Annotated in this window: 47 protein-coding genes and 3 riboswitches (1 of these 50 running past the window's edge); of the genes, 16 read left to right on the plus strand and 31 right to left on the minus strand. The window is 43.7% G+C overall.

All coding sequences use genetic code 11. The features are described 5' to 3' along the window. Positions 1-12 precede the first annotated feature (12 nt). On the minus strand, positions 13-807 hold the full coding sequence (locus DWW52_RS04680) for a phage integrase SAM-like domain-containing protein (RefSeq protein WP_118714322.1): 795 nt from the start codon (positions 805-807) through the stop codon (positions 13-15). A gap of 474 nt (positions 808-1,281) precedes the next feature. Next, positions 1,282-1,484: riboswitch (cobalamin riboswitch) on the plus strand. A gap of 98 nt (positions 1,485-1,582) precedes the next feature. Between DWW52_RS04680 and DWW52_RS04685 the strand changes: the two genes are divergently transcribed. Next, positions 1,583-3,265, plus strand: a complete 1,683-nt coding sequence (locus tag DWW52_RS04685) for a putative transporter (protein WP_118714323.1) — start codon at positions 1,583-1,585, stop codon at positions 3,263-3,265. A 126-nt stretch (positions 3,266-3,391) separates the two neighbouring features. Here the strand turns inward: DWW52_RS04685 and DWW52_RS04690 are convergent, their stop codons facing one another. The 5 genes from DWW52_RS04690 to DWW52_RS04710 are packed head-to-tail and all read right to left on the minus strand — an operon-like array spanning position 3,392 to position 12,817. Beyond that, positions 3,392-5,770, minus strand: a complete 2,379-nt coding sequence (locus tag DWW52_RS04690) for a hypothetical protein (protein WP_118714324.1) — start codon at positions 5,768-5,770, stop codon at positions 3,392-3,394. A 22-nt stretch (positions 5,771-5,792) separates the two neighbouring features. Beyond that, positions 5,793-7,847: a hypothetical protein gene (locus DWW52_RS04695; RefSeq protein ID WP_118714325.1), complete on the minus strand. Its 2,055-nt coding sequence runs from the start codon at positions 7,845-7,847 to the stop codon at positions 5,793-5,795. Positions 7,848-7,867: 20 nt separating this feature from the next. Continuing rightward, on the minus strand, positions 7,868-9,583 hold the full coding sequence (locus tag DWW52_RS04700; RefSeq protein WP_158582478.1) for a PKD-like domain-containing protein: 1,716 nt from the start codon (positions 9,581-9,583) through the stop codon (positions 7,868-7,870). A gap of 15 nt (positions 9,584-9,598) precedes the next feature. Then, positions 9,599-10,765: a DUF5074 domain-containing protein gene (locus tag DWW52_RS04705; RefSeq protein WP_370449479.1), complete on the minus strand. Its 1,167-nt coding sequence runs from the start codon at positions 10,763-10,765 to the stop codon at positions 9,599-9,601. Positions 10,766-10,807: 42 nt separating this feature from the next. Further along, a complete protein-coding gene (locus DWW52_RS04710; protein ID WP_118714327.1) occupies positions 10,808-12,817 on the minus strand; it encodes a TonB-dependent receptor in 2,010 nt (669 codons plus the stop codon). Positions 12,818-12,943: 126 nt separating this feature from the next. Next, positions 12,944-13,146: riboswitch (cobalamin riboswitch) on the minus strand. 685 nt (positions 13,147-13,831) lie between these two features. Continuing rightward, positions 13,832-14,029: riboswitch (cobalamin riboswitch) on the plus strand. A 94-nt stretch (positions 14,030-14,123) separates the two neighbouring features. Here DWW52_RS04710 and DWW52_RS04715 point away from each other — a divergent pair. From DWW52_RS04715 to DWW52_RS04730, 4 genes are read left to right on the plus strand one after another with little or no spacing between them, the layout of a single operon-like run. After that, the gene (locus DWW52_RS04715) at positions 14,124-15,278 is read left to right on the plus strand and encodes a DUF5074 domain-containing protein (protein ID WP_118714328.1); all 1,155 of its coding nucleotides are present in this window, start codon (positions 14,124-14,126) and stop codon (positions 15,276-15,278) included. A 9-nt stretch (positions 15,279-15,287) separates the two neighbouring features. Beyond that, a complete protein-coding gene (locus DWW52_RS04720) occupies positions 15,288-17,309 on the plus strand; it encodes a TonB-dependent siderophore receptor (protein ID WP_118714329.1) in 2,022 nt (673 codons plus the stop codon). A gap of 34 nt (positions 17,310-17,343) precedes the next feature. After that, positions 17,344-18,672 carry a DUF5074 domain-containing protein gene (locus DWW52_RS04725; protein ID WP_118714330.1) on the plus strand — a complete coding sequence of 443 codons (1,329 nt, stop codon included), beginning with the start codon at positions 17,344-17,346 and terminating at the stop codon, positions 18,670-18,672. 5 nt (positions 18,673-18,677) lie between these two features. After that, positions 18,678-19,673, plus strand: a complete 996-nt coding sequence (locus DWW52_RS04730) for a PKD domain containing protein (protein WP_118714956.1) — start codon at positions 18,678-18,680, stop codon at positions 19,671-19,673. Between the two features lie 292 nt (positions 19,674-19,965). Here DWW52_RS04730 and DWW52_RS04735 read toward each other — a convergent pair whose 3' ends face one another. The 5 genes from DWW52_RS04735 to DWW52_RS04755 all read right to left on the minus strand — a co-directional run bounded on the left by DWW52_RS04735 (position 19,966) and on the right by DWW52_RS04755 (position 26,224). Further along, the gene (locus DWW52_RS04735) at positions 19,966-22,206 is read right to left on the minus strand and encodes a DUF4906 domain-containing protein (RefSeq protein WP_158582479.1); all 2,241 of its coding nucleotides are present in this window, start codon (positions 22,204-22,206) and stop codon (positions 19,966-19,968) included. Between the two features lie 34 nt (positions 22,207-22,240). After that, the gene (locus DWW52_RS04740) at positions 22,241-23,113 is read right to left on the minus strand and encodes a FimB/Mfa2 family fimbrial subunit (RefSeq protein WP_118714332.1); all 873 of its coding nucleotides are present in this window, start codon (positions 23,111-23,113) and stop codon (positions 22,241-22,243) included. An 83-nt stretch (positions 23,114-23,196) separates the two neighbouring features. After that, a complete protein-coding gene (locus tag DWW52_RS04745) occupies positions 23,197-24,324 on the minus strand; it encodes a hypothetical protein (protein ID WP_118714333.1) in 1,128 nt (375 codons plus the stop codon). A gap of 47 nt (positions 24,325-24,371) precedes the next feature. Beyond that, on the minus strand, positions 24,372-25,640 hold the full coding sequence (locus tag DWW52_RS04750) for a hypothetical protein (RefSeq protein WP_118714334.1): 1,269 nt from the start codon (positions 25,638-25,640) through the stop codon (positions 24,372-24,374). Between the two features lie 5 nt (positions 25,641-25,645). Beyond that, complete coding sequence (locus tag DWW52_RS04755) at positions 25,646-26,224, minus strand: DUF3575 domain-containing protein (RefSeq protein WP_118714335.1); 579 nt, start codon at positions 26,222-26,224, stop codon at positions 25,646-25,648. Positions 26,225-26,611: 387 nt separating this feature from the next. Between DWW52_RS04755 and DWW52_RS04760 the strand changes: the two genes are divergently transcribed. Next, the gene (locus tag DWW52_RS04760; protein ID WP_118714336.1) at positions 26,612-27,262 is read left to right on the plus strand and encodes a recombinase family protein; all 651 of its coding nucleotides are present in this window, start codon (positions 26,612-26,614) and stop codon (positions 27,260-27,262) included. A gap of 232 nt (positions 27,263-27,494) precedes the next feature. On the opposite strand, the gene DWW52_RS04765 is transcribed toward DWW52_RS04760, so the two are convergent. Together DWW52_RS04765 and DWW52_RS04770 are read right to left on the minus strand one after the other, a co-directional pair. Beyond that, positions 27,495-28,019 (minus strand): hypothetical protein, encoded by a 525-nt coding sequence (locus tag DWW52_RS04765; RefSeq protein WP_118714337.1) that lies wholly within the window; start codon positions 28,017-28,019, stop codon positions 27,495-27,497. Between the two features lie 529 nt (positions 28,020-28,548). Then, on the minus strand, positions 28,549-29,406 hold the full coding sequence (locus DWW52_RS04770; RefSeq protein ID WP_118714338.1) for a GyrI-like domain-containing protein: 858 nt from the start codon (positions 29,404-29,406) through the stop codon (positions 28,549-28,551). A 156-nt stretch (positions 29,407-29,562) separates the two neighbouring features. Here DWW52_RS04770 and DWW52_RS04775 point away from each other — a divergent pair, with 156 nt between their 5' ends. Continuing rightward, on the plus strand, positions 29,563-30,135 hold the full coding sequence (locus DWW52_RS04775) for a hypothetical protein (protein WP_118714339.1): 573 nt from the start codon (positions 29,563-29,565) through the stop codon (positions 30,133-30,135). Positions 30,136-30,148: 13 nt separating this feature from the next. On the opposite strand, the gene DWW52_RS04780 is transcribed toward DWW52_RS04775, so the two are convergent. Continuing rightward, complete coding sequence (locus tag DWW52_RS04780; RefSeq protein ID WP_118714340.1) at positions 30,149-30,556, minus strand: pyridoxamine 5'-phosphate oxidase family protein; 408 nt, start codon at positions 30,554-30,556, stop codon at positions 30,149-30,151. 72 nt (positions 30,557-30,628) lie between these two features. Continuing rightward, positions 30,629-31,438 carry a helix-turn-helix transcriptional regulator gene (locus tag DWW52_RS04785; RefSeq protein ID WP_118714341.1) on the minus strand — a complete coding sequence of 270 codons (810 nt, stop codon included), beginning with the start codon at positions 31,436-31,438 and terminating at the stop codon, positions 30,629-30,631. Positions 31,439-31,940: 502 nt separating this feature from the next. Between DWW52_RS04785 and DWW52_RS04790 the strand changes: the two genes are divergently transcribed. From DWW52_RS04790 to DWW52_RS04805, 4 genes are all read left to right on the plus strand, one after another. Further along, positions 31,941-32,819: a hypothetical protein gene (locus DWW52_RS04790; RefSeq protein ID WP_118714342.1), complete on the plus strand. Its 879-nt coding sequence runs from the start codon at positions 31,941-31,943 to the stop codon at positions 32,817-32,819. 138 nt (positions 32,820-32,957) lie between these two features. Beyond that, complete coding sequence (locus DWW52_RS04795; protein ID WP_118714343.1) at positions 32,958-33,698, plus strand: murein L,D-transpeptidase family protein; 741 nt, start codon at positions 32,958-32,960, stop codon at positions 33,696-33,698. Between the two features lie 60 nt (positions 33,699-33,758). Further along, a complete protein-coding gene (locus DWW52_RS04800) occupies positions 33,759-34,598 on the plus strand; it encodes a methionyl aminopeptidase (protein ID WP_118714344.1) in 840 nt (279 codons plus the stop codon). 10 nt (positions 34,599-34,608) lie between these two features. Beyond that, positions 34,609-36,546 carry an AAA domain-containing protein gene (locus DWW52_RS04805; protein ID WP_118714345.1) on the plus strand — a complete coding sequence of 646 codons (1,938 nt, stop codon included), beginning with the start codon at positions 34,609-34,611 and terminating at the stop codon, positions 36,544-36,546. Between the two features lie 64 nt (positions 36,547-36,610). Here the strand turns inward: DWW52_RS04805 and fldA are convergent, their stop codons facing one another. Both fldA and DWW52_RS04820 read right to left on the minus strand, forming a co-directional pair. Continuing rightward, positions 36,611-37,117, minus strand: coding sequence for a flavodoxin FldA (gene fldA / locus DWW52_RS04810; protein ID WP_118714346.1), 507 nt, complete (start codon positions 37,115-37,117; stop codon positions 36,611-36,613). Positions 37,118-37,415: 298 nt separating this feature from the next. Then, positions 37,416-39,611, minus strand: coding sequence for a radical SAM protein (locus DWW52_RS04820; protein WP_199691957.1), 2,196 nt, complete (start codon positions 39,609-39,611; stop codon positions 37,416-37,418). Between the two features lie 119 nt (positions 39,612-39,730). Here DWW52_RS04820 and DWW52_RS04825 point away from each other — a divergent pair, with 119 nt between their 5' ends. After that, positions 39,731-40,240 (plus strand): ferritin-like domain-containing protein, encoded by a 510-nt coding sequence (locus DWW52_RS04825; protein WP_118714348.1) that lies wholly within the window; start codon positions 39,731-39,733, stop codon positions 40,238-40,240. 18 nt (positions 40,241-40,258) lie between these two features. Here DWW52_RS04825 and DWW52_RS04830 read toward each other — a convergent pair whose 3' ends face one another. Together DWW52_RS04830 and DWW52_RS04835 are read right to left on the minus strand one after the other, a co-directional pair. Continuing rightward, entirely contained in the window at positions 40,259-41,557 is a 1,299-nt protein-coding gene (locus DWW52_RS04830) for an NAD(P)/FAD-dependent oxidoreductase (protein WP_118714349.1), read from the minus strand. 117 nt (positions 41,558-41,674) lie between these two features. Beyond that, positions 41,675-43,135, minus strand: a complete 1,461-nt coding sequence (locus tag DWW52_RS04835) for an OmpP1/FadL family transporter (protein WP_118714350.1) — start codon at positions 43,133-43,135, stop codon at positions 41,675-41,677. A gap of 164 nt (positions 43,136-43,299) precedes the next feature. Here DWW52_RS04835 and DWW52_RS04840 point away from each other — a divergent pair, with 164 nt between their 5' ends. Continuing rightward, a complete protein-coding gene (locus DWW52_RS04840; RefSeq protein WP_118714351.1) occupies positions 43,300-43,506 on the plus strand; it encodes an RNA-binding S4 domain-containing protein in 207 nt (68 codons plus the stop codon). A gap of 880 nt (positions 43,507-44,386) precedes the next feature. On the opposite strand, the gene DWW52_RS04850 is transcribed toward DWW52_RS04840, so the two are convergent. The 4 genes from DWW52_RS04850 to DWW52_RS04865 form a co-directional block, all read right to left on the minus strand. Continuing rightward, positions 44,387-44,593, minus strand: coding sequence for a heavy-metal-associated domain-containing protein (locus DWW52_RS04850; RefSeq protein ID WP_118714353.1), 207 nt, complete (start codon positions 44,591-44,593; stop codon positions 44,387-44,389). A gap of 17 nt (positions 44,594-44,610) precedes the next feature. Continuing rightward, complete coding sequence (locus DWW52_RS04855; protein WP_118714354.1) at positions 44,611-45,039, minus strand: Fur family transcriptional regulator; 429 nt, start codon at positions 45,037-45,039, stop codon at positions 44,611-44,613. A gap of 5 nt (positions 45,040-45,044) precedes the next feature. Continuing rightward, positions 45,045-46,922 carry a heavy metal translocating P-type ATPase gene (locus tag DWW52_RS04860; protein WP_118714355.1) on the minus strand — a complete coding sequence of 626 codons (1,878 nt, stop codon included), beginning with the start codon at positions 46,920-46,922 and terminating at the stop codon, positions 45,045-45,047. Between the two features lie 206 nt (positions 46,923-47,128). Continuing rightward, the gene (locus tag DWW52_RS04865) at positions 47,129-47,485 is read right to left on the minus strand and encodes a helix-turn-helix domain-containing protein (RefSeq protein WP_118714958.1); all 357 of its coding nucleotides are present in this window, start codon (positions 47,483-47,485) and stop codon (positions 47,129-47,131) included. Positions 47,486-47,652: 167 nt separating this feature from the next. On the opposite strand from DWW52_RS04865, the gene DWW52_RS04870 reads away from it, so the two are divergent. Then, positions 47,653-48,180, plus strand: a complete 528-nt coding sequence (locus DWW52_RS04870) for a DJ-1/PfpI family protein (RefSeq protein WP_118714356.1) — start codon at positions 47,653-47,655, stop codon at positions 48,178-48,180. Positions 48,181-48,361: 181 nt separating this feature from the next. On the opposite strand, the gene DWW52_RS04875 is transcribed toward DWW52_RS04870, so the two are convergent. The 4 genes from DWW52_RS04875 to DWW52_RS04890 form a co-directional block, all read right to left on the minus strand. Continuing rightward, a complete protein-coding gene (locus DWW52_RS04875; RefSeq protein ID WP_158582480.1) occupies positions 48,362-49,330 on the minus strand; it encodes a DUF5106 domain-containing protein in 969 nt (322 codons plus the stop codon). Positions 49,331-49,568: 238 nt separating this feature from the next. After that, positions 49,569-50,528, minus strand: coding sequence for a helix-turn-helix domain-containing protein (locus DWW52_RS04880; RefSeq protein ID WP_199691958.1), 960 nt, complete (start codon positions 50,526-50,528; stop codon positions 49,569-49,571). Positions 50,529-50,542: 14 nt separating this feature from the next. Next, positions 50,543-50,806: an HU family DNA-binding protein gene (locus tag DWW52_RS04885; RefSeq protein WP_118714358.1), complete on the minus strand. Its 264-nt coding sequence runs from the start codon at positions 50,804-50,806 to the stop codon at positions 50,543-50,545. Between the two features lie 354 nt (positions 50,807-51,160). Continuing rightward, the gene (locus tag DWW52_RS04890) at positions 51,161-52,129 is read right to left on the minus strand and encodes a hypothetical protein (protein WP_118714359.1); all 969 of its coding nucleotides are present in this window, start codon (positions 52,127-52,129) and stop codon (positions 51,161-51,163) included. Positions 52,130-52,368: 239 nt separating this feature from the next. Here DWW52_RS04890 and DWW52_RS04895 point away from each other — a divergent pair, with 239 nt between their 5' ends. Together DWW52_RS04895 and DWW52_RS04900 are read left to right on the plus strand one after the other, a co-directional pair. Continuing rightward, on the plus strand, positions 52,369-52,953 hold the full coding sequence (locus DWW52_RS04895; protein WP_118714360.1) for a DUF3575 domain-containing protein: 585 nt from the start codon (positions 52,369-52,371) through the stop codon (positions 52,951-52,953). A 10-nt stretch (positions 52,954-52,963) separates the two neighbouring features. Then, entirely contained in the window at positions 52,964-54,136 is a 1,173-nt protein-coding gene (locus DWW52_RS04900; protein WP_118714361.1) for a DUF3868 domain-containing protein, read from the plus strand. 900 nt (positions 54,137-55,036) lie between these two features. On the opposite strand, the gene DWW52_RS04905 is transcribed toward DWW52_RS04900, so the two are convergent. The 4 genes from DWW52_RS04905 to DWW52_RS04920 form a co-directional block, all read right to left on the minus strand. After that, positions 55,037-55,807 (minus strand): exodeoxyribonuclease III, encoded by a 771-nt coding sequence (locus DWW52_RS04905; protein WP_118714362.1) that lies wholly within the window; start codon positions 55,805-55,807, stop codon positions 55,037-55,039. 108 nt (positions 55,808-55,915) lie between these two features. Beyond that, positions 55,916-56,605, minus strand: a complete 690-nt coding sequence (gpmA, locus tag DWW52_RS04910; protein WP_118714363.1) for a 2,3-diphosphoglycerate-dependent phosphoglycerate mutase — start codon at positions 56,603-56,605, stop codon at positions 55,916-55,918. Positions 56,606-56,724: 119 nt separating this feature from the next. Next, positions 56,725-57,618 carry a phospholipase A gene (locus DWW52_RS04915; protein ID WP_118714364.1) on the minus strand — a complete coding sequence of 298 codons (894 nt, stop codon included), beginning with the start codon at positions 57,616-57,618 and terminating at the stop codon, positions 56,725-56,727. Between the two features lie 4 nt (positions 57,619-57,622). Next, positions 57,623-57,671: the end of a GlsB/YeaQ/YmgE family stress response membrane protein gene (locus DWW52_RS04920; RefSeq protein ID WP_118714365.1), read on the minus strand. Its footprint extends 200 nt past the window's final position; 49 of the gene's 249 nt are visible here — the last part of the coding sequence; its start codon lies beyond the right edge, outside the window; it ends in the stop codon at positions 57,623-57,625.

Raw genomic sequence — 57,671 nt, forward strand, 5'->3', positions numbered from 1 at the left:
AGATGGGGCAAATTAGTGCGGATTTTCCAGTTTGTACACCATTTCATCGAACTCATAATTATAAAAGTCCAACAAAGAAGACTTAGGTACTAAAGGTTTACGTGATTTAGACTTAAGCCGTTTCGTTATCACATAAATGTCCGTACGGGGACCATATTTAGTCGAAAAAGGATACGTTTCTGTACATCCAATTCCATCAGCTATTGCCTTATTTAACAATGTTCTTAACGACCGAATATTTACAGAAATTCCTCCCTTTTTCCGGGGTCCCCCTTCTCTCTTGGGACTCAATTGTGCTTTTTCAAAAGCTACCACGTAGTTAAAATCTATATCTGCAAAACATTTTTTGCAAAAGTGACTGTCGAACTTCCGCAAATAATAGAGCATCTCTGCAAAAATTTTAGCCGAACCGATTTGATTATTTTTCACCAAATTCAAAATATGCTCAACTGCAAAATTTTCTACCGTGTCGCCACTTACTTTAAGCGCAAGTTTATTTATTACAATTGCATTTGTAAGTATTAAATTTTTCTCTCTATATTCATTAACGATATTATTTATTCGGGTGGCTAACGAATCAAGCACCACGTTTGTAACAAATGCTCTGTCTTTGTTACGTTTAGTTTCCCGAACTCTTTCAAAATCTTGTTCCCAATCATCGATTCTTGCCAAAAGATCATCTTGGGTTAAAATACTTCGTCCATTAAAATTAAATTCTATTGCTATGGGATAGCTTCCATCTTTACGTTTTCTATCTGTCGTTTTGACAAGCATAAATCTCCATTTTTTATTATTCCTCCTTGGCATATTGTCTAAATTTTTGTGAATTTTTTCCGTGATTTTTCCGTGATGATTTCGTATATTTTTTGCTCAAAAACTACTTTTATGCTTATACGTGCACAAAAGACTCGTAAATAATACGACAAAATCAAATTCGTAACACATTAATTATCATGACAAATATAGAAGACCAGGAAAGAAGAACAATGAATATACACATACAAATCTTAGCCTTCCAAGCTGGGGGTCGCGGGTTTGAGTCCCGTTTTCCGCTCTCTGAATAAAGCACTTACGAAAGTAGGTGCTTTATTGTTTTAGGCGGTTTTCATTGGGTCTTGAGCATTTATTTAAACCAAAGTTTAAACCGAGATTTAAAGGCTCACCTAAAAAATTAGGAGGACTCTTTGTTTTTCCAAAACTCAATATGATTTATGAATATCACGATTCACACGAAATCATCCGAAATATCGAGAAAATAAAACAAAATTTTCAATAAATCCATTACCTTTGTGACGAATTGGTTCCGGGAGATTAAAACATCAACCGGATGAAAAGGGAATCGGGTGAAAATCCCGGACAGTCCTCGCTGCTGTAAAACTCCATTCAACGTCTTGATATATACTTTTTCCACTGGTTTACGAGAAATCGGGAAGGAATCGGGACGGGAGCCAGTCAGAAGACCTGCCATTCATTAAAGGCTGTTTTTACTCGAGGGATTAGAGAAACAGTACGAAAACAAACATACAATTATAATTTTAGTGCAGGTGTATTGCTTTTGTAATCCAATGCTGCCAGTTTATTTATGGAATTATTAAAAAATCTTTTCGAGGGAAGTCCCGATCTTTGGGGCGGCGGAGTAGCACACTCCGTGCTTATTTTATCGTTAGTAATCGCTTTTGGCATAATGCTAGGCAAGGTAAAAATTACCGGAATCTCACTTGGTGTCACGTGGATTCTTTTTGTTGGAATCGTTTTCGGCCATTTCAATTTAAGCCTAAACGAACATCTACTTCACTTTCTGAAAGAATTCGGGTTAATCCTATTCGTTTATTCCATCGGTCTACAAGTAGGTCCCGGCTTTTTCTCCGCATTCAAAAAAGGCGGCTTCACGCTGAACATGCTAGCTATCACTTCCGTTTCACTGAGCGTCGTGATCGCTATTGTCCTCTACCTCGTGACAGACACTCCTATCACGACCATGGTAGGCATCCTTTCCGGGGCAGTCACCAACACTCCCGGCCTAGGAGCCGCCCAGCAAGCCAACAGCGACATAAACGGCATTGATGCTCCGGAAATCGCTATGGGATACGCCGTGGCTTACCCGTTAGGTGTAATTGGTACGATTCTAGTACTACAAAGTTTGAAATACATTCTGAAAATTAATGCGACCACGGAAGAAGCCGAAGCAGAAAAAGGACTAGGACACTTACAGGAATTAACTGTACACCCTGCTTCACTGGAAATTATCAATAAAGCTATCGACAACAAAGCCATCAAGGATATCCAGCCTTTAGTAAACCGTAAGTTCGTGATCTCTCGCATACGCCATCAAGGTGAAAAACAGGAACTGGTTAACTCGGAAACTATACTTCACATCGGGGATCAAATACTCGTGATCTCCAACCCGAAAGATATTGAAGCCATCACCGTATTTTTTGGTAAACAAATTGATGTGAAGTGGGAAAATGAAAACACGAACCTCGTCTCCCGTCGTATTCTCATCACGAAACCCGAGTTAAACGGGAAAACTTTATCTCAACTCCGGATTCGTCGGAACTTCGGAGCCAGTATTACCCGGATAAATCGCTCTGGCGTGGATCTTGTGGCAGCCCCTAACCTGCAACTGCAAATGGGAGACCGTGTCACGGTAGTCGGAAGTGAATTAGCAGTAAGTCATGCAGAAAAAATACTCGGCAACTCGCTAAAACGCTTGAATCATCCCAACCTCATTCCCATATTCATAGGTATCGCCTTGGGATGCGTGCTGGGAAGTATACCATTCATGCTCCCCGGTATCCCACAACCGTTAAAACTAGGACTAGCTGGAGGTCCCCTTATCGTTTCAATCCTCATCAGTCGTTTTGGCCCACACTACAAATTAATCACTTACACAACCATGAGCGCCAACTTAATGGTTCGAGAAATCGGGATTTCCCTATTTCTAGCCTGCGTTGGCTTGGGAGCCGGGAAAGGCTTTATCGAAACAATCGTGAACGAGGGTGGTTACGTGTGGATCGGCTATGGAGCAATCATTACCATTTTTCCGCTACTTGTGACGGGACTAATCGGACGTTATGGTTGCAAACTGAATTACTATACGCTAATTGGTATACTTTCCGGCTCCAACACAAATCCTCCCGCACTAGCCTATTCCAATGACCAGACCTCGTGTGACGCTCCGGCTGTAGGATATGCCACAGTCTACCCTCTGGCCATGTTCCTTCGGGTTCTTTCAGCTCAATTACTGATTCTTGCTCTGGGATAAAACATTTTAAGCATCAATTCTTATCACATGTACCAAACAAATCCAGAAGCATGAAGAGGAAACTACACATAAAAACAGAGGAATCCGGCCAAAACCGGACTCCTCATCACAAGATTTATACCACTCTTATTTTACAAGTTCACCCTCCTTCACCTGCTCGAAAGTCGGGTTATAACCATTTTCAGAGACGACCCAAGTCCCTTCATCTTCAAGCTTACTTATAACTTTTTCCAATCCCTCGAAAGAGACCAAGCCTGCCTGTTTCTGAATATTGATATAGTCGGCATTCTCCAACGTACCAAAGCATTTCAAATCGGTAATCACATTATTATAATTATTTGCACTATAGGCATTTGAAGTTAATACAAGCCCCCCAACTCGTTTCAAATTAGGCACACGAATCTCTTCCAACATCTTAACCGGTCCATTTTGATAACTGGTACTAACACGGAACTCTCCATCTACATTTTCCAACACCGGCAAATTCAACACCGAAATAACCCCCGTGTAAGTCAAAGCTCCCACCTTTCGCAAAGTTGGAAATTGCGTAGGTTGCATTTGTTGAGCACTACTACCCTCCGATAAAGTTAATGTTCCTTCTACCTCTTCCAAATCAGGAAAACACATGGCTGCAGCATTAGCCGAATAACCCAAATTAGTCGTAAGCTTACCCACTTTTCTCAAATTTGTGAAATTAAATACAGCCGGTTCTTGCTGGACAAAACAAGAAACAATAAGTGTCTGAACATTTTCTATACCTTCAAAACGAATACCACGGCAATTATTCAAAGTAACTTCCCCCTCAAATTTCGTATTACCGCGCAAAACAAAATCAGATCCGACATTATTGAGGGTCAACTTATCAATAGAGAAGTTCGAAACATCCAATCCCTGCAAAGCAGGAAGGGCAGAAAAAGAACATTGTGTAAAATGCGCCCCGTGCAAATTAGTTAGGAAAGAAATCTGTTCAACCTTCTCCATATTTTGGACTGATAAAATAGAACCAATAGACTTCAGTGCATCAAATCCATTTATATTCGTCACATTATTCATATTGTTCAGAGTCATTGTTCCTTTAATGGAAACCAAAGCCTTGAAGCCGCTTATCTCCTTTGCTGTTCCATTCAATACAAAATTTCCCCCGACTTGAATTAAATTATTAAACCCGTCAAAATTTTCCGCACTGGCTGAAAATGTAAAATTCCCACCAACCTCCTTCAATGTATTCACATCCGTGACAAAAGAAGGTAACGATAAAGATCCTTGTACAATTGTTAAGGCAGAAAGATCCAAATCATTCAGTTTATTACAAAACTCTACAGTCAATCCTTGCGCCCCGATCTGACTTAACTGTTCCAAATTCACCTTCTCCAAATCTTCAATATAGTACACTTTGATACCTCCTGCCGACTGTAATTGAGAAAAATTATATTCTTTCACCCGATGAGTCCACTGTAAAGTCAAACTCTCCACGACTTCTCTCAACTGCCCGAGCTCCACCTTCTCCAACGACCCGGTTTGTTCCAAAGTAATTCCCTCTGCCGAAACCAAAGCAGGAAATAAAAGTTCTTTCAGCCGATTGGAATTCCTTATCTCCACTTTCCCGCCAACCATATTCAACCGGGGTAACTCCACTCGTTCCGGGAAAAGCATGTTACCATTACGCCCCGGGAAAGAAAATTTCCCGGCAATTGTCTGTAAAGCCGACAAATCCATATCCCTGATATCCCGTGTTTCAAACGTGAAATCTCCTCCGACACTCTCTAACGCACTCAAATTTACCGTGTAAAGAGTGTCCGCGGAAATAGAAAAATTTGAACCTACCTTTTTCAAATTTGACAAGTTTATCTCTTTCAACCCTGTCAAACCAAAAGCCCCATATTGAGAGGCACGGGCAACCATAGTAAATCCACCAACTTTCTCTAAAGATTGCAAGCCATCAAGAGAAACACCCCCATAAGTTGGATGAATCGTCACTTTTCCGGTAACCTCTTTCAAAGAAGAAAGAAGAGAAAGAGAAGTCAAAGTATCCTCTTTCACGGTTCCCACTAATTTACCTATCACCAAATTTCCCTCAATCTTGTTGATTCCCCGCACCGCAAAAGCCTCTATTTCTTCCGAGGTTGTCAATACTACATCCCCGGCTTGTACCGCAAGAGTTCTTACAACCAGGTATCTGTAAACACGTTGCGTTTGATTGTAAGAGGTAACTGTAAACATCCGCTCCTCACCCCAATTCGTGATCGTGGAAGGATCAGGATTCAACGTGGCATTTTCACTTGCGGTAAATTCCACTACCGCATTCTCAAAAGACACACCTTCCGGAACAGAAAGGATCAGCGAATCGCCGACAATACTACCCGCATAAGTATTCTCTCCCTGCACCAAGCGAAAGGATGTTATATAGTTCTCATTCCCGGAGAACAAACTATCGTCATCCTCGCAACCGACCATAAAGCCCGCGAGAACAAACCACAAAACATATATAAAATTACCTATTTTCATATTCTCTATTTTTATTCATAAACTACTCTGGTTTCGTCCACTGCTGCTTTTCTGTCAACTCTTCATAAGTCGGATTGTAACCATTATTCTCTACCTGCCATTTAGATGCCGGACAAGTAGATATAGCTTTTTTCAATCCCTCGTAAGAAATCATGACCTCATGATTCACTAACCGGAAACCACCGATACTTTCAAGTCCGGCAAGAAAATCCAAATTATCTAACTTCTTATTTACCTCTGATGGATTTTCATTCCATGGACTCGGCGTGGCTGGACGGATATCCAATACTCCTTCTACGCTCCGTAACGAGGGATAAAGGATCTCTTGCGGCCCATAAGAACCTCCCCACCTATCCTGATATCCTGTCTTGAATACCAGATCGCCCCCCACCGTGGTCAATAAAGGGAATGTTTGATCATCATAATTATCAATAGACATCATAGCATTTCCACCGATATGTTCCAATTTCGGGAAATGATATTTCTTTATATTAGAAAAAAGTCTAAAATTTCCACCAACCTCTTCTAAATCCGTAAGCAATATACCATCCACGTTAGAGTTTGCCCAGTAAGAAAAATTTCCGTTAATTTTACGTATACCGGCAATTTCAACTGTATTGCCACCCATACCCAAATAACCGATAGTAAGATCCCCGATTTCATGAAAACCTTCTAATTTCGGAAAATACCCTCCGAGATTTTGTAAATTGAAGCCCCCGGCAAAAACATCATCCCCGATCACGGTTGTATTTTCCAGCCCGACACCATTAAACTGAAGTTCATTAATTTCCGTTCCCCGAATATCCAACCTCGTGATTCCGGCAGAAATAACCAAAATTCCTAATTTCTTCAAATTGGACGGTAATTTAAAATCCTCTGCCGCAAAATTTAATGACAACACTCCCCCCACGGACTCTAAAACAGAAAATTGCTCCGGATTAACCCCAGCAAGCGTAAGACTGAAATTATTATCCACGGTTTTCAAGAAAGGGGCATTAAACTGATTCACATTCGGGCAATTCAACGTGATCATCCCGGCATGGGACAACACGGGAAAAGACACCTCGTACAAAGGATTATTTTCCACCACCAATTCTGTGGCAACATCCTCTAACAAGGGCATGTAAAGCAAGCCCAAAGCACCTTTACCCACGGTCAATTTATCGCAATTCCGCAACACGGGAAACTCCAATTTTTTCAAAGAAGTCATCGTCGAGGCAATGGCACCTCCCACTCGTTCCAGTGACTGGAACACGATACCTGTCATCCCCGTTTTTCCATTCAAATTAAGCCCCCCGCTTATTTGCCGCAAAGAAGAAAAATCCGAGGTCACGAAAGCTGCCGCCAAAGTAATAGTTCCCCCCACGGACTCCAAACGAGGACAAAGAATCTCGCTGATAGCATTGCTACCGATATTCAGATCTCCACCAACACGAACCAAGTGATTGAATGTCATACCCCACAAACTATCCACGTAATTTATCATGAAATTTCCCCCGATCTCTTCCAGATTATCCAATCCGGTCAACTCATATCCCATGAATAAACGGTTGATCGTAACATCATTCGCCACACTTTTCAAAGAAGATAAAGCCTCCAACGAATGAATCGTATCCGTGCCGTTCTGACGACCGATAATCAAACTGCCATCAATTCGGGTCAACCCTTTCGCCCCGAAAGCATCCACATCTTCCTGTGTGTTCAAAATAACAATACCTTCAAAGGCTAGTGCTTTCTTCTCCGGTATATAAAGATATCTCCTTTCCGCACCACTATATGAAGTCACTACGAAATAGATTTGCTCATCCCAGTTGGTTATCACGGAAGGATGCGGTTTTATAGAACTGTTTTCACTGCACACGACACTCGCCGTTACATCGTTCAATACAATTCCCTCGGGAGTTTCCAATATAATCGTGTCTCCCTTGAACGAGGCATCATAAGATATTTCTCCCTGTTTCAAACTAAAGGACGTGATAAAATTATCATCTCCGACAAAAGGGTCATCATCATCCTCACAACCTACAACAAATGCCAAGGCAAAAAGAAGAATCGCCCGTAATATATTCTTATTCATAACGTATAATCTTTAAATAACTACTTTTTAGCTTTTAAACGCAAATCCATCGCGGCAGAAGACTCGGTAGAAACTTCTCCCACGGCAGCACCTTGTCCCATCTGGGCTGTATGTACTTTCACGAAATCAATATATTTCAGATTAGCCGGACTTCCGTCTTGCTGGATGGCATTTTCAATCCTGAATCCTGCCGGATCATTAATATTATCCACGTATCCCCAGTCAAATCCCCAGTTGGTTTCAAGCCCTTCCGTCTTGAATTGATTTCCCAGACAAGTACCGGTAAGAATATAATATTCTTCTTTCATGAACCAAGGATAATAACCGCTGTCCGGGTGATAGGCATTACGAGCCAAGAAACTCAGGTTACCGTCATTATCAATAGATAACACATCCTGCTTCTCCGCTGTCGGACGATAGTATTTCAAAGCATATCGCTGCGTGATACCCGGCTTACCGGTTTCACTCCCTTTCAATTCATACCATGTATCATCCGGAATTCCATTTCCATTCTCATCCTGGCTTACCCATACAACACCACATTCGCACCAATACTTACCAAGAGGATTACCCACGATATCAAAATCCGCTTCTCCCAGCCCGTCATCTTCCACACTATGGTCAAATCCCAAAATAAAATAACCTCCCCATGCCCCCAGAGAAGCAATCCAACTGGTACCACCGCCATTATCCAAGCTCGTTTGTATCTGTCTACGGGCATCTTCTGCTGTCTGATTCTGGGTAAAACGGATAAATTGCCCGGGAGCCGGTATAAACTCAAAACAATGATTCGAAATATAATTACTTCTTGACGTCACCTGTCTAAAATAAGTCCCTTCCTTCGGAGTACACTGCACGTAAACTTTCGTGGATGCGGTTTTGCCATTATCCGTTGCAGTAACATCAATTTCATACGTTTTTCCCTCCACGGATGGAGTAAAATCAAAACAGACCGAAGTTTGCCCACTCTGTACCTGTCCGTCAACTTTCCACTCGTAGACCGCTTGATCGCTGATAGCAAACTTCACGGGAGCCAGCACGACATGCTTACCGATCGGACAAGTCATCGTAATAGCTTTATCTAGCATCGAGGGTAACACGTAGCGTGCATTATCGAAAAACAACAATGGTTCTTCCTCGGGAATAACCGACACGTTGATATTTTTCACGTCAACACCATCCTCGTTCGTTACCTTCAAGGCAAGAGTGTACACGTTTATATCTTCTTCCTTAAACATATAAACAGAATCATGCGATACGACCCTTCCGCCATAACTCCATTCAAACGTGGTCGTTTCATCCGTGTATTCCGTTTCAGCAGCAATCTCTCTCTCTATGCCACAATAAGCGACCGCAGCCGTTTCCAACTTAATTTGCGGGCTAAGCCGATCAACTACCGTCACTTTTACTTGTTTCTCCACGCTCCCGTTATCTGCATCCAAACGGAAATTGACAAAACACTCGCCCAAAGTTTCCCCCTTGAAATAATACACCGTATCATCCGCCACGATCTTCCCCTCCTGCTTCCAAGCATACACCGGATTTAGCGCATCTTTCACGTGAACACAAAGGGCAACCTCTTTCCCGATTCTCACGTTATACTCCCCCGTTTCAGAATTAAATACGAAATCAGGATTACCCACGTCAATCTTTTCATCGTCATCATCACAAGCCATAAAAGCCCCGACAAAAAGCATCATCAATAATACAAACTTTAATTGAACATCTTTTCTCATAATCATACATTAAAATTATCTATCATATTGCAAAGAATTTGTTGTAAACACGATATGCGCAGGAATATCTCCGGTCTGCACACTCCACTTCTTCTTTCCTCTCGGAGTAAAACAATAAAGGGTACCCGGGGTAACATAATCCCCAGCATCCCCAACCAAAATCTCTCCATTTTCAGGATTTACCGCTAAAGCATAAGGAGTCACTATCAACTTATCTGTCCCGTCTTTGATAAAACTGCGACTCACGACACGCCTCATTTTCGTGTCGTAAATCGTGTAGTTAATTGTCCATTTTCCCGTGATCTTACTATATTCCGTGCTATACGAGTAGAGAGAATCCCCACAAAGATATAGCTCACTGGCAGGAAAATTCAACGTACCCGCCACCATATCCGTCTTGGAATTAATCACGTAGGTATTTGAATGTACATCATAATAATCCCCCCGGGAAGTCACGTAAATCAACCCGTCCCGATCAACCCGCATCCGATGAAGGTTAATTGCAACCGTAATCTTTTTTATCTCCTCGAACGTTTCCAAATCAATCACGGATACAGTATTATCATAATTGGGTACCCTATACCCACCCGAATTTGCCACGTACAATTTATTTCCGACAATTACCATCTCCTCCGGCTGATACCCCACGGTACATGAACCCACTACCTGCAAAGTTGCCGTATCAATTTTCACCACTTCACCCAAACGTGCATTTGGATCTATCAACACCGGGCCCGCATACGAACTGACATAAGCATAGCCATCCTTGAAAACGATATACCGACAATTCGTCACCGTTATTTTGGAGATTTCTTTCGCCGTGTTCACATCCATAACCTCGATCAAATGCGAACAATTAATCACGGCATACAACTTGCTTCCGTATATCTGGATATCATTGCCCACGTCGCCTAACTCTTTCACCACATTTGGATTACGTTCAGGAAATATATTCTTGTGATATTCTCCCGAAGCATAATCAAAATAATCCAACGAAGCTTTATTACTTCCCATATTTCCTTCGTTCAACAAGAAAAAACCCTTCACGGGACCAAGTACCGAATCACTTGGAGTAACTTTAGTCACCACTGACGGGATAATTTCATCATCATCATCTCGACAAGAAAAAATCAACAACATTCCCAACAGGAACATGAACATCCAAAATCCTTTCTTATTCATATCTACACCATTATTTAATTAGATAACTTATACTACACTATCTCAGATTGCCACATTAATGATAAACTTCACATTCGTCCCCGGCATCGGGTAACATTGTACGACCTCATACTGTTGATTGAAAATATTGTTCAATTCGACGGTCAACCGGATTCCCACACGTTTCCATGAAAGATTTTTTGACAGGGAAAAATCACTTGTGTACCATTCTTTCGCCCTGTTTTCCGGGATATTCGCACTCGCCTCGTAACGTTCTCCCGTGTAAATAAAACTATAATTCAAGAACCAACTCTTGTATGTTCCGTTTAATATTAAAGAACCGCTATGCCAAGGGATATAAGGAATTTGATCCCCGTAAAAAGGGCTCTCTTTTTTCGTGAAATCTTGGGCTTTCTGGTACGTATAACTTACTCGGGTATCAAACAACCAATCTTGCCCGAATCGCCAGCTTCCCTGCAAAGCGACATCAACACCCCGAATTTCAACCTCTCCCAAATTCACCATTGTCCAACGGAACTGGTTAGAAGTCGGCATAGCGATAATTTTATCCGACACCTCATTATAATACGCATCTGCCTGCAACTCGAAACGTTTCAAGCATCTTTTATCAAACACCCGGACATACGTTACTCCCACGTTATATTGATTGGTATACTCCGGCTTCAAATATATATTCCCGATAAACGTGTAATACAAATCATTCAACGTAGGCATCCGGAAAATCCTTTTATAAAAGGCCCGCACGTTGAAATCCCCCGTCTGGAAAGGTTGCCATGAAGCCACCAGTGTTGGAGTATACTCCTGCATATCATCCGCAGCACCATTTTCTACTTTAGTACGTTCATGCACAAAAGTACCCAATAAATTTGCCTGCAATTTAAATCTTTCAAAATGCAATGCGGAGGCAACCGCGACCAATGTTGTATAACGCTTTGGATAAACAAAATTCACAAGGTCCGCATTCAACTTATTCCATTGAAAATCCACTGAAACATTTATATTCCAAAAAGGAAAAAGAGTGAACATATTCGCTGAAGAAAAATAAACCTCATGCTGGCGAAAATGATTATTCACGTACATCGTACTCACATCCAAACGCGGGTCAGAAAGATAATGCAAATAGTCATAAGCATATTTCCCATTTATCAACAAACTATAAAAACCGAGGTGCTTCTGGAAAGAGCCTTGTAGAAAAAAGTTCGTATCCCATTGCCGATCTTGATGTTTAAACTTCCCGGGTTCTTCCCGTACCGATGCCCCGGGATAACCTCTCTCCGAATCATAAAAATATATCTTTGCTTTCCAATCTCCATTAATTATCCTTCCAAACATCCCGTATTCCGCACGCAAAGCATACACGTCTCCATTCCGGCGAATTTCTGTAGTATCGTATCCGTTTTTCTTCCGATAACTAAATTTATACTTCCCGGTAGTATACATATACTCGGAACTAAAAGAAGCATTTATTCGTTCTGACAACCGCCCCTCCCACAAAAGAGCTGGATTTAACAAACCAAAAGATCCAGTCTTAAAGGTGAATTTGCCATTATGCTTCTTATTCCCGATAAATTGCGGAATACGAGTCGTCATATAAATAGAACCTGCAGAACCAAAATCTTTTGCCGATTGGAAAATAGCACTTCGTTGCCCGTTATAGAGTGTTATCGCTTCCATGTTATCCAAAGAAAAACGCCCTAGATCCACCGTCCCATTTTGTGCATTTCCTAATTCAATACCATCATAAAAAACCCCCACATGCTGTGTCCCCATTGCCCGGATATTCACTGTTTTCAATCCGCCTATACCACCATAATCTTTAATTTGTACCCCGGAAAAATAACGCAAGGCATCCGCAACAGAATGAACACTTAATTTTTCTAACACCTTTCCTTCCATGATCTGCACAGGTATCACTTCTTTACGAACTCGCGGAGCAGACACGTCCACCTCGTCAATATGATACATCTTGGTCGAATCCACGTTCTGTGCCCTCAAGAAATTGCCGCTCTTGAAGCAGAGCAAAATCAATACACCTAATGTTATAAACTTCATTCTTCACTGTTATTAAAAAACATAACAGCTTTCCAGTACCCTAATAGATACAAATAGCTACAATTATCTATCGCAACAATAATATGATAAAAATAATACCTGCATCCAAGCTCTAGTCCCAGAAAGCTTTAGATCAATGAAATTGGCAGGTCTTCTGACTTACTCCATCTTTAAACGCCCTTCCCATTTCATGTCGAAACAGTGGATGTGAGTCGTGTTCAAAGATTTTAGCGGAGTTTACAGCAGCGGGTCTGTTCAGGATTCACACCTGATTCCCTTTTCACCACACGCCCGAAACGAGGTGTGACACCAAAATCGCCACAAAAATATATAAAAAACAAATGTTAGCTAGATTTAAAAGCTTTTATTTTGACTTTTTACAATATTTATCATTTAGCAACAAATAAAACATTAGAAACACTATCATAATCAACATTATAAGAGAACCATTAAAAAACGAACCCTAAAAGTTTTTATCTAACATTCAGGGTTCACTCCAGCTAATGGTTACTCCTAAGGTTTCTATGAGTTTACAAATGCTAACGTGACACATGTCGTCACGATCGAGAAAATACATCCGGAAATTCTCGTGAACCGCCCAAACTAAGTGAAACACAGAATACAACCGTGGATTTTCCCCGAAATGCAACTGTCAACAAACTCATTATTTACGTTTTTGCCAAAATATCGACGGCAAAGATATTTCCGACTCGGTATGCTTAAGAAAACAAGAGTAAACAAGGTTGATAAATAAAACAGGAGACCCATTGAATTTCATTCACAACAAAGATAATGTTTCCTTCCGCTTGTAAATAATTGTCAATAAATTAAGGGATAAAATTAGGAACTTTTTGTTCTATCAGCAATTGTTCGTTTAATAATATCAGTAATCCGAAGTCATGGTATTTATCTCTTTAAAAAAAAGGACCTTGATTACTAAAGATTAAATTATCATTCCTTTACTTTGGAGATTACAGATTATTGCTTATTTTTGCGCATCGAAAAACGAAGATTTTTTGATACATGTTATGTGTTGATTTATAAATTATAATCACATGCAAGGGAATCAGGTGTAAATCCTGAACAGATCCACTGCTGTAAGTTTCATATAACTTTTTGAATAATTAAATCCACTGTTCTTGATTTCAAGTATGGGAAGGAGATTCAAAAGGGAAACAAGTCAGAAGACCTGCTACACATACATATATATTTAACGTTCAAGGGGAAGGAGAACGTAAATGCCATACATTCTTTAGGAATCAAGCCTTTTCATTCAACCTATCCCTTTATTAAATTGAAAGAAACAATGCACTTAAAAAGATTATTTTATCTTTTAATGGCCTTATGCCTCTGTATGTCATTCTCATCATGCGACAAGCGAGGAATGCCTTATCCTGAAGGGATCATGGGAGACGGAGAGATTGAAGCTATTATTGTAAATGAGGGAGGAATTAACTCAAATGCCGGATGTATATCTTTAATATACAGAGATAGTACCGTTATCGTAGATGTCTTCCAAGACGTTAATCACCGTCCGTTGGGAGATGTGGCTCAATCCATCACGATGATCAACGGAAAATATTTCGTGGCCTTGGATAATTCGAAAAAGGTTGAGGTTATTGACCCGGTAACATTCAAATCATTAGGTACGATCCTTTACTCACAAGCAGGCAGTCCGCGCCAAATCGTTCCCATCTCAGAGACAGAAGCAGTCGTATCCGATCTAAGACAACAATTAGTACGTATACGAACAGTTCCACCTTATGGCTCACCACTGGAATATATCTCTGTTCCACGCTGGATTGAATATTTAGTATCCGTAGAAAACAAAGTGTTCGGAATGACACAGGGAGGACTTTACGTGTTCGATGCCGACAATATTAACAAAGAATTTGCCCGAGTTATCAAAGATATATATAACGAAGAAGACACGAAAACCTGCCAAATGTTGGTAGACAAAAATGGAATGATTTGGGGATTAATGAACCAGAAAAGAGGAGGGAGCGTGACAGGAATCACGTTGAAATGCGTGGACCCGAAACGAGAAAAAGTGGTAAAATCCCATACCCTACCTATCGAAAATCCGAATTCACAAATACCCGGAGAAATTATCGGTTACATCAATTATAACCGGACAGACATTGATCCCACCGGCACGTGGATATACTTCAACGTGAAAACTCGTTCGATAGAAGAAAATGACAAAGGGGAAAAAGAACAACAAAGCGTATACCGGATGAACGTGGAAACGGGTACATTCGAATTTTACCAGAATCTCCCGGGAGTAAGTATGATGTACGGATTCGCGGTAAGCCCCGAAGGAGAAATATACCTATGCGACTGTTTAGACTACACTCGCCAAAGAGGATACATACGTCATTACTTAAGAGACGGAACAAAAATCAGTCACAGAGTGGGCGTTTACCCTAGCCAAATCTATTTCCCGAGAAACCGACAATAAACACAACCTATGCAAAAAAAAATAATCACAGGATTATGTATCTGTTTCACGTTAGGCAACGGGATACAGGCAAAAGCCCAGCATAAAGATTCTATTGCCATGTATGGGGTGATTGACACGGTACAAGTTGTTAGCCAACGTATCCAACATGCCAACGAAGCAAATGCCGGTGCAAAAGTAAGCCGTATAGACCCACAAATTATGCGAGAGAACAAAACCCGTTCATTAGCTGAACTGTTGACAGAACACACGGCTATCTATATCAAAAGTCTAGGGATGGGAGCTTTATCAACGGCCTCTTTTCGCGGGGCTAGCCCTTCTCAAACCCGGGTAAACTGGAATGGAATAAATATTACCCCACCCATGTCCGGAACGTTTGATTTCTCTCAAATCCCGGTATTCTTCACGGACAATATAAATCTCTACTACGGTGGCAGTCATGTGAAAAACGGGACAGGAGCAATCGGGGGAAGCGTAAATCTGTTTACAGACCCGGATTGGCGCAAAGGAGTAAGCGGGAAAATCCTAGGCGAATACGGCTCGTACGGCACGTACACGGCTGGCGCACAAGTTTGCTCGGGAGGGGAAAAATCAAATTTCAAAACTCGTTTATATTACCAACACTCTGACAATAATTACACTTACATAAATAAGATATTAACCAGCGAATCATTCCGTGAAAAACGTCAAGATGCAGACTACACCCAATGGTCAGCCATGCAGGAAGGGTACTTCCGCTTATCGCCTTACACCCGTCTGACGGCAGTAGCATGGTATCAAGAAGGAGAGCGAATGCTCCCTCCTGCCCTTGGAGTTGTGAATCAGGTCCATGAAAAACAACGGGAAACCAATTTTCGAGGCTACTCCGGCTTGGACTTCACCCGGGGCATACATGATTTACACGTGAAAGCAGCCTGGCAATTCTATCGACAAAAATATGACAAATGGTATGCCGGGGGAATGTTTGACCCGGAAGGCAACACGAACCAATCACAGACATGGCAAGCTGTTGTAGATTATACTTGTGCCCCATTGGAGCATCTTATTCTTGGAACAACTCTTACTTACTCCCACGACTTAATTCGAGTGAGCAGTTATATTGATATTGACTCTTCAAAATACACGCTAGGTGACGTGGATTATGATATACCGGAAGTAGAACCTCCGTTTCGCCATCATCGTAACGTTCTATCATGGCAAGCCTCCGCATCGTGGACCCCAGTGAAATGGATGATGGTAAACGGACAGTACATGTTCGAGCAAAATGATAATCGAGGCGTATCTACATGGTCGGCAGGAGTTGTTTTCTATCCTTGGATAAAAGACCTACAGGTAAAAGGAAGCATGGCTTATAATTATCGTTTCCCGAGCATGAATGATCTCTACTGGCGACCGGGAGGCAATCCGGAGGTAAAACCGGAAAAAGGATTCTCGTACGATGCTTCCGTTGCCTATCAAAAATATATATATCGAGGATTATCATTAGATACCGAAATTTCAGGTTATTTGATGTATATTGATAATTGGATACTATGGCTACCCAAAGACGGTAACCAATGGGTATGGACCCCACAAAACCATCGTAACGTACGTTCGGAAGGAGTGGAATTGTATGGGAAACTGACCTACGAGATCGGAGATTTGAAAGTGAACGCCTCCGGCAATTACAGTTGGTCACAATCCAGAACCCGCAAAAAGCAACACGAGGATGACGGTTCATACATGAAACAAATTCCCTACGTGCCGCGCTTCAAATGGAATATCAGAATGGCTGCCGATTACCGGGGAGCCTTTCTCTCGTGGCAAGTAACCTATATCGGACGCCGATTTATCACCACCGATCAAGAATATGCCACCGATCCCTATTCGGTACATAACTTATTGGCGGGGTATCGCTATAAATTCCATAACGGAACGAGTCTAACTCCCCAAGTACGGGTGGATAACTTAATGGATACGTATTACGAATCCACGCAATATTACCCGATGCCTTTACGCAACTGCCTGTTTTCTTTAATGTTTGAATTTTAAGTAACAACCTATAGTAAATTTAACAATGAAAATCATGAAAAAGTATTCTTTAATTTTTTTATTTTTAGTAGGCTTCATTGCCTTATTTAGTGCATGTAACGATGACGATAAGTATATTCCCACTCCTCCCGTGGTATCAATCGAAAGTTTAAGCGGAGTTTTCGCCATGCCTCAAGAAGATTCAATCATTTTAAAAGCCAAAGTGGAAAGCCCGCTGGAAACGACATTACGTTGGTCTGTAAACGGTGAAGAAACATCAACAGATTCTATCTATACATTCAAAATGAATGATCTTGGAAATTACGAGGTAAAATTAACCGCCACGAATGCTGATGGAGAGGTTTCTGCAACAACACCGGTAGAAGTGTACGGCAAATATAAATACGGAACATTTATTCTTAATGAGGGAGCTTCTTTAAGAGGAGATATTGCAAGTAAACTATCATTTATCAGCCCGAAAGGTATTTTTACCGACTCCGTTTATCAAAAAGAAAATAACGGGGAAATGCTAAAACTACTCTCTCAAGACTTGTTCATTTCCAATAACAAAATGTATTTTATCTCCCAAAGAAATACATTAACAGTCGTTAATGCCGAAACTTTGAAAAAAGAAATCATATACGAAGACGAAATTAAAGATCTAGTAGCTCCGACACATCTAGTCGTGCTTGATGACAATATATACATCCGCGATAATAAAGGTATTTATTTATTCAAGCTTTCAGACAAAAGTCTAACCTTCATAGAAGGATCAAATGGTGCCAGAAAAAACACGATGGCATTGGTAGACGGAAAAGTATTCGTATCCAAAGGAAAGAGTGTTGTTGTCATCGAGAAAGGAAAAGAAGAAATTTCTCACACGATAGACTTCGAAGGGAATGTATCGGGAATTATCAAATCAGCAGATAAAAATTTATGGGTATCTGATGCTTCCGGCAAAATTTCCAAAATGAATGTAAAAGATTACTCCATTTCCCAGACCAATGAACTACCGACAGAAGCAGCCAAATTATTAACAGCCTCGTACGCTGCAGCTCCCAGTATTTCGGCAAAAGGCGATACATTATACATAAGTGCTTTACAATCTAAAATTTACCGTCACATTTTTAGTAAAAATCAAACAGACTTCATGGTTGATGCCAAAGAAATGGTTGAGAATGTTAATATCGTTTATAATACTGTTTCCGTAAACCCGATTAATGGTGATGTTATTTTAAATTCAATTAAAGGATACGGAGAGAATATTGCAGTGAATAATATCAGTATATTTGATTTTAGTGGAAGTGAACCTACATTAAAAGCCAACTATGAAAACTATTTAAGATACCCTGCAGGTACATTCTTCACATACAATTTTGAGTAATGGACATGAAAAGGAATTTACTTTACGCGTTAACTATATTAATTTTTGCCACAACGAATATATCTTGTAGTGATGATGATAACGGAGACAACGAGCCTAAGCTCGTTGTCCCCGAAGTTTCTGTTCAAAACTTAAGCTTGAAAAATACTATTTTACCAGCACAAAAAATTAAATTAAGAGCTAATATCATCAACAAAACACAAGCTGACATCCAGTGGTTTACAAATGGAGTCGAAATCTCGAAAGACTCTATATACGAATTTTCATCCACAACCGAGTTTTTTTTCAACATCAAGGTCTCTGCCTCCAATATCCTTGGAAAAACATCTGATAGTTTGAAAATCAAAGTAATAGATGGTTTCAAAATCTCTGACATCAAAAATTGGACAGGCGAGGGGGAAAATCAATCTGTCATGGCAATACAATGGATTTCCAGGGACGTGAAAGATTTGTTGAACCCTAAAGATGAGGAGATTTTTTTCTTGGCTTGGGGATATAAATGGAAAAACACCGACGAACGTACAGGGTATGACATGATCGAAGCCATCGCAAAAAAAGATCCCCGATTATTTGTCCTTATCATGCCAGACGGAAACCAAGGAATGGTTATTAAAGGATTCGGATATGATGGAAACGGAGATGGAAAAATCGAGATAAAAAGCCAAGATTCCGACACAAAGAACGGACTTCACCTGACTGAAACGGATTTCAAGAATGGTATATATCAACAAAAAAATGAATACGACAACATTGATGGTTTTGAAATCCTTTCCGAAGGAGATTACTGGATCGGAGGATGGCACGAGGCGTACACGTCTTACTGGTTGGGATATGGAGAAGCTGTATTAGAAGCGGAAGAATACGAATATTCTAATTTTTACGTCAATAATCGTTTCTTGGAAAACAAAAGTTGGGATGCTTGGACCTTTTCCCCGATCAATTCGACGGAAACCAACACGACTCCAAGACCAGAATTACTGAAAGCGGCACCCAATAATTAAAAAAGTAGCCATCAAGTTTCTATACACGAACAAATAATAGATACTGATAGAAACTATGGATTATAGAATTTTACCAGCAAAAAGTTTGACACTACAAACGCCAGCAATTAAAGGTGTGCCTGAAATACTCGACACACCTTCTTTCTTTGTTTATCTGTAACAAAAAATATCTTTACACCGGAGGAGATTAATTTTCAGCCATATTGAAAAAAAGCAGACCGATCGAAAAGATTTTCAATCGGTCTGTGGAAAAACATATCTTGCTTTTTAAAACCTCATTTCCCTTTAAACATTAATTTACCTTCTTCACCGCAATTAGTCTAAAACGTAATGATTTATCCCGATCAGCCATTTGATCTGACGGGTAAACATCCGTATCCTTCAAACTATCTAACCCTCGACCGAACTGGTAAGTATAAGCTCTCTTGTCTCCACCATCCAATTTAGAAATTGTTGTTACAGCATCAGATGTCCAATATTGAAAGAAATCATAAATCGGGTGTTCATCCAATTTTCCTTCCTTCGAGGCTTTCTCTATTATCTGCCATCCGGCAATGGAAGGAAGGGTCCAATACCAGTCTGTATAACTTGGAGCTGCATCCAGATCAGGGAACTCAGTAGTACTCATCAATTGCTCCGGGGTCAAACTTGGAGCCATTGAAGGATTACCATAAAACATCATGGAATAAACCATGGCACTCCCTCCATTATTCGTTCCAAAAGGCAGATATCTTTGAGCCATTTGCCAATGCTGATGGCCATCCGGATCATTCTTATCTATCAGATGAAAAGCATTACGATATCCATCGCTATGATTAAAATCCAACACCTCACCCTTGAATCCCCATGGCATTGCTTCCCGATCTATTTTATCAATTAACACATTCACGGGAGAATGCCCGAATATCTCCTCGATATATTCACCACTAGCAGTATATTGAATAGGTGCGTACTGTGTCACCGTTATCGTTTTGGTGTCTATCACGGTCCCGTTTTTCTTAATAGTCAAGGTCACCTCACAGGTTCTATCCTGGAAAATATATGTATCTGGTACTAAAGGTTGCGCATATAGCCACAACTTACCATCATAAAGATCATTACCCGATACGGTTCCTGCAACAGATTGCCACTGAGGACTTCCATAACTCCTACCATATATCCACAAAAAGGGAGTATCACCTTCGCGCCCACTAATACTCCACTCCACGTCATCTCCTGCCGCAACTTCTATCGGAAAATATTCACCACTGGCATTTAGATTGACATCACCCGTGACAAAAGAAGCCATTCCTAAATCACTCACGACACGCCAACTTATAGCATCCGGATTCGTCTCCAAAGCCCCATCTTTAATTTCACCCCCCTCTGTTACAGCGTCTCCCGTTAAAGTTAGAGTTATCTGATAATACGTGTTGCGCACGACATTGAAATCAAATCTCTCTTTATTCCTGTCATCCCCGATAAAAAAACGGAAATTAACCTTACCGGTAAAAGCCACGCTGCCATCATCATTCAAACGCAAGTAATTAGCCGCAACATTCAAATAGGAACAAGTTGCAGTCGCCCGTGTAATCCCTTCTAAATCTTTTTGCCCTACCCCGTCCGGACGTTTATATCTTTCATCATCCTTCACGGCTCCAAATTCCACACCGTGAAGATTCTCAAAAAGGAATAAAGGAGCCACATGATCATCACCATAATTACCCTCAATATAATGGTCCCCAGTCTCTTCCCATAGATTTGAGAAAGTTGCTCCCTGATTCTGTATCGTTGTCGCATTTGCCACCGATCCCCAATCAAGTTGCGCCCCTTCTTTAAACTCTCCCCGAGCCACGATATCCACCTCCGTACCATTATTGTTCGCCCCGATGAAACAAGCCGAGGGAACCTGATGCAAACTTATACCTGTCGGTGTAATAATTACATTATCTCTTAATCCACGTCCATCAATAGCTACCGTTATCATAGCTACCGTACGTTCAAGCTTTGCGGTCAGAGTTTTTCCCGCCTCTTCGGATTCCGAGTGTGTATGCTCCTCTCCTTCATCATCTGCTTTAGCAAACATCATACACCCACTGGGAATTCCCGGTAACGACGGGCTGGATTCCTGTTTTAGAGTTTTCAACTCCCGAACATTATCAATCCCGGTAATTTCTCGACCATAATTAGCAACAATATAAATCACTTTCGAATCTAATCCCATCTGCGTGGTGTAATCTTTCGAGAAATGAATCATAATCTGGTCATCCCCGAACCTCACGTCCGGGTCCCCTTCTTGAGTTCCGGTAAAATAAAAAGCTTCAAGAATCGCGTCATCACCTTCTCCATTCGCAATAATCACGTTAATATCCCTGATCTTATCAAAGTCCGTTGCACCCGCACGGCTCACCTGGTTTGACATCATGGGTTCCGGTAGTACAACCCGTAAAAACACACTTCCTTTATCGGGCGAAATCGTATCTAACACGTCCTGTTGACAAGCTCCCAGTAACAGAATTCCTACCAGAATCATGGAATATACTGTCTTTTGCATTTTTTGTAAAAATAACGAACTCATACACTACGATTTAAAATTCCGGTTTAACTTGTTCAATATACCACTCCGGCACGCTCACTTCAATACCAACTGATTTGAATTCAATCCGGATAGGAATCAGTACTTCATTTTTTACCACGTCAATGACAGGATTGGCTGTTAAAAATTCAGCTAAATTTATTTTGGCCAAATCGTTCCCATTGACGTCTCGCACGCATACGTCAACCGCTTCATGATTCGTGTGACGCATTATATTGGTGTAGGCATTCAACTGCCCTTCATCATATTCAGATTTGAGTACGTAAGTCGTCGGTTCTCCTCCCGCCCGGTTCTCGAAATTCGTGTAGGGCGAAAGACCACACAACTCTATTGTCGGTCGTATTCCACCTCCGGGAACCCCGACTACTTCCACAGACACCTTATAGTGGGAACTCGTGAAAACAAGCGTCTGATTTTGATCTTCTTCCGTCACGATTAATTCCAGGGAAGCATAATAAAGAGAATCATTACCGGAGATCGTCTCCTTTTTAAAATATTCCGGTGCGGCGCAATACATCTTGTCACAATCACCGCAAGCCAAATCATTCACCTGACACTTCATCAGGTTACCGAAACAGATTACACGATAGATCGCCGGGGACAATTCCGGCACTATCACCAAACGCCGGGCAATCTCTTCTTTGGTTAGTTCTTTCGTGGTTACAAGTTGTTCATTCTGGTCAAAAACATACATGACAACATTCTCGATCTTTTCATTAAAAATCTCGGTAGTTCCATCACCCTTGTAGCTTAATGTCAAGACATTCCGACTAAATACCTCACAGTCGCTCAAGTCTTCCTCTATACAACCGCCCAACATTTCTACCGTCAACATGATGAATAAGACATATTTCATTATTTTCATATCTGTATGTTTTACTGGGTAAAGAGGACGGGAGGTGTTCAGGCTCCCGCCTCCAAACAATAATTATAAAAGATAATTCAAACCTAGTTAAAACTTGGAGTTACCGGAATTACCGTCCAAGGCTTCACGGTCACGCTCACCTCAATACATTTTTCCGGTTGATAGAAGTCGCTATCCTTGAATGCAAAACTTACCACATAGACGTTTCCGGCCACGAAAAGTTGCCCGAAACCTTTCGTGGCAAGATAAAGCGGTTTGGTCCCGTCTCCATCGACTTTTAGAACCATTTGTTCCATGTTGTCTGCAAGAATTCCACTTTGCGGGAACACGTGATACACGTAAGGACGATTCACAACGTGAGGAGTTTGATCGTCAACAAGCTCGAATTCTGGATTCGCCGGTGTCAATTGAATCGGTTGCGTGTTTTCCAGCAACAAATCATTATGCCATCCGGCAGCTACCGTTTCCAAAAAACCCATGGCCGTCTGGTTGTTAATTTCTGTATTTTCCAAACCTCCATACGTGAAATTATCACCTTTTATCGTACACGTCTTGTTATAATTATTCAGAGCAACCTTAATTAAATCCAATGTATTATACAAGGGGGTTCCCTCTGTAAAGTCGCAACTAAAATTGTGAATTTCGACACGAGCAACCAGAGGCGCGATCTCCACACTAGCTGTATAGAAATTCCCATGATTAGGATCCTGTTCATCTACGATTGCTTCCGTTAATCCGCTGGTTCCGAAAAGAACAAGATTTCTCAAGTTATCATCCTGCTGATTCTCGATATCCAATGTTGCAGTAACCTCACTTAAATCTGCTTTACCAGACTCCAATGCATCCAACGAGTTCTTGAAAGTTTCGTCAATATTACCGATAATAACTACTTTATTCACGGCAGCATCCAAAAAATGGAACAATTTTTCTCCGGTAAGGTCCGAATCAACATAATGATTAATAGCCGCTCCATCTTTATCTTTTCCCTTATACACTTTTGTCCCGTCCGTGAATAACACGTAAAAATTATTCAGGTCGGCAGTAGAACCATTACCCACGGCTTGTCCAACAGACCTTGCAGTTTGCAGGTTTGTTAAATTGATCGAAACACTTTTTGGGGCTTTATCCATATTTTCCACCCCGTCGTTTTTATCGCAGGCAACGACTCCTAGAGCCACCAATGCGACCATCATTAATTTGTTTAACTTCATGATTTTAAAATTAAATTCGGATTATCAAAACTATCTATGGTTAACTATTACTTCACCTGATTCAAATTTTTCTCGGCCTCGACATGCCCCGCTTTCAATGCCTTCTCGAACCACACGACAGCTTCCTCTTCACGTTCCAACATCATCAAACAAACCCCAATAGCATTAAACGCCCGATCGTCTCTTTCCCAAGGCTTTAACATCTTCAACGCCTCCCGGTATTTCCCAGAACGAACCAACTCCACGGTAGCGTTAATCGCATTGGCCCCTTTATCTGTCAGCTCATCGTAAATCAACGAGATATAGCAAGCATTACGTAATTCGGGATAAAAATTCTTCAACATATAGCGATAGGGTTCACCTCCATATAATCTCATTAACTGGCTTTTACGCCCCTGTTCCAAAGGCATGTCCAACACGCGTAACACCTCATCACGGTATTTCATATCGGATGCTTCAACCAAATGTCGTAAGCCTTCCCAGTTCTCGATACCGTTAATCAGGTAAAAATCATCATTACTCAAATCCGGCATTCTTCCCTGAATATATTCTTTCAAACGTTCCGCACGTTTTTGCCCCAACCGGGTATTCAATGCCAATCCTCCTTCAGGTGATGCAAAACCGCTAATTTCCACACCGCTGAAATGATATTTCTGTTGCTCGCGCAATTTCTCTATCGCCGTCATGATCTCATCTAATACCGCTTTGTTCCCGTAACGATCCTCATGTAACTCCGTGCGTGACACGGGGAAAATAATTCTCATCTCCTTCTCTCTGAACGTCCAACGTTTACTTGCCTCTTTCACTTCATATTTAGAAGGTATATCTTCCACACGAGTAATCACAGGTACAGGCGGGATATAAATCGGAGTTTTACCCATCACCTCCTGCGTTCCATCATAACAATTACACCCACAACCATCTACCTTACGATCCAACCGTAAAGATGCTACCCGCATCCATTTCTCGTAAGGGATCACGGCTCGATAGCTCATTGATTCTCCCCGTAACATCTCGTCATTTCTTAGTTCCCAACGACTCCCGTCAGCAAGAAAACGTTCCTGACGTTCCCGTTTATATTTCACCGGACCGTACACGATTATCGGGGACAACCACGCCGTATCCGTACCATTCAAAAGGTAAGGGGTAAGCGTCATCCGGTAACGACTTTTCAAGTCCGCCTTTGTCGTTTGCACGTCAAAACTTACCTCTACCTCTCTTTTGTTTTTCTTCAAGGTCCCATTCTTCACATTTACCTGACCGATCAACAAGTCGGGTAAAAGAATTACCAATAAAAGCAATACGATATCTTTCATAATCTTCATTTTATCAAGTAAACCAAAGTAATTCCGGCCTTTGTCAGGTTAAAACGTCCTTTTGTGTTACCTCCATGATAATCACCACATTTAACACAATCATAACGATCGTAATCCCAAAAAACATAACCGGCACCGATCGTTGCTTCCAAGTTCAAACGTCGTCCCAATATCCACACGTAACCATAAGAAATTCCCCCTAGCACGGCCCATCCCTCGTAACGATTGTTTTTCACGTGACTTGGTAATAACGGTACCCGAACCCCGCCAATGTTATATTCCGCAAATCCCGCATGGACACCGAAAAAATGTCCTTGAAAACGTTCACATAGCCAGTAACGAAATTCCGGTTGAATCAAGTAATGTTTCACTTTCTTGTTCCTTTCCTTGTTCAACGTCCAGGGATTATACCCACCGAAAAGCTCTAACGAAGTTTTCTTTCCCAAACCGAATTCAACCCCAAGGTTAGGAGTTGTTGTCGCCCAGTACAACACGTTTGTCTTCACCGCGACTTTCTGTGCAAAAACACGACCTCCGCCAAACAATAGCAATACCAGCAAAGACAGCACACACGTTTTCTTCATGTTACCTTCTTTTTAAATTACATATCTATATTATCCTTCTTCTATCCCCCAAAAACAGCTTTACACGCCGAAAAACTGTTTTTATCAACACATCTCGTTAATATCAAAACGATTAACTACGATTCATGCCGTTTTAATCGTTCGTTTAAAACCACAAGCCAAAAGAGGTTAACAAAAGAGTACACCAAATGATTACCATTCAACCAGTTTTAAATGAATATCACTTTTTTACAAAAATATTTTGCATATTATTACATAATCACTACATTTGTATCAGAAAACCAACGATTTAACCAACAATAAAAGCTGAAATTTATTTGTGTAATTTGTATAAAGCATAAGCTAAATAGTTATACTTTTGGCAGCCATTTTTAATAACAAATTATCATGATTATAGCTTACCTGAGAGTCAGTACAGAAAAACAAAACTTATCAAATCAACGATCTGAAATAGAACGTTTTGCTCTTCAAAAAGGCATCTCGATCGACCGTTGGATAATGGAAATTGCCAGTGGAAAAAAGGCGGGCAAAGAACGTCAACTGGGACATCTTCTTAGAAGATTAAAAAAAGGAGACACGCTGATTATCACAGAAATATCCCGTTTAAGCCGAACATTGACGGACATCATGAGTATTATGGGAAAATGTCTAGAAAAAGGTATTTCGCTCTACAGCGTGAAAGACGGGTACACGTTTGACGATTCGATCAACAGTAAAGTACTTTGCTTCGCCTTTGGTCTCGTGGCTGAAATCGAACGTAACTTAATTTCCATGCGCACAAAAGAAGCTCTAGCCTTAAGACGCTCGGAAGGAATAGTCCTCGGTCGCAAGAAAGGAAGTTACACGAAATTTCAAATACTCATAGACAATCGTAATTCAGTTATCAACATGCTAAAAGAGGGAAAAACGATCACGTATATCTGTCAACACTATAATCTCTCCCGTGATACATTCGAAAAATTCAAAAAGAAATACCCGACAGTAGCCACCATTCTGAAAGCAAAAGACAGGAAGAAACGAAAAAAAACACTTGATTGACACCTCAATTTAACAATTTGGAAACGAGAACCTCATTAAAATCTCGTTTCCAAATTCTTTATCATGATAAAGAAAAGCGACAGTCTCACCAACATTCGATTCGCCGGTTAAGTAGAATCCCTTTCTGAATCATTCGTTCCATCACACGATATCAAATATACTACCCAAAACTCTCCTTGATAGCCCTCTTTCACACAAGCAATATATAAATATACGAAAATAATTAATACGTTTATAAACTTTTCCCTTTCATTATCGCTTTTAAAATTCTCCTCCGCACGCATCGCATGGACGGTACTGCATCCACTTCCATAATTTCGAGAGCCATTTTAAACTCCTGCATCAATTCCGGAATGGGACGACACAATTCATAAGCTAACTTCATGCAAAGAGATTTTACCCCAGGCAATTCCTGGCATGACATCATTCGTTCCAGACAAAAATCCAGCAAATCGACTCTTGGCGGATTTGCTTGCGGCTGTCGGTAAAGTAAATTCAAAATCACCCTTCGTCTTCCTCCATGCTTGCATCCTAACAACTCATCAATCAACTCATCTTGCTTGTCGTACAACCACTCGCTATTTTCATCCGAAAAATGAGTAAAAACCCAAGCTGCCTGGTACCCGATCGCCTCGTCGTCGCCCATTACCAAATCGTATAACTCCCGCTTCCGATCGTCGTTATCCCCTATTAAACAAAGTATTTCATTAATATCAGCCATTCCTATACGCTGAGATAACTTATCTTTGAAATTCATCCTACCCAATATCTTTAATGGAATTTCTCCCGTGTCATTAATAATCAAAACGTTATATCCCTATCTATTCCCATCAGGAATTACACAAAAGTAATAGAAGATTATTCAATACCAGAATGACCACATATCAAACTTTCAACAATCCCATTCCTCGCGATTAAACTCGTGATAAACTCGTCATTACAACCGACAACAAAAACTTCGCCCTTGTTAAAAAGGAACAAACCCCGTTAAAATGGCGGTTAGGTGGCGGCTAGGTGGCGGCCAAGTGTGGGCTAACCCTGTAAATGGTGTGGCAAATGTCGGGTAATAACCGGTATAAAATATTACTTAACCCATGAACTAATATAGTTTTTCCCCTCTGCATCCCCCGGCATTCGCCCTCGTGAAAACAAAAAAAGACGAGAAAACCCATGTTTGTAGCTTTCCCCGTCTGAAAAACAATCTCCGGAACGCTTAAACCATCTCCGGGAAAAAACAAGGCAGAATATCACGCGTACTTCTGCCCCGTCACTTCAATCCTGTCCGATCATTGCACAGGAATATAAATTTCAGTCACTAGATTCTCCGGCTCGGTATGATCCGGGTGGTTCAGGTACTTCTCGAAACCGGGAGTATCTCCCAGTTTATAACCCTTTTCCGGGATATATTTCGCGTAAATCGTGTCATACACGGCATGCAAATTGGAATACGGTCCCTGGTAACGAAAAATAGCGTACTTCCCGCCGGCAACTTCTTTCACACCCACTTCTCCCTTGGGCTTTCCCGTCCGTGGAAGAACCAGACACACGCTAGTACGTAACTTATCCTGCTCCGTCACTTTCGGATCATCGTGATAAATGCAAATATGCTCGACTTCGGGCGCGAAAAGATTCTCTTCCCGCACGTGGTTCCACAACTTCTGCCAAGCCGCACAATAATCCAACTGGTTATAAGCACCTGTCAGCCAAACGTAAATCACTTGCTTCGGGGCCAACACTCTCTCTTCGAATTCTAGTTTTAAATCGGGTCTTACTTCTACTGGTTTCATAATCGTGTAATTTTTATTATTACGGTATCCGTTAGGCGAAATACCATAGAACTGCTTGAAACTCTTCGACAACGACGAGGGAACGTCATACCCCACCCGGTAAGCGATGTCCTGCACCGACAAATCGGAATAACGTAACAGCCGGGCTGCCGTCTCGACACGTACACGAGTAATGAAAGCCCCGATCGGCTCGCCCAGAAAAGCCCGCACGATCCGGTGAAAATGCCAAGGTGAGAAACCGGACATCTCGGCCAAGAGACCGAGGTCGATACCCTCGCCCAGGTGATTGTTTATGTACTCCACGATCACGTTAATCTTTTTCAGATACTCTTCTTTCGTCGTCAATTTCTGTTCCATATTCTTTCGTATTTCAAGACAAAGGTAATTCCCGATCTCCCGATAGACTTTTCCTAACTTGCTAAATTCGAATTTTCTTCAAAATAACTCAATCCGGGGAAAATTCACCCCTATTATGAATGAATTATATTATTTTTACGACAAAAATATACCAAGATGACCACGTTGATTGATTATGACAAGCTAAATTCCGCCAACCCGCAAGAAAAATACGGTTGTGCCAAGGTTCTGATCCGGATCGCGCAAGAAAACCCGCTTCTTCTCTACCCGGATTTCCCGTTATGGAGCGAGATGCTGGAACATGCCAACAACATCCTCAAGTGGACGGCTATCGACCTGATCGGTTATTTATCTGCGATTGACACGGAAAATAAAATCAACGACCTGTTTCCCGTGTTGCGAACATTGTTACACGGGGGCCAACTGATCACCTGCAATCACGCCATTTTCACGTTCGGGCTAATCGGCAAGAACAAACCGGAATATACCCGACAAGTCATCGACGAGCTTCTCGCTATTCAAAACGACACGTTCGACACGGATGAATGCAAAGCAATTGCCACGGGAAAAGTGCTGGATGTGTTCAAAAGCTATGGCCCAAACCTCCGAGACACGCCCGAAGTACTGGCATTCGTCCGGGAAGCCACCTCGTCACGACGCGACAGCACGAAAAAGAAAGCAGAATCATTATTGAAAAAAATCGTCAACAACGATCCTACTTCCCGTTAATATCTTTCCCGGTTTACAAGTCGGCTTTCACGAACTGGAAATCCAGCCAATAAGTCACCCGTTTAGACGTGAACTTCAAGACACAATAGGTCGGGTCATCCACCCCACCCGGAAAATGCTGGATAAACCAATCCTGCCACAAGGCCTTTTTCTCGGCCTCGTCGGTAACGATCTCTATATCTCCCGTCAACACCACGCTATTGATTTCCTTTTGAAAACACACCCCCGCTTTGGGATTTTCCAGGAAATGTTTCGTTTTATCGGAATACGTTCCGGTCGCAAACCAGATCGTGGAAATCCCATCCGCTTTCACCTTTGACATCGGGACCGGGCGAGGAAATCCATTCTCGTCAACCGACGCCAATATCACGCTTTCACATTGTTCCAATAATAATTCCGCTTTTCGTTTTAACTCTTCCATATTCTTTCGTTTATTAATTATAGGGACAAAAATAGGACACCGGGGAATAGATTTCTTGTAAAAAATCGACTTTTACACGTCCAGATAAGTGATCGGGACATCTTCCGGCAAAGACATAAATACAACGGGAGAACTCCCGGATAATTTCTTGAACTCCTTAACCAAATGAGAAGAATCATAATAACCACAATCCACCGACACGTTAAACAAATTATCACGGGACACTTGCCGCAACACATCCATCGCCCGGCGAAATTTCACAATCCGGCTATATTCCTTGGGAGTAAACCCCGTGGCATGCTTGAAACGACGTTCAAAATGACGCTGGCACAGACACACCCGATCCGTTAACTCCCGGATTGATAACAAGCCTCCCGCCTGACGAATTAACCCGGCCGTCCAAACCACCTGCTTGTCAATCGTTTCCGCGTATTTCAACCGCAACAGCAAGTACTCTTCGATAAACAACAACCGTTCCCCGAGCGTGGCCTTTTCCCTCAACCAAACAGCGAATTCCTCGTGAAAAAGGAGATTCAAATCCTGTAAACAAACCCGCTGATTCGTGAATTCACCCAACGCCTCCCGCGTGAAAACCGTGAGCCCGCAAGGCGTGAACCTCACCCCCAGCATGTGTATTGATCTTGCCCGAACCAGCAACTCGGAATAGGTCTTCATCGCTCCCACGAAATACCCGTGTAACGGCTTGGCGATAAACTGCCTGTTATCCTCCAGATTACCCGTATCCTCCAGGTTAAAAATAAAATCCGTACACCCGTCCGGTAAAATCTTCATATAACTCCCCGGTTCTAACTCCCCCTTCACCTCCCAATATTTATCAATATAAGGGGCTAATATCGCGTGAGGCTGGTATTCTTGGTACATTCGTATCGGTCTTTCATTATTTAAACAAAACTACGTAAAATATCCGGCATAACCATAAACTTCCCCAGAGCAAACGCGTCAAAACGCTTAAAGCCCTTTGAGTCGAAAGTTTATAAAGTCTATAAAGTTCATAAAGTCTATGGACCCTGCGGGTGCTTTGTCCACGGCAGCCTGCTGCCGGTAAGCCTTGTCCGAAGGACACCCGTGACTTTATAAACTTTACGGACTTTAGGAGCTGAAAGCTCAACTTTATGAACTAGGCTTTAAGTGTTTTGACGCGTTTGCCCTGTAAACTTCCCGAGATCGAGTCACTTTCAAAAAAAAGAGTATTCCACACTCATGCTGTGGAGAAATTCCCCACATGGGGCAAAAGGCTCCACAATTATACCCATCAAGAAAAAGCAACGACACGCTGTACTTCAATGATTTAATATTTTTACTAAAAATGGCATGGACCTTGTTTTAATATCAGGCATAGAACAAAACATCAAAAAACAAAACTATGAGAACGTTTATTTTTTTAGCAGTCAGTCTGTTTTCTATCGCATTCTTAGGTAGTTGTGTAGAAAACTCACAAAAATATAAAGCTTTACAAGCAAAAGCAGACTCTTTACAATCCGTTAGTAAAGGACAAAGTGACGAGATGGATAAACTTTTGGCAGATTTGAATGATATTTCCACCGGAATGCAATCCATCCGCGAGGCCGAGCATATTTTGGCTATCGAATCACAAAGCGACACGAAAAGCAACAAGAGTAAGAGCCAGATCACCGCGTTAAGAAACGACGTGAAAGCCCTTTCCGACGCGATCAACGGTTATAAAGAAAAAATCGCTAAACTGGAAAGCTCTAACAAGAGACAATCCGCTGAATTCAAGAAATTAATCGCCGGGCTAAACGAAGAGTTAGCACTCAGAGATCAAAAGATCAACGAGATCAGTCAAGTACTGGCCGCCAAGGAAAAAGAACTAGGTATCAAGACACAACAAATAGCAGAACTAAATCAAAACGTGAGCAACCTGCAAGAGGAATCAACCTCGCAAAAGGAAATGATCTCCGGTCAGGACAAATCGCTCAACACGATCCACTACTTGTTAGGTTCCAGAAAGAGTTTAAAAGAAGCAAACGTGATTTCAAGACAAGGAATCTTCTGTCCGCCGATCGTTTCTTCTCAAGCTCAGAATGCAAAATTCGTGGATGCAGATATGCGTGAAATGACATCCATCCCGTTGAACTCCAAGAAAGCAAAAATCCTTTCCGTTCACCCCAGCGAATCATACGCCTTGGAAGAAGGAACCGATGGCATGCAAACCTTGAAAATCAACAACCCGGGTGCATTCTGGAAACAAACCAAATATTTGGTAGTGATGATCAACGAATAACCTTAGATTCACACACTCATATACACACAACACACACAGGTAAGGTGTTCGGGGTTCTCCCGGGCACCTTTTTTCATGTTCGCTTGCATTTTCATCCTTTTTTCCCGTTATTTGTACATGACCTAATACCTGCAGCCCATGAAGATTACCCTGTTAACCCTGTTGTGCCTCGTCATCAGCAACCAACCGGACTTCGTCAGCCAGCAAAAGAAGTTCGTCCGGGTACGCGACGCTTACAAGGCAAAAGAAGCCTTGGTGACCCGCAAATTACAAGAATCCGGTCTATCCATGGATAATCTCAACATCCTCATCGTGGCGTATAAACAGGAATGTCTTATGGATATTTACGCCAAGAAACGGGAAGATGCCACTTACAAAAAATTGACCACGTACAGGATATGCGCCCGTTCCGGGAGCCTCGGTCCGAAACGTCGGCAAGGCGACCGACAGATTCCGGAGGGATTCTATCATATCAATCATTTCAACCCCAACAGTAACTATCATCTTTCCTTGATGATCAATTACCCGAACGCATCCGACAGGCTAAAGAGCAAAGCCGCCCGACTCGGAGGTAACATCTGCATCCACGGGAATTGCGTCACGGTCGGGTGCCTGCCGATGACTGACGACAAGATCAAGGAAATCTACATCTATGCCGTGCAGGCACGTCAATCCGGACAAGAAAAGATTCCCGTTTACATTTTTCCTTTCAAATTCTCGGCTGAAACCACGAAAAACTACCGTGAAACGTATAAAGCATACCCCACTTTGCTCCATTTTTGGGAAAATCTGGAAACCGGATACAATCTATTTATCAACGAATTAAAAGAGCCACACATCACCATTGACAAGCTTGGTGATTATCAATTTTCAATATAGCGGAATAACCTGTCCCGAAAATCACTACCTTAGTGCTTTATTATAAAAGGAGACAGCATCATGCTATTTAACAAGAATGAAAACAAACCAGCCTCCTCTATAGAGGAGAAAATCAAGTTATATCGTCGTCAGGGTCACATCGTTCCACCCCGGAAGATTATCAAGAACGCGGAACAAATCGAGGGAATCCGGGAAAGTTCCAAGATAAACACGGCCGTCCTGGATCACGTGGCAGCGAACATCCGTGAAGGAATGTCGACCGAGGATATCAACACGCTGGTATACGACTTTACCGTGTCACACGGGGCTATTCCCGCCCCGCTAAATTACGAGGGATTCCCCAAAAGCGTGTGTACCTCGATCAACGAGGAAGTATGCCACGGGATTCCGGATAAAAACACCATTTTAAAAAGTGGGGATATCATCAACGTGGATGTTTCCACCATATTCAACGGATACTTTTCCGATGCTTCCCGCATGTTCATGATCGGGGAGGTTGCCGAAGATCGCCGCAAACTGGTACAAGTCACCAAAGAATGCCTGGAAAAAGGTATTGAAGTTGCCAGACCGTGGGGATTCTTGGGAGATATTGGGGCCGTTATCCAAGCTCACGCCGAGAGTCACGGTTATAGCGTTGTTCGGGAGTTCTGCGGGCACGGGGTCGGACTGAAATTCCACGAAATTCCGGAAGTGGAACACGTGGGCAGAAGAGGCACCGGGATGTTACTCGTGCCGGGGATGATTTTCACGATCGAACCCATGATTAACATGGGAAAACGGGAGATCTTCATTGACGAAGACAACGATTGGACGGTCATCACCGAAGACAACCTCCCCTCGGCACAATGGGAAAACACGGTGTTGATCACGGAAACAGGGGTGGAAATATTGACCTGGTAATCCACTCCCGATGGCTGCCGAACATATCACCTCCCCCCTCGTTGATCTACTGCAACAATATAAACTCTTGCAGCAAGAATTCGAGTATGAAAAAGAGACATTCTACCAACAAACACAACGAGCCGGGATCCCTAAACGGGTCCGGCAAGGGGTTTGCTGGTATCCCGTGACAGCCCACAAAAGCTATTACAACTCTTTGAATCAACTCGTCATCGAAATCAAACGAGACGAAAATGATGACACGGATCACAACTTCGAATACGGCCGCCCGGTTTGCTTTTTCCGCATTGACGAAACGGGTAACCCGCGTTATTTCAATTTCGCCGCAACAATCAGTTACGTCCACGAGCACACGATGCTCGTCGTGCTTCCCAACTCCAACAGCTTACTGGACATTCAGGGAGCCCGGGAACTAGGCGTTCAACTCTATTTTGACGGCACCTCCTACAAAACCATGTTCTCCGCCTTGACGGAAGTCATGGAAGCCAAGAACAATCGTCTGGCACACTTGCGAGAAGTACTTTTGGGCAACGTATCCCCGCTACAACGGAACATTCAACCGATTCGCCTCTCGTGGCTCAACCGCTCGCAGGAAAAAGCGGTTAACCAAGTATTAGGCGCCAAAGAAGTCGCCGTCGTGCACGGTCCCCCGGGAACCGGAAAAACGACCACGCTCGTGGAGGCCGTTTACGAAACATTACGGCGGGAGAATCAAGTGCTGGTCTGCGCCCAGAGTAACACGGCCGTGGACTGGATTGCCGAAAAACTTGTCGACCGGGGCGTGAATGTCTTGCGGGTCGGAAATCCCACGCGGGTAAACGACAAAATGCTATCCTTCACCTACGAGCGGAAATTCGAATCGCACCCCGCCTATCCCTCGCTACGAGCCGCACGAGCCATGATCCGGGAGTTATCCGGTCGAACCAAACGCCTCAAAGGATCAAAGCGGGAAGCTTCCCGCCGGACATTAAACGAATTACGGGATCAAGCCATAAAACTCGAAATCAAAATTGACGCCCAACTTTTCGGGGAAGCCAGGGTTATTGCCTGTACCCTCGTGGGTTCCGCCAACAAGATATTAAACGGGAAAACATTCTCCACCCTCTTTATTGACGAGGCCGCCCAAGCCCTGGAAGCCGCTTGCTGGATCGCCATATCCAAAGCCGAACGGGTGATATTCGCCGGGGATCATTGCCAACTTCCCCCGACAATCAAATGTATCGAAGCCGCACGGGGAGGTCTGGATCGCACGCTGATTCAAAAAATCATTCATCGCAAGCCGGAAAGCGTCTCGATGCTCGAAATCCAGTACCGGATGCACGAGGACATCATGCGTTTCCCCTCGGGCTGGTTCTACCGGGGACGCCTGCAAGCCTCGCCCGAAGTTCGTCACCGAAGTATTCTGGACTTCGACACGCCCGTGGAGTGGTATGACACGGCTCTTTGCGAATTCTCGGAAGACTGTATTAACGAGACTTTCGGGCGCATCAACAAACCGGAAGCCGAGCTACTGGTACGGCAGTTACAGGAATATATCGAGAAAATCGGGATAGAACGGGTGCTGGATGAAAGAATTGATTTCGGGTTGATATCCCCCTACCGGGTACAAGTGCAGTATATCCGTCAACTGATCAAACGGAACCGCTTCTTCCAACCGTTGAAAAAACTCATCACCATTCACACCGTGGACGGGTTTCAGGGACAGGAACGGGATGTAATCCTCATCAGTCTCGTGCGAGCCAACACAGACGGGAACATCGGATTCCTCAACGACCTCCGCCGGATGAACGTGGCAATCACCCGTGCCCGCATGAAACTCATCATTCTGGGAGATGCCTCCACGCTTACCCGTCACCCGTTCTACAAAGCCCTGCACGAGTACATCCGGGAAAACGGTAACATTATTGAAATAGCACCGGAATCCCCCGATCACAATACGAGCAATTGAGAATTGGAAATAATAAAATATGCCGGGGAGACTCCCCGGCATAAATCAAAAACAACAACTAGACTCAACAGATCACTTGCTTTAAACCACTAATCCAAGCATCTATTCTCTTTTCAGTTAAATCCGATTCATTAGATTCATCTAACGGCAAACCCACGAAACGATTATCCACGCAGGCTTCAGAAGAATCAAAACTGTAGCCGTCGGTATCTACCGATCCGGCAAACTCGCAGCCACTTCCCTGAAGCTCGTTATAAATTATACCAATAGCATCACAGAACGATCCCCCGAAAGAAGACGCGTCCCCGCATCCGAAAATGGCTACTACCTTCCCGGCCAAGTTCTTCGCTTTCAATTTATCCAGAAAATCATTCCAATCATCTTGTAACTCACCGATACCCCAAGTGGAACTTCCCAATAATAAAACCTCATACTTGTCAACTTCATCCACTTTCGTAGAGCCCACGTTATGTATATCTTCACGTGCTACTCCCAAACACGAAGCGATAGTCTCGGCCACTCCTTCAGTCGCTCCCGTCGTGGAGCCATAAAATATTCCAACTTTCTTCATCTCGATCTATTTATTTGGTTCGTGACAAAGATAGTCCACTCAACAATGCCGATAAATCCCTATAAATGATTAAATTTCATACCCGTATCCCCAATCATGGGGGTAGGGGGCAAAAGCCCCCCAGTTCATAAAGTTGAGCTTCCAGCTCCTAAAGTTCATAAAGTCTATAAAGTCACGGGTGTCCTTCAGACAGTATCTAACGGCAGCACAAGCTGCCGTGAACAAAGCGCCCCGCAGGGGTCCACGAACCTTATAAACTTTATAAACTTTATAAACCTTACGAACTTTATAAACTAACTTAGAGAAGCAAAAGCCCGTTATCCCGGATCACTTGCATCTCTTTACCATACCAGAAAGGCAGGAAATCATCGTTAAACAAGATCTCGTAATTCCGACTGAAATCCTCCAATAGATAAGGCGTTGTAGCATCAATTCCCACTTGCAGAAGCATTTCGTGAATAAAATGCGCCCAATCTCCCCGCATCTTGACCCCGATCTCCTGATTCATGGCATGCAACAACAGGACGATCAAATGCTTGCCCTTCTTCACGCTCTCCGCACCCAATTCCACCCGGCCTCCCAACCAGTACAACCGACGGGAATGCAACTTCTCCACGGGTTCCTGTTCCTCGGCCATGTGTGCCACGAAACGAGGAGGAAGAGAAGTCACGGGGACCTTAAAATCAAACCACCTTTGCAAAGGCAAATCAAACCCCACACCCCGCATATAATTATAAAGCGAACGACTCAAACCGCTTCCTAAACCTTCATGATCTCCCCCTTCCAAATCTTCGAAAGCCACGTCATTCCGTGCAAATCCCCCGAAAGGAGGCTCCGTGACACGGGTTCCGAAACGTTCGGGCGACAACCCCACCGGGCTATGTGCCGTCATGGCAAAACGATGCCAGAAACCCGAATGAACGTATCCCAACTCGAACAACTGCCGCACCACTTCCAGAGAATCAATTGTCTCCTGTGTCGTCTCGGTCGGGAAACCATACATCAGATAGGCATGCACCATAATCCCCGCGCTCGTGAAATGATTGGTCGAACGGGTCAACTGCTCCAAGGTTACCCCCTTGTTTATCAACGCTAATACCCGGTCTGATGCCACCTCTACCCCTCCCGACACAGCAATACAGCCGGAGGCTTTCAATAAACGACACAAATCTTTCGAGTAAGCCCGCTCAAACCGGATATTTCCCCACCAGACCACGGTCAACCGTCGACGTAAAATCTCCAACGCCATCTCTTTCAACAAAGCAGGAGGTGCGGCCTCGTCCACGAAATGAAATCCCCCTTCTCCCGTTTGCGCCATCACCTGTTCCATCCGGTCCACGATCACACTCACCTCGTTGGGTTCATACCGTTTTATATAATCCAGACTCCCGTCGCAAAAACTACATTTTCCCCAGTAGCACCCGTGCGCCAGCGTCAATTTATTCCACCGCCCGTCACTCCACAACTTATGCATGGGGTTCACGATCTCGATCACCGAGATATAACGATCCAACAACAATCCAGAGTAATCAGGCACGCCGACCTCTTTTTGAGGAACAATCCCGACCGTATCGTCATTCAAAAACACGACTTTTTCCTCTCGTACCCCGAACGTGCGCACCAATCCCGTATCATCCCTCTCGCCATTTACATGCTGAATCAAGTGCAACAGGGGTATTTCCCCATCATCTAATAACAAATAATCCGTGAAACGGAAAAAACGCACATCTGCCAAAGATCGCAATTCCGTGTTCGCAAAACCGCCTCCCATAACCACCGTCACGTCCGGGTAATTCGCTTTAAGCCACTCCCCACAACGCAAGGCACTATACAAGTTACCGGGAAACGGAACGGTAATCGCCACCATGTCCGGATGATACATCTCCATTTTAGCGGCAAGTAATTTCACCAGGTAACGATCCGTGAAAGTCGAAGGCTTCGCCAACTCCGCGTCCAATTCATCAAAAGAAGAAGCGGAACGTCCCAGATGCTCCGCGTACCGACTAAAGCCGAAATGTTCATCCACGGTTTCCTGCAAGAAATCAGACAAATCCTCCAAGTAAAGGGTCGATAAATACCGGGCTTTATCCTCCAATCCCATAACCCCGAAAGCCCACTCCGTATCCTCCTCCTGCATGAATCGTCCCGCACGGGGCAAAAACTTCTCTTCACAAATCGAATAAGCCAACGTCCGGTTTCTTCCCTGTAAAAAAGCTATCACCGCGTCAATCGTGCGCAAATACTCCTCCTGCAAGGCTAACACACGGCGAGCATTCCGGGACAACCGGACATCTTGACTTGCCACCCGTTGAAAAAGCTCACGCAATCCCCCGGATGAAAATATTTCCAATATAACTTCCAAACTCAGGTCGACCTGCACGGAAGAAATATTCTTCGTGTTCAAAAAACCTTTTAAATACATCATCGCCGGGTAAGGTGTATTCAACTGCGTAAACGGTGGTGTTACCAGCAACACCTTGGGGGAAATATTCATAATCTTCATTTTAGACTTAAACAAAAGTACACTTTTTTATTTCCAAGACAAAATTTAGGATATACCACATTTTTTTTATAATTTGGCAATCTATAAAACGACTAACAATTTATAAGATTATGAGCAAAAAAGAAAAAAGCATCGAGCTATTAAACAGAGCAGTCGGGGACGAATTGCTCGCCGTACACCAGTACATGTATTTCCATTTCCGTTGCGATGATATGGGTTATGACCTGTTATCCGGTCTATTCAAACGCACCGCTATTCAAGAAATGATGCACGTAGAGCAACTCGCAGAGCGTATCTTGTTCTTGAAAGGCGAAGTTGAAATGGTTGTATCCGGAGAGGTAAAAAAGATACACGAACCCAAAGAAATGTTGGAACTTGCTACCGCCATGGAGATCGGTAGCGTGAACGATTACAACGCTTGGGCCCAGGAATGTGCAGCAAACGCAGACGCCGTATCCAAGAAATTATTCGAGGCCCTTGTTGGCGAAGAAGAAGTTCATCAGGATCAATATGAAACAGAGTTGGATAACCTGGAGAAATTCGGGGCTAACTACCTGGCTCTGCAATCTGTTGAACGCAGCAAGAGCGTGGCCACGGGAGCCGCACCTGCCGGGGAATAATTCGGAAAACAAAGCGACTCAAAACGGGTCGCTTTTCTTTATCTCGGGCTTTATCAACAATCGTAGCGACTGATCGTACGTCACGTAACTCCACATCCAGTTGATAAATATAAACATCCTGTTTTTTACTCCCACGATACTCATCAAATGAACCAGTAACCACAACAACCAGGCAAAAAAACCGCTAAAACGGATGCCCGTCAATTCCGCCACGGCATCATTTCTCCCGATCGTGGCCATAGATCCCCTATTCACGTATTTAAATGTATGGAGCGGTTTCCCCTTAATCATACATCGCAAATTCTTTGCCAACAAACGAGCCTGTTGTATCGACGGCTGCACCACCTGCGGGTGTCCGTTCGGGTAATCCTTCGTGATCATCAGCGCGGTATCGCCCAGCGCAAACACGTCCGCCATCCCTTTTACCCGGTTAAACTCGTCCACGAGAAGACGACTTCCCCGTCCGTAAACCTCTTGGGGGAATCCCTCCAAGCTATTCGCTTTCACCCCGGCTACCCAAAACACGTTATTCGTGACGACCTGTTCCCCGTCCACGAAAGTCAACTTCTCCCCGTCGTACTCCTTTACCAGCTTTTTCAACAACACCTCCACGTGCATATGTTCCAGATTTCGAGCCACTTCTTCGGAAGATTTAACCGAAAAGGCACTCAACAAACGTTCCCCCGCGTCAACCAGAAGAATACGCATCTCCCCCCAATCCAACTCCGGGTAATCCTTCGGCAACACGAACTCCCTCATTTCAGCCAAAGCTCCGGCCAACTCTATTCCCGTGGCTCCGCCCCCAACAATCACGAACGTTAGCCAGCGCTTGCGAGTTTCCGCATCCGAACAATTCAATGACTTCTCGAAACTCTCGATTACCCGGTTACGGTTGAACAAGGCGTCCGACGTTGTTTTCAACTGCATCGTTCGCTCCGCCAGTGACTGATCGCCGAAAAAATTCGTTCCCGCCCCCGTCGCTATCACCAGATAATCGTATGAAATGTCCCCGATAGAAGTCTCCAAACGATTCTCCTCCGGCACGACTTTCTCCGCCGTGCACATCCGCACGTGAAAATCATGCCGATTCTTGAAAATCTTCCGGAAAGGAAAAGAGATAGCACTCGGTTCTATCCCCGACGTTGCCACCTGATACAGCAACGGTTGAAAAAGATGATAATTGTTCCGGTCTAACAAGACCACCTGAAAATCCCGATCATTCAATTTACGAGCTAACTTCAACCCGCCAAAACCACCTCCCACAATGACAACCCGTTTCTTTGTTCCCTTACCGGGAATATTACTCATTGTTTCCATACGTATAACCCTTTAGTTCACGTTATACGCAGAAACCCGTGAAACGTTCCTCTTTTCACGACAATAAAAAAAGGGTTGCTTTTACACAACCCTTTTCATATACACATAACACTCTATTTAGAACCGGTAAGAAATACCTATCGAAGGCGAAAAGGCCGTGGATTTGTATTTCCCCTTAAACATTTCATCTACTCCGGTCACGACATTCTTGTAAGGATACTCCCCGTTCCGGCTGAATCCCTGAATATACAAAAATGCCACGTCAAACTGCAATCCCTTGTAAGGCTCGAAAGTCAACCCCGCGGAAAGTCCCAATTTATCCATACCGGGAGTCTCCGGGTTATACAATTTCTTGCGAATCGGACTTTGGTCATAATAAACCCCGGCACGTACCACCAAACGATCGGTAGTCTTATAGCTGGCACCCACACGATAGGTCATCGAATTCTTGTAATCTTTCTCCGCCTTAATCGGCGCGATACCTAATTCGGCCTCGTTAAAATACACGTTCAAAGAATCGTAAGCATTCCAACCCACGTATTGTAAATCCAACGCCAGTTCCCAACGATCCGTGGGACGATAGCTCACGCCCAACGTCGTGTTGGAAGGCAAAGGCAACTCGGCATGAAAACTTCCCTGATCATACTTCGGGATAGACACGTTCGGAACGCTTACTCCCGGCATTTGATTGATCAGCGGGCCATATTTTTCAAGTAACGTTTCCATCGCGACAAACAAGTTTTCCACTCTTTGGTTAGCGTAAGTCAACGAAGCTTCACCTTCTTTCACCCGCATCTTAATCTTGGAACGATAAGACAAACCGATCGTCACCTTATCACAAACATCGTACATGATCCCCACGTTAATACCGACTTTCATGTGCGCGTTTCCCTCCAAACGGGCATAAGCGGGCGGGACCGTTGTCCCTTTCATCAAGGCAACCATTTCCTGCATGGCTTGCTTGTCTGCATCCGGGATGACATTCGAAGGCACACCGGCCAACAAGGGCAACAGACTCTCGAATTTCTCCCCGATCCCTTGAAAATCCTTGGCACCCATCAAAGCCCGTGAAAGATTCACGTTACCCCAGGCCAGTTGCAAACCGACACCGATACTTAACCGATCCGTGATCTTGTAAGAAAGCGTCGGTTGAATCACGTATGATTTCAAACTAATATCCTGAATCAACCCCGCACCAGCCCAATTCTTCGGCCATTTCAACGAGTTCCCGTAAGGAGTCGTCAGACTGATACCGGCAGCCAAGTTATCGTAAATCTTGAATCCCGCGTAAGCGTACAACGGTGTTCCCACCGGATTGTCCGTCTTGGCTGAATATCCATCATAACTATATTTAGCCTTGGCCATGATAGCAGATATACCCAGTGAAAAATCCATATTGGTACGTAAAAACGCCAGACCTGCCGGATTAAAATGCATGCTCTCCGCACCCAACTTCATCCCGACACCCACGTGTCCCATTCCGGTTTGCTTCGTACTTAACAAATTGACTTGGTATCCCTCGGCGAAAGCCGTCATACTTAAAATGGAAGCCAAAACAACAATGACTAATCTCTTCATAAAATACTTTTTACATTATTACTTAACAACCAAATTCTTAAAATAATCTGATCGCTATTTTTCAAAATTTTAAGACACAAAAATAATATTCAACTCCTCTAGTTGTTTCTACTTTACGGTATGCAACAAAAATTGGTTACCTTTGTAACCAAAATCTGCGTCCTATGATTACTTTTGAAATAGACACCGAATACATCGAATTGATCAAACTATTAAAAGTCACCCGTGTTGCCGAAAGCGGCGCCATGGCCAAGATCCTTGTTGAAAACGGAGAGGTTACCCGCAACGGTGAACCCGAATTCCGTAAACGCGCTAAAATCACTAAAGGCGAGATCATCACCGCCCTCGGTCAAAGTATAAAAGTAGTTTAGCTAAAAAAGGGGCAGGTCACCGTCACGGCCCTACCCCGACAAATTAGAGTTTTTAAATTGCTACACGGAAATTGTAACAATAACTTATACTCATCGTATTCCTATAAAGAGCCTCCGGTCTCTTTCATTAATTCAAGTGCCCCCACCTGAAAAAACAAAAGAATGCATTACTGCATGCCGGAGGTCACTCCTTCCCATGCAACATACATTCTTTAGCTTAATTATTTTTCAGGTGGGGGTCTACAAATGTATCATTAATATTTTACCCACGCAAGAAAAATCATTTATTTTTTCTATTTTATGGTAAATTTTTATCACGATCAAGGGATCTCGCCAAACACAGAATCAAAACTTATACAACAATCCGAAGTTTACCCTTTTAGCAGCCAACTCTATCCGGACTCCAATATCATAATAAAAGAACCCTCCCCCAGCACTAAACGAATCCCAATTAACACTTGTTACTGAAACAAAGGGCACGAAGACCCTTTGTTTTTCGGTTGTAACCTCTTTATGTATCGGAGCAAAAGAATATGCAAGACGTTGTAACTCGTTATATTGCACGGAAAAATCAACAGACAGTCTACCGGATTCATTATCGAATAAAGTCCTCTTGTAATCCCGGATCGTCTCGCCCTTCACGAACTTCGTTTTCGTCTTCTTTATCGTGAATCACCCGACAAGGAAACCGATAAACAGACAAAATACAATTCTAATTTAATATCTATTACATAAACTCGGCTGAGTTTTCGTTACATATCACATTTTTCCGGTGGAGTTTCAAGATCATGTCAATAATCACGAAACAGGAAGCATGAAATCACGGGAAAAACATGAAAGGAACAATTACAGGGGAGTTTACCGGGTCACAATTGAAAAACTATATCTTCTCCGCCTTGAACCCGGCCTCTTTCACCAACTCGATCACCCGGTCATCCGGAAGCTCGGAGGTGATTGTCAGTACCCGGTCGGGAGTTGATAGATCAATATTCCACTGGTCACGGGAAACGAACTTATCCAATGTCTCGCCGATCTTGGCGACACACCCGCCGCATTTGGCGCTAGTCTTAAATTTACTTGTTTTCATATCTTTCCTGTTTTAAATTACAATTCCGCCCGTGCCGAACATTCGGCACACAGGCCTTTCAACACGTAGTTTATACTTTCTAACGTAAAATCACCGGGTAATTCCACTGTCGGCACGTGAATTTTTCTTAAACAAAAAGTCTTGTGACAATTCCGGCAGTAGAAATGGGCATGCAGGTCATCAATCGAACAGGTACATTCGTTGCTGCAAACGGAATATTTCAGGGAACCCGAACCGTCGTCAATCACGTGAATCAGATGATGATCCAGAAATAGATTGATCGTCCGGAAGATTGTTGACTTGTCCACGGTATCCAACTCGTTCTCCAAGTCCAGCAGGCTGAACGCCCGCGTAAAGCGGGTCATCGCTTTCAGGATCAGAAGACGCATCGCGGTAGGCTTGATCTCCCGCTTGGCCAGTTTTTCCAGATATACCTTTTCGTCCATACGCTTTATTTTACTCGTTTCTGTATTCTTATCGCATTCAATATCGCCAGCAAGGCAACACCCACGTCAGCGAAAACCGCCTCCCACATCGTGGCAACACCCCCGGCTCCCAGGATCAACACGATCAACTTCACCCCGAATGCCAGCGAGACGTTTTGCCAGATAATCCGGCGAGTCTCCTTCCCGACCCGGATGGCTGTCGCGATCCGACCGGGTTGATCGGTCTGGATCACCACATCCGCAATCTCAATCGCCGCGTCACTTCCCAAACCACCCATGGCGATACCGACATCACTCAGGGCAAGCACCGGGGCATCATTGATACCGTCACCCACGAAAGCCACCCTCCGGTCCGGGTCCCGCTTCAAAGCCTCCACGTGAGCCACCTTATCTTCCGGTAGCAAATCCCCGTGAGCCTCGTCCACGCCCAAATACCCTGCTAATTTAGAAACAATTGTTTGTTTATCCCCCGATAAAATCTGAATATTATCAATATTCAATTTTTTTAAGGACTCTATCGCCTCTTTCGCATCCTCTTTCAACGTATCCGCCAGCAACAAGTGACCGACATACAACCCGTTGACAGCGCAAACCACGATCGTCTCCGGAACCTCCGCCAACCCGGCAGGGAAGGCGATCCCGTACTTTTCGAGCAAACGGGTATTTCCCACCAGCACCTCCTGCCCCTCCATGAAGGCTTTCAGTCCGTAGCCCGCCAGCTCGGTCACCTCGATATCCCGCACGATCCCGATCTCCCGGCTCTCGGTGTATCTCGCCACGGCTTTCGCTACCGGGTGATTGCTCCGACTCTCGACGGAAGCGATGGCCCGGATCACGTCCCCCTCGGTAAAACCTCCCCGCACGTCAACCTGCTGCACCTCGAACACGCCTTTCGTCAGCGTCCCGGTCTTGTCGAACACGACGGTATTAATCTTCGTGATCGCGTCCAGATAGTTGCCGCCTTTAAAAAGAATACCCAGACGGGAAGCCGCCCCGATTCCCCCGAAGTATCCTAACGGGATACTCACGACCAAAGCACACGGACAGGATATAACCAGAAAGACCAACGCCCGGTACAACCAATCGTCCAAAACGAAAAGGAACGCGGGATGCACGACCGACACGATCCAGGGAATCAGCACGATCAACACCGCCAGCCCGGTCACCACCGGGGTATAAACACGGGCAAACTTGCGGATAAACAACTCCGCAGGGGCTTTTCGCTCGGAAGCATCCTGCACCAGTTTCAATATTCGGGACAAAGCACTCAGGTCGTACGGTTTCGCAACTTCCACCCGCACGACCCGATCGGTCACGATCATCCCCGCGAGTACCGTCCCGCCCTTCCGTATATCCCGCGGCACGCTCTCCCCGGTCAATGCCGCCGTGTTGAATGCCGCCACGTCCCCCAACATCACGCCATCCAACGGAACCCGCTCGCCCGCCTTCACCTCGATCACCTCGCCCACCTTCACCCGTTCCGGCTTCTCCACGACCTCACGCCCCTCACGGATAACCGTCGCCGTTTCCGGGCGTACATCCAATAACGCACGAATATTCGAACGAGCCTTATCAACCGCACTATCCTGAAACTTCTCCCCGATCGAATAGAATAGCATCACGGCAACCCCTTCCGGGTATTCCCCGATATAGAAGGCCCCGATCGCGGCCAAGCTCATCAACATAAACTCGTTGAAATATTCTTTCCCTCTCACGCTCTCGAATGCTTCTTTCAGAACCGGAAACCCAACGGGCAAAAAAGCAAGTAAATACCACACGAAACGCACTCCCGAAGGTTGAAACCACGCCATTTCCACCCAATTCATTCCTAATCCTGTCATCAACAGAACAAATGAAATCAATTCCCTGATATACTTTTTCATGACCTGTTTATTTTATTTTCCGTAAAATTACAGGTTATTCCCTGCAACTAAATTGCAAAGATCGCCAAAGGCGAGTTACAGGTTGCAAGTTACATTTGCCTGCGGCAAGTTACAAGTTATCGGCAGCACAAGCTGCCGTAAACAAAGCGCCCCGCAGGGGTCCATTGACTTTATGGACCTTATGGACTTTATAGACTTTATAGACTTTATAGACTCTTTTTTATCAACCGTCGTTCCATGATCTCCTCCATGTGTTCCAACGCCCAGTTCACGAAGGTTTCCACGTGAGGCATGAGGCTTTCGCCCAGTTCCGTAAGCCGGTATTCTACCCGTGGGGGAACCTCGGCATACACTTTCCGGGAAATCAACCCGTCGGTCTCCAACGTCCGTAAAGTGACGGTTAACATACGTTGAGAAATATCGGCGATCGTCTTGTGGATATCGCCAAAACGCATCGTTCCGTTTGCATGTAGCGTTACCAGCACGAGCATTGACCACTTGTCGCCCAACCGACTTATAATGTCCCGGATAGGACACTTATTATTAGCATGAAAATTTTTCATTTTTTTATCGTCCATATCTTGTTAAGAATCAATATTAGTTATCTTCATGTAACTATCTTATCTCCAAGTACGTTCTTGTTTATATAAATCAGATAGATTACATTTGCTAAACAAAAGTAATAAACTTACTTAAAGGAACTATTGTTTAATTTAAAAATAATCGCATTATGGCAAAGAAAGTTGCAGTTTTAGCAGTAAACCCGGTAAACGGATTCGGTTTATTCCAGTATTTGGAAACATTCTTCGAAAATGGCATCCCGTACAAAGTATTTGCAGTTGCCGACACGAAAGAGATCAAAACAAACTCAGGAATCACCCTGTTTGCCGATGACGTGATCGCGAACCTAAAAGGCCACGAGGATGAATTCGACGCGCTGGTATTCGGATGTGGAGACGCGGTTCCAAAATTCGGAGAAAATGCCGGGAAACAGTACAATCAAGACATGCTGGCCGTCATCAAAGCATTCGGGGAAAAGGGCAAAATGATGATCGGCCATTGTGCTGCCGCCATGATGTTCGACTCCGTGGGCATCGCTAACGGGAAAAAAGTAGCCATCCACCCACTGGCAAAACCCGCCATTCAACACGCCATGGCTACCGACGAGAAATTCGAAATCGACGGGAATTTCTACACCGCGCAAACAGAGAACTCGGTGTGGACGATGATGCCGCAGGTAATCGAGGCGTTGAAATAAAAGTGCAAAGGCACTTTTAAGTTTATAAAGTTTGTAAAGTTTATAAGGTTCATAAAGTAAACAGGTGTCCTTCGGACTGTGTTTAAACGGCAGCTCATGCTGCCGTTGACAAAGCGCCCCGCAGGGGGCCACGAACTTTATAAACTTTATGAACTTTACAAACTTTATAAACCTTATAATCTCACATCCTTTGCCCCAAGTAAGACTCTATCACCCGGAACGGCACATCCTTTAATACAACCTTCTTATCTTTATCCAGCAAATAGAAGGTCGGGATTGCCCGCAAGTCATAAAGCCGTTCTTTCGTGATTACTTGCCCGTCGTCATAGGCACATATCCACTCCTTCGGTTGTACCGGCAGGAATTTACGCCACACGTCCAGTTCGGGGTCCGGGAAGACCGACAAAAACACCAGTCTTTTCTGTTTCCCCCGCGGGTTAGCATTCAGCAACGATTTCACGAAACCGGATGATTCCACCTCGGCCTTAATCGTGCGACAGGCATCACAATCCGGATTATTAAAGAAAAGAATCGTGTAATCGGAAGTTATTCCCGACAATTTCTCCTTTTTTCCCGAAGGCAGCGTGTACGTGAAATCGGTAGCCATGCTTCCCTGTCGGTTCTTCAATGCCATTTCCAACCGGAAAGCGGGACGCATCTTGTCGATCTCGCTCACCCGCTCGGATGCCGTAATATATTGTAACACGGGAATATAATACTCCTCGCTCAACATCGGGGAATTCGGGTCATACAGGTATTTAGCATATAGCTCGGTAAAGTGAGCGAACATCAACGTGTCGGCCGTCAACGCCTGCTCCAGCATCCCGGTAATTCCTTTCTCCAAGTCGGGATAAGGCACGTAAGGAAAAAGTTGCAGATAATTCACGAACGCCTGCTCCGTGATCTCCGGCATACGAATTAACGCCGTGTCGGCAAAATCGAATTTATCCCAGTAACGCGTGATCAGATACTTTGCCTGCGATCGCGGGTCGGTGTAAACCGAAGGAACTTCCGGAATCTGGAATGACCTGATCTTTACCTCTTTCCCCTCCTTCTTCCCCTTGTCTTTCGGGGAAGATGAACAAGCGGAAAGCACTGCCAATAAACTAACGGCAACGAATCCGGCATAAATTAATTTATTTATTTTCATACACTTCATCTTCTTATATTACTAAAGAGGGTGTGTCAAATCTTTTTTATTCGCTAATCACTCCCCCTTACACAGCGGGAGAGTTAATTAGCAAGCAATTTCTTTCACCTCGTTAAAAATTAATTACTTCATTCTTCATAAAACGTCTACATTTTACAAATGTAACCAATAATCCGCTACCATCAAAAAGAATCCGGGAGTAGTCCCGGATTCTTAACACTAAAATCACACGCTCACACTATAACATATCTACAATTTTTCTTTGTTCGTTAAAAAACATCATTCGTTGGATCTCGCCACTTTGCGAAATTAGCGTGGAATGTCTCTTCAACGAATGGATCCATTTCTTCTGGTAATTACAAATCTTACCATCGCGAGAGTCCATCGAATTGATCGAATACACCCGCAGGAAACAGATCTGGAACCCGACTTTCTCCACGTAAGTATATGTCGCTTCAAAGTTCACGTTCGAAAGATAGATCGACAGCAAGTTCCCGTTGTGGAACGATCCTTTTTCAGATAAAACTTCCAACTCGTGTAATAGCTGGAGTAATTCTTTTTTCATATTCGCCACGTCGCTCGTCGAAACCAGTCCCAATTCCGCGAAATACTTGATTTCCTTCACGAACGAACCGAATACATTCTCATCCAGAATAAAACAAGTCCTCTTGACTGTTCTTAAATCTTCAATTAATTCCTTTTGAATTTTCATTAATTTTTCCGAAAGAACGATACCGGATAAGGACGTGGGGGTTCTCAATCGTTCGTTCTGGTATAACCACCTGCAAATTCGGAATTTTGACAGATGCTCGTAAGGGGCGTAGAATGTATAAGGAAGCGTGTTCGACGCCGTAATCACTTCCGACGTCGAGTCGGCTTTCACGTAACGGAAAAGCTTTTGATAACGAGCCAGAATCTCGCTATAATTATCCACCGGCTCCAGAGAATGGAGCACGTTCAAATCGAACATCGCCCCGCTGGACATACTGTTGCCAATAATCTTGTCCAACGATATCCCCAGCTGGCTGGCGATGATCGCAACTTCACTGAACGTAAAAGCCACCTCCCCCCTTAATCTCCGGTAAATCGCCTCCTTACTCATGCACAATATATCCATGAGGATATTGGCGAGATTACCCTCTTTAGGGGTAATCTCCCGCATCGTGCTGATTAGTTCATTTACCACGGCATTCTTCATTGGGGCGCCGCTCCTTAATCAAAAAAGTATTTGCCAATAGAAAACTTCACCACTTTCTTAGCCGGGATAACCATGTTTTCCTTGCTATTCGGGTTGTAACCGTTGCGCTCTTTACGATTTCTGATAGAGAAAGAGCCTAATTCCAACAACGATATTTTCTCGCCGTTCTTCAATGTTTCAGCCATACTTCCGATCACGGCGTTCACTGCCTTCGCGGCTTCAACTTTACTAGTCCCGTTCTTTTCGGCTACTTTTTCAATTAATTCTCTCTTGTTCATTGTTAATGGTTTTAAATTAATAAATAGAGTTTATCTCGCACGCATCACAAAACCGCACCCGGTGAATCAACACCAGATGCGGTTCGGATATACTATCTGTATTTTTGTCTCATCAAGTCGCACGTTTTAAATTCATACTGTATAAATGGCATCTCGTCCATTCAGCAGTACAAATATGAAGCATATTCTTCACAAATCTGTGCTATATACAGAGTATCAATAAAATACAAACTTTCTAATATCGTACAATTTTTTACACTCTAGCTTAATTTATGAAATAAACCATTTTTAATTCACGCTTTCTTGCAGTTATCGAAACGAACCGAAAAATAAGTTGTCGATAATTGAATTCTCTCATACACACAAGCCTTCGATAATTTCCCGTTGTGTTTTGAAGAATTTAATCCGTTGCATTTCCCCGCTCTGAGATATTAAGGTGGAAAATTTCTTCAACGAATGAATCCATTCTTTCACACTCTTGAAAACCGCCTCGTCGTGCGACGCGAAAGAGTTAATCGCGAACACCCGGATCAGGCTGACATGATAACTGGATGACGCTATATAGCTATAGGTAGCCTCGAAGTTCACGTTAGCTATATATATAGAAACCTCCTTCCCCGTCTTGAACGTTCCCCGGGTCGCGATCTCTTCTAGCTCATCGAGCAACTGGAGCAACTCTTTTTTCAATTTCTGCACATACTCATGGGAGATCAGATGCACGCTAGCGAAATACTTGATATCGTTTATCAGGTAAACAAACAATTGATCATCCCATATATATTCGGTACGATTAAACTCCTGCGATTCCCGCACGAATTCCCGCTGGCGTTCCAGCAACTTGTCTACCATCTCGATATCCTCGAAATGATTGTCAATGTCAATCTTCTCGAACTGGTACAACCATTTGAACATACGAAATTTCGACAGAAGCTCGTATTTCAGGTAGAATGTCTGCGGGATCATGTTCGACGACGTGCATAATTCCGACATCGGGTCGTCCTTGATCTCCCGGAATATCCTCACGTAATTATTGACAATCGAGTAATAAGTTTCCAGCGGATCGTGCTGCCGCACGATATTCAGATCAAAGATCGCGTTCGCGTTCATATTTGTCCCCACCAATTTATCCAGCGACACGCCCATCTTCTGGGAAATGATCGCGGCCTCTGCCAGAGTAAAGGGCACCTCCCCGCGTAACCTACGATACACGGCCTCCTTACCCAGGTATAACATATCTATTAGCGTGTTCGCCAAATAAACACCACTTGGGATTTTTTCTTTCATAGCTTTTATCAGCTCGCTATTATAATTAAAAGTTGTCATGATTTGAGTTTTTAATAATACAACTATTTGGTTTATTATACGTGTCTGTCTTTATTTTCGTTGCGAATTTCGAAATAAAAATTCTACTAATTTAATAAAAATCTCGGAATATAGGACAGAATTTGATTATTATTACTTCAATAGAACAGGTTTACTCCCGAAATACACCATTAAAGTCACCATTCCATGCGTGGCAAAGGATATTTTTGTAATATCAAAAAAACAAAGTGAAAAGGGTTATGATGAGGAAATTGATAATTGTGCTTGGTCTACTATTGTTTGTCACGGTGTTAAAAACGCACGGGCAAGAAAAACGGTTTTACGATGCCCCCGCGGTGGGAATAAAAACAAACGTTCTCTACTGGATGACGACGACACTGAACATCGGGGCCGAAATCGGGTTAGGCAAGAAAACCACCCTGGATATACAAGGCGCGTATAACCCGTGGGATTTTAAAGACAACCAGAAAATCAAGCTACGAATGGGACAAGTAGAGTTCCGTTACTGGACGGGTGAACGTTTTATCGGACACTTTTTCGGGCTACACGCTCACTACGGTGATTTTAACATGGGAGGTTTCCAGATGCTGGGAATGGACAAATATCGCTACGAGGGCTCCCTTTACGGGGGTGGGATTTCATACGGCTACCAGTGGGTACTCGGTAAACGCCTGAATCTCGAAGCGACAATCGGACTCGGCTACGCCCGGATAGAGTACGACAAGCACGAGTACCAGGCCGGTGGCGATTTCATAAAAAAAGACACCCGGAACTATTTCGGGCCAACGAAAGCGGGACTCTCTCTCGTATATATAATAAGATAAAAAGAAGGCTATGAGGAAAATATTGATACATATTACAATTTTACTCGCCACCGTGTTATTCTCGACCGGACTGGAAGCACAACAGGTTAACCTGGGACAAGTGCGGATTGTTCAAAACCGGTTCGAACAACAGGGAGATAGCCTGCATGTAGCGTTGACGGTTGACATGAACGGACTGTCTATCAACCGAAAACGAGCATTCACGCTGACCCCGGTCATCGAAAGCGGGACGGAATCCATCGAGCTTCCGGCGATAGTGATCAACGGGGCGCAACGAGAAAAGGCCTATCAACGGGCCCTGGCATTCCATCGCGGGATCCCTCCCTTCCCCATTTACACGACCGTCATGATCGGTCACCAAAGTTGGGAAAAGGTATCGTACAAGGTTTCCATTCCTTACGAAAAATGGATGAAGACATCAAAACTTAGCCTGCGGGAAAACTTCTACGCGACCAACGGGGACAGTCGCCTGATATCGGTAAACACGCTAGCACCTTCCCTCGCGATGGAATACGAACCGGAAGGAGTGATCGCGCACGCTGAAGAGAAAACGGTTAAAACGGAACCCGTAATCGTTAAGGCAGAAGAAATTCCCGTTAAAGCGGAAGTGACGGTAAAAGTCGCACCGCCCGTGGTAAAAGAAACAATTAACAAGGAAACTAAAAAGACATACACGAAAGAAGGTTCCGCGTACTTGGATTTTCCGGCAAACCAAACTCATATACTACCGGATTATCGAGGGAATGACAAGGAACTTGGCAAGATCAGGGCAACGCTCGATTCGCTTATTTGCGACCCGAATCTCGAAATCGTCGATATTGACATGATCGGTTACGCTTCTCCCGAGGGAACATTCGCCCAAAACGAGGTGTTATCCAGAGAGCGAACCATAGCATTGAGAAATTATTTACGTGGCAGGTACCAGCTACCGGCAAACATTTATCGCGTTGATTGGAGAGGAGAAGACTGGATCGGGTTGAAGCAACTGATTCTCCGCCACGGTATGCCGGACGAGGATCGCGTACTGGATATCATCGAGAACTATGGCGTGTTCGAGGGAAGGGAAAAACGCCTCATGGACCTGAAAAACGGGCAACCCTACAGGTACATGCTCAAACAGTTCTTCCCGAAACTGAGACGCGTGGATTACAAGATCACATACAAGATTATAAATAACGAATAAAGAAATATATACTATGACTAAACCAAACTAAATTTATTCCTGAATGCCCCCCGGTATAACAAACGCCGATCCCCACATACACCTCTTACCGGGGGCATTCTTCTAATAAATTTGAAAGTATTCCTGAATGCCCCTCGGCTGTAACAAACGCCGATCCTCACATACACCTTCAAGCCGGGGGCATTCTTCTTAAAAATATTGAATGGCTATTCCTGAATGCCCCCCGGCTGTAACAAACGCCGATCCTCACATACACCTTCAAGCCGGGGGCATTCTTCTAAAAATATTTATGAGCTATCCTTGAATGCTCCCCGGTTGTAACAAACGCCGATCCTCACATACACCTTCTTAACCGGGGACATTCTTCCAAAAGAGCCTGTCTGAAAAGTCTCTTCCCTACAAAATCACTCCCCCCTCCAACTCCCCCTTACACAGGGGGAGGGTTGATCACCAAGCGGTTTCCCCTCCTGTGTAAGGAGGGGCTAGGGGGGGTAGTTCTATGTAAATTGACTTTTCAGACAGGCTCTTTTTTATTTGTTTTCCACAACGATAATCAACCGCCACACGCTTTCAACACGAAACGATAGACACGATCCCGGAATGGCTTAAAAGGTAATTTCAGATTCAGCTCCAACCGAAACAAGGAAGATATCAGCAACCAGAACACGGATAACCGGGACTCACCACAAGGACAAAGCCGAACTAACTAGTCTTTATCTCGGCTTTGTCTCGTCTATGTCTCGTCTTTGATGCCTGATTTCAAAAGTATCACACCACAAAAAGGCTTGGAAGATTCTAGATTTACGATTTTAGATTAAATGATCCTGTGATTATAAAAAAAAGCGCAAGAATTGTGCGGGGAAATCACTCAATCTAAAATTTAAAATCTAAAATCGTAAATTAATTAAGTTCCACGATCAGAACACAAGGACAATGATCTGAATGATACACTTCCGGCAAAATATAAGCATCCTTCAGCCGAGATTTCAGATTCTCGCTTGCCATGCAATAATCAATGCGCCAACCTTTATTGTTTGCCCGGGCATTGAAACGATAACTCCACCACGAGTATTTGCCTGCCTCTTCGGGGTGAAAATAACGGAACGTGTCGATAAAACCGGTATTGATAAAACCACCGATCCATTCCCGCTCTTCGGGCAAGAAACCGCTATTCGTGGCATTACGCACCGGATCGTGAATATCAATCGGGCGATGACAAATATTATAATCCCCGCATAGAATCAATTGAGGACGGGTCTTCTGCAACTCCCCGATATAATGTTGAAAATCCTCCAGCCATTTCATTTTAAAAGCCTGTCGCTCGTCACCCATCGTGCCCGAAGGATGATACACGCTCACGATGGAAAGATCTCCATAATCGGCCCGGATGAAACGTCCCTCGTCATCATATTCCGGGATTCCCATCCCGTACTCCACGTGATCAGGTTCTACACGGGTCAGGATAGCGACCCCGCTATATCCCTTTTTCTTCGCGGAAAAGAAATACGACCTGTACCCCAGCGCCTCGAATTCCAGCGTGGGAATCTGATCGGGTTGAGCCTTCGTTTCCTGTAAACACACCACATCCGGTTGTTCCTCTTCCAACCATCGCGTGAAGCCCTTCGATAAGGCCGCCCGCAACCCGTTCACGTTATATGTAATAATCTTCATATCATTTATTTTTACAATTTGCATCAAACTTACAAAAAATATCGACCCGCCAGTACACGTGGCGGGTCGAATATGATAAATCAAAACCTATTACGAGAAGTAATTCCTTTATTCCAGATATTTACGGGATATCGGACGTAATTGCTCGTCCAAGTCGTACACCTGAGGAACTCCTGTCGGGATTTCCAGTTTGATAATTTCCTCGTCGCTAATATCGTCTAGATACTTGATCAACGCCCGCAAGCTGTTCCCGTGAGCTGTCACCAGAACGGTCTTGCCGGAAAGCAACGAAGGTGCGATATAATCCTGCCAGAACGGGAGAACCCGTGTAATCGTCAAAGCCAGCGACTCGCCCAAGGGGAGCGCGGCGGGATCGACATCCCTGTACTTATCTTCGTAAACGGCACAACGAGGATCGTCCGGTTCGAGCAAAGGTGGTGTCACGTCAAAACTTCTACGCCAGATATGCACCTGCTCTTCCCCGTACTTCTTCGCCGTTTCTGCTTTGTTTAATCCCTGTAATGCCCCGTAATGTCGCTCATTCAAACGCCAATGATGAATTTCCGGTACCCAAACCCGGTCCACGATCCCCGCTAAAATATGCTGTGTACGGATTGCCCGTCTCAACACGGAAGAATAAGCCACGTCAAACAGGAGTTCATGCTTCTTGATCAGCTCCCCGGCCCGACGTGCTTCTTTCTCTCCCCGTTCACTCAGATCGACATCCGTCCATCCGGTAAACCGGTTCTCCTTGTTCCAGACACTTTCCCCATGCCGTACCAATATTAACTTGTACATAACCTTATCTTTAATTGATTATAGAAGTTATACGGGTGCCGTCCGAAAATGTTTCTTCGCCCGTGATCAAGGGATCTCGCTTCTTATCAAAGAAATTATTCGGAAAGCAGCATACCCTCCTAATAGTAATTCCGCAAAGCGGGCTTGATACAGATACCGATTCTCACCATCGACACGTAGCGATCGTATTCCAACAGATTCTCGGCATAACCGTTATAATATTGCAAAAACAAATACTCGTTTGCCTTGCGAGAAGGTTTAAAATTAACCTCCAACGTCGTGTTCATGTTTATAAACTTCCGGCGGGGATTGATCACGGCAGAACACCACAAACGCTCGTCGGCGCTCTGGTAATTAAACGCCACGAACCCGTAGCCCTTGTACTTCAGCAAATCGGGATTTCCCTCCTGATCTACCCAACCTCCCCACAATTTCAACTGGGTAGAGAAACGATAATCAATGAACCACGAACCGGAAAGGGAGATATAATTCCAACTACGGGAAGCTAGCGAATCCCGACCGTTCGACTCGTGTTCGAACGAGAGTACCGCTATCCCCACAAGCTGATTACGATAGATCACCGCCTTACTCAAACTAATTCCAGGGTTGAAATTATTATCCAAGAAAGGACTCGACTCCCCGTATATATCCCAAAACGACTTTTGCGTGTAGGTTAGGTACAGGAAGGTCTTGAAAGGCAAGATACTTTTGGTCAACCGTTGCCGGATACTGATTTGAAACTTGGCATCCGCGCTATGCTTGTCGATCTTCCGGTTCGTGGGAACTCCCGTGACAAAATAATTGTCCCGGAATATCCCGAAACTCGGCGTGTTATCAAACAATTCCAAAGCTGTCTTCTCATCCACGGCCACGGAACCGCCTTTCTTCTGTTTACCGAGTTCTTCCCGTTCCAGCAAGATCTTTCGCTCCTCCTCGGTCTGCGCTTGCAACAATTGCGGGTAGAACAGCCCGAACAAAACGATCATAAAAATACCTTGCACTTTCCCTTTCATAAACTCACGAATTTTTCTTACTAAACAACGACACGATCGCTAACAACACGATC

This window comes from Odoribacter sp. AF15-53, assembly GCF_003479425.1.
In the GTDB taxonomy this organism is placed as follows: domain Bacteria; phylum Bacteroidota; class Bacteroidia; order Bacteroidales; family Marinifilaceae; genus Butyricimonas.

Bases quoted from the DNA above. Each gene is read 5' to 3' on its own strand.
- DWW52_RS04760 (WP_118714336.1), top strand. From the start codon at position 26,612: ATGATTATAGCTTACCTGAGAGTCAGTACAGAAAAACAAAACTTATCA.
- DWW52_RS04720 (WP_118714329.1), top strand. From the start codon at position 15,288: ATGCAAAAAAAAATAATCACAGGATTATGTATCTGTTTCACGTTAGGC.
- DWW52_RS04700 (WP_158582478.1), bottom strand. From the start codon at position 9,583: ATGAGAAAAGATGTTCAATTAAAGTTTGTATTATTGATGATGCTTTTT.
- DWW52_RS04835 (WP_118714350.1), bottom strand. From the start codon at position 43,135: ATGAAGAGATTAGTCATTGTTGTTTTGGCTTCCATTTTAAGTATGACG.
- gpmA (WP_118714363.1), bottom strand. From the start codon at position 56,605: ATGTACAAGTTAATATTGGTACGGCATGGGGAAAGTGTCTGGAACAAG.
- DWW52_RS04820 (WP_199691957.1), bottom strand. From the start codon at position 39,611: ATGAATATTTCCCCCAAGGTGTTGCTGGTAACACCACCGTTTACGCAG.
- DWW52_RS04885 (WP_118714358.1), bottom strand. From the start codon at position 50,806: ATGAACAAGAGAGAATTAATTGAAAAAGTAGCCGAAAAGAACGGGACT.
- DWW52_RS04880 (WP_199691958.1), bottom strand. From the start codon at position 50,528: ATGAAGAATGCCGTGGTAAATGAACTAATCAGCACGATGCGGGAGATT.
- DWW52_RS04870 (WP_118714356.1), top strand. From the start codon at position 47,653: ATGGCAAAGAAAGTTGCAGTTTTAGCAGTAAACCCGGTAAACGGATTC.
- DWW52_RS04865 (WP_118714958.1), bottom strand. From the start codon at position 47,485: ATGAAAAATTTTCATGCTAATAATAAGTGTCCTATCCGGGACATTATA.
- DWW52_RS04905 (WP_118714362.1), bottom strand. From the start codon at position 55,807: ATGAAGATTATTACATATAACGTGAACGGGTTGCGGGCGGCCTTATCG.
- DWW52_RS04690 (WP_118714324.1), bottom strand. From the start codon at position 5,770: ATGAAAATAGGTAATTTTATATATGTTTTGTGGTTTGTTCTCGCGGGC.
- DWW52_RS04890 (WP_118714359.1), bottom strand. From the start codon at position 52,129: ATGACAACTTTTAATTATAATAGCGAGCTGATAAAAGCTATGAAAGAA.
- DWW52_RS04740 (WP_118714332.1), bottom strand. From the start codon at position 23,113: ATGAAAATAATGAAATATGTCTTATTCATCATGTTGACGGTAGAAATG.
- DWW52_RS04900 (WP_118714361.1), top strand. From the start codon at position 52,964: ATGAGGAAAATATTGATACATATTACAATTTTACTCGCCACCGTGTTA.
- DWW52_RS04855 (WP_118714354.1), bottom strand. From the start codon at position 45,039: ATGGACGAAAAGGTATATCTGGAAAAACTGGCCAAGCGGGAGATCAAG.
- DWW52_RS04795 (WP_118714343.1), top strand. From the start codon at position 32,958: ATGAAGATTACCCTGTTAACCCTGTTGTGCCTCGTCATCAGCAACCAA.
- DWW52_RS04765 (WP_118714337.1), bottom strand. From the start codon at position 28,019: ATGAATTTCAAAGATAAGTTATCTCAGCGTATAGGAATGGCTGATATT.
- DWW52_RS04875 (WP_158582480.1), bottom strand. From the start codon at position 49,330: ATGAAAATAAATAAATTAATTTATGCCGGATTCGTTGCCGTTAGTTTA.
- DWW52_RS04840 (WP_118714351.1), top strand. From the start codon at position 43,300: ATGATTACTTTTGAAATAGACACCGAATACATCGAATTGATCAAACTA.
- DWW52_RS04825 (WP_118714348.1), top strand. From the start codon at position 39,731: ATGAGCAAAAAAGAAAAAAGCATCGAGCTATTAAACAGAGCAGTCGGG.
- DWW52_RS04755 (WP_118714335.1), bottom strand. From the start codon at position 26,224: ATGAAGAAAACGTGTGTGCTGTCTTTGCTGGTATTGCTATTGTTTGGC.
- DWW52_RS04735 (WP_158582479.1), bottom strand. From the start codon at position 22,206: ATGCAAAAGACAGTATATTCCATGATTCTGGTAGGAATTCTGTTACTG.
- fldA (WP_118714346.1), bottom strand. From the start codon at position 37,117: ATGAAGAAAGTTGGAATATTTTATGGCTCCACGACGGGAGCGACTGAA.
- DWW52_RS04800 (WP_118714344.1), top strand. From the start codon at position 33,759: ATGCTATTTAACAAGAATGAAAACAAACCAGCCTCCTCTATAGAGGAG.
- DWW52_RS04725 (WP_118714330.1), top strand. From the start codon at position 17,344: ATGAAAAAGTATTCTTTAATTTTTTTATTTTTAGTAGGCTTCATTGCC.
- DWW52_RS04715 (WP_118714328.1), top strand. From the start codon at position 14,124: ATGCACTTAAAAAGATTATTTTATCTTTTAATGGCCTTATGCCTCTGT.
- DWW52_RS04695 (WP_118714325.1), bottom strand. From the start codon at position 7,847: ATGAATAAGAATATATTACGGGCGATTCTTCTTTTTGCCTTGGCATTT.
- DWW52_RS04750 (WP_118714334.1), bottom strand. From the start codon at position 25,640: ATGAAAGATATCGTATTGCTTTTATTGGTAATTCTTTTACCCGACTTG.
- DWW52_RS04860 (WP_118714355.1), bottom strand. From the start codon at position 46,922: ATGAAAAAGTATATCAGGGAATTGATTTCATTTGTTCTGTTGATGACA.
- DWW52_RS04710 (WP_118714327.1), bottom strand. From the start codon at position 12,817: ATGAAGTTTATAACATTAGGTGTATTGATTTTGCTCTGCTTCAAGAGC.
- DWW52_RS04730 (WP_118714956.1), top strand. From the start codon at position 18,678: ATGAAAAGGAATTTACTTTACGCGTTAACTATATTAATTTTTGCCACA.
- DWW52_RS04685 (WP_118714323.1), top strand. From the start codon at position 1,583: ATGGAATTATTAAAAAATCTTTTCGAGGGAAGTCCCGATCTTTGGGGC.
- DWW52_RS04790 (WP_118714342.1), top strand. From the start codon at position 31,941: ATGAGAACGTTTATTTTTTTAGCAGTCAGTCTGTTTTCTATCGCATTC.
- DWW52_RS04745 (WP_118714333.1), bottom strand. From the start codon at position 24,324: ATGAAGTTAAACAAATTAATGATGGTCGCATTGGTGGCTCTAGGAGTC.
- DWW52_RS04780 (WP_118714340.1), bottom strand. From the start codon at position 30,556: ATGGAAGAGTTAAAACGAAAAGCGGAATTATTATTGGAACAATGTGAA.
- DWW52_RS04805 (WP_118714345.1), top strand. From the start codon at position 34,609: ATGGCTGCCGAACATATCACCTCCCCCCTCGTTGATCTACTGCAACAA.
- DWW52_RS04705 (WP_370449479.1), bottom strand. From the start codon at position 10,765: ATGAATAAGAAAGGATTTTGGATGTTCATGTTCCTGTTGGGAATGTTG.
- DWW52_RS04895 (WP_118714360.1), top strand. From the start codon at position 52,369: ATGATGAGGAAATTGATAATTGTGCTTGGTCTACTATTGTTTGTCACG.
- DWW52_RS04850 (WP_118714353.1), bottom strand. From the start codon at position 44,593: ATGAAAACAAGTAAATTTAAGACTAGCGCCAAATGCGGCGGGTGTGTC.
- DWW52_RS04915 (WP_118714364.1), bottom strand. From the start codon at position 57,618: ATGAAAGGGAAAGTGCAAGGTATTTTTATGATCGTTTTGTTCGGGCTG.
- DWW52_RS04770 (WP_118714338.1), bottom strand. From the start codon at position 29,406: ATGGAACAGAAATTGACGACGAAAGAAGAGTATCTGAAAAAGATTAAC.
- DWW52_RS04775 (WP_118714339.1), top strand. From the start codon at position 29,563: ATGACCACGTTGATTGATTATGACAAGCTAAATTCCGCCAACCCGCAA.
- DWW52_RS04785 (WP_118714341.1), bottom strand. From the start codon at position 31,438: ATGTACCAAGAATACCAGCCTCACGCGATATTAGCCCCTTATATTGAT.
- DWW52_RS04830 (WP_118714349.1), bottom strand. From the start codon at position 41,557: ATGGAAACAATGAGTAATATTCCCGGTAAGGGAACAAAGAAACGGGTT.
- DWW52_RS04680 (WP_118714322.1), bottom strand. From the start codon at position 807: ATGCCAAGGAGGAATAATAAAAAATGGAGATTTATGCTTGTCAAAACG.